A 52,605-nucleotide genomic window follows, 5' to 3' on the forward strand; every position below is an offset into this window, starting at 1 on the left:
ATGCGTCGCTGGGGTATGTGAAGAACAGCGGCAATGCGGCCTTTGGTGCGAGCGGAGCACAGGCGGGAGGAACGCCAATGCCTGGTGTCAACCAGACAGGCTTCGGCGCAGGCGTGCGGCATACCTTCTGATCCCTGGTTCGGAGGCGGCGAGTGCAGGAAGCCTGGTGACCTGCACTCGCTTTTCAGGCCAAACAAAAAAGGGACAGGGTACGAACGGGCAGAGAGTGGTGGAGATGGCAATGGCCGCCGCTCGCCATCGCGCCAAGGGCTCCGACCCACGATTGAGCCCAAGAGTGTGATAGGGCTCCCGACGCAACAGGCTCGAGGGGCGCTTCAGTCGCTGCACCAACGCGGAGGAAGCCGGCGTCGAGACGCAAGCGTCCTGTGAGCGGCGGCTGCATTGCGCCCATCGGAGCCGACCGCTTTCCCGGCCGCCGGTGTGAAATCGGCACTGGTTCCATGCATTGGAAAGGCGCGTCGATCCCGCGCTCATGGCTGAGGCGCAGATGATGGCGCAAACACGTCCCTCTGGGCTGCACAGCGGCGTCGATGCCAGACGACAGCAGCTTGCAGGAGACAGCCTGCCTCTCGGGAACGGGTGATCGAGTCGGTGAAATTTTTCCGTCTGCGCTTTGTCATGAAATCGCCATAGTGGATGAGTAACATTTGCTCACAATAGTTTCTTTGGCGATGCTGCATGCCTGAAATCCCCGTGTATCTGAGCGACTTCCGGCCACGCTTTCGCCCACCGAGTGCTGCTGATCTCTGCACTGCGGTCCCGTGCATGACGACTGAAGACACGAACGAGAAGGTCATGGAGGTTTTCAACCGCTACCGTGATCTCGTCAGCCTTCCGGTCGTGGAGGGCAAGCAGCCCATTGGGCTGATCAACCGGAACATCTTCCTCTCGCAGATGAGCAAACAGTTCCGCATGGAACTCTATGGCCGCAAGAGTTGCATTGCATTCATGGACAAAGAGCCGCTGATCGTGGATGCAGCTTTGGACATCGAGGCCTTGACTTTCAAGACGGTGGAATATGGCGAAAAGGCACTGTCCGACGGTTTCATCATTACCCGGGATGGCGCATATGCCGGAACAGGCAACGGGCTGCAACTCATGCGGGTGGTGGCAGATATGCAGGCTTCGCGCAATCGCCAGATCATGCACAGCATCGAATATGCCAGCGTGATTCAGCAGTCGACACTTCGCAGTTCCATGGATGCGCTTGCACGGGCCTGTCCTGAAGCCCATCTGGTGTGGGAGCCACGTGACATTGTCGGTGGAGATTTCTACCAGTTCAGCACCGACCCCGGTGGCTGGTTGGCGACCGTGGCCGACTGTACGGGGCACGGCGTGCCAGGTGCTTTCATGACATTGATTGCTTCGGCCAGCCTCAACCAGGCAATAGAGCAGAACGGACCCAGAGACCCGGCGAGTCTGCTGGGCCATGTCAACCGCAGCATCAAGCAGATGCTGGGTCAGGTCGACGGTGAGGATGCAACACCGGGCTCCGACGATGGGATGGATGCCGCCTGCTTCCGGTTTGAGCCGGCAACGGGGTGTTTGACCTTCGCAGGCGCACGGCTGTCCATGTTCCTGCTGCGTCCAGATGCCGACGTCGTCGAGATGCTGGAGGGGCAGCGCAAAGGGGTTGGATACGTCGACAGCGAAATCGACTTCGCCTGGCTCAATCAGCAGGTGAGCCTTCCTCGCGGCACGCTGGTCTTTGTGAGCACCGATGGTTTGATCGACCAGATCGGCGGTCCGCGCGGCATCGCTCTGGGCAAACGCCGGATACGTGAATCACTCGTTGAGCATCGAAGCAGGTCACCTTCGGAGGTCAATCGGGCCATGCTCGAATCACTCCGTGTCTGGCAAGGAGAGCACCACCGCCGTGACGACCTGACCTTTTTCTGTTTTCGTGCCTAGCCTCAAGGCCCCTTTATGCCTTCCCCCATGATTGCCGAGAAGTACGGCTCCTTTTTCAATCTGGCGCGCCAGCACCAAGTCATCTTCTACTACGTCGGGTATTTCTCGCAGCACATCGTTGCGGCCATGGCCGATGCGGTGAAGCTGCAGCTTGAAGTGGCCGGTGTCGCTGCTCCGACCCGACGCAAGTTGTTCTCCTCGTTCGTGGAGATGGCGCAGAACATCATTCACTACTCGGCGGATTCGTTGACCCCCTCCACGCTGAACAACGGCGAGCTCCGCCATGGCTCGGTCTGCATCCGCCGAGAAGAGGACGGCAGCTTTCTGCTGCTGTGTGCCAATCCCATCGAGCCTCTCATGGCCAGGGCGCTTCGGCTGAAACTGAATGCACTGCGGAGCATGACGCTCGAAGAGATCAAGCAAGCCTATCGACAGACACTTCGCGAGGAGACGCCAGAGGGAAGCAAGGGCGCAGGCATGGGTTTTTTGACCGTTGCCCGGGATGCCAGGGAGCCGTTGGAGTTCGATTTCGACGCCGAGTCTGGTGACTCGCCTGTTTTCTACCTGAAGGCGGCCATATAGGCACAGCGAGACCGTCAACGAACAGAGAAAACTGATGGAAAACCTCTACATCGCCCCCACACCCAGCTCTCCCGAGGTGGATTTCATGTTCGATGCGCATACCCTGAGCATGCGTGGCGAGTCCTATCCGGAAAATGCCGCCGCTTTCTACAGCGACATCATTTCTCGGCTCAAGGGCTACCTGTCCGTCCAGACAGGGACGAAGATCGAGGTGAATATTGCGCTCGCATATTTCAACAGCTCCAGCACCAAGATGCTCTTCAACTTGATAGAGGCGTTGAACAACTGTGCGGAGGCTGGCAATCACGTGGTGCTCAACTGGTATCACGATGAAGAAGATGACACGATTCTGGAGTTCGGGCTGGAGCTGCGTGAGGACTTTCCCGCTCTCGAGTTCGTTGCCCAACCGGTCGGAGCCGCGTGAATGGCAAACCCTGGCACTTCAGCGCCGCCAGACCTGTTTGAAGCAGAGACTCAGGCGCTGTTGACTGCACGGGCGGCGCATGCCGTCTGCGCCTGCCTTGCACCGTCCCAATGCAGACAGGCCTTGGGTGAACTGCTGCGTGCATACGAACGACTGCTGCGGGAAACGCGTCGGCTGGTGCGCCGCAGCGACCGCGCGGAGCTGGAGATGAATCAGCTGAATTCCCGGCTGCAGGATCTGGCGGCGGAGCTTGAGCATCGTGCGACCCACGACACACTGACGGGGGTGCTGAACAGAGCGGCCGTCATCGAGCTGGTGAACCGCCACTTCGGGCATGACGATCTTTCGCTGATCGTGCTGGATATCGATCACTTCAAGAGAATCAACGACAGTTTTGGCCATCCCATGGGGGACCGGGTCATCCTCGGCGTTGTTGCCTGTCTTCAGGCTGTGGTGCCGGCGTCAGCGCACATCGGCCGGGTCGGCGGTGAAGAGTTCACGGTTGTGTTGCCACGCCAGAGCGCAGACGTGTGCGAGAAACTGGCAGAGGATCTCAGGCGCGCGATTGAAAGCTGCGATTTCGAGCTTCCCGATGGAAGCGGTGTCACTGCCAGCTTTGGCGTGAGCTGGGCGCCACCGGGTGGCGATTTCGACAGCGCGTATGGCCTGGCGGACGAAGCGCTCTATGTTGCAAAGCGAGGTGGACGCAACCAGGTCTGTCTCTCGCCGTGTTTCTTGCGGTCTCTCGAACATGAGGCCTGAGCGCGTTCCAGGGATCGATCACGCACGCCGGGCCCGCGCCGAGGCAACGCTGGGCGTGTTTCCGGCCTCCGGGCCCCGCTGGCGCATCCTCGTCGTGAGCGCAGATCCCGAGGTCCACAGGGCTAGCCATGTCTCACTGGATGCGCCAATGCTGTTTGAGCGCCCGCTGCTGTTCCTGCATGCGTTCAGTGGCGACGAGGCAAGACAGCTGCTCCTGCAAGAAAGCGACCTGGCCGTGGTCATACTCGATCTTGCGATGGAGCGGGCGGGATCAAGGCTCGATCTGGTGCATTTCACGCGCCACACGGCAGGCTTGCGCAACAGCCGCATCATTCTTCTTTCCGGCCGACAGGGACAGGAGCCCGCGCTTGATGCACTGATTGAACATGACATCAGTGACTGCAGAACCCGAGAGGAGTTGAGCAGGGAGCGTCTGCACGTTAGCGTCGCCACGGCGGTTCGTGCCTACAAACAGCTCTGCGTGTCGGATACAAGCCGGGTGGGTCTGGAGCGTGTTCTGCGATCCAGTGCATCCTTGCTGGAGCTCAAGGACCACCACGAATTTGCCTCCGGCGTGCTGACGCAGCTGGCGGCTTTGCTGAAAGTGGAGAAGGTCGGTGTGGTGTGTGCCCAGGAGGCGGCCAATCCAGACGGTTGCTACTTCGTGCAGGCGGCCACGGGCCGGTTCTCCGAGCTGATCGGACGTTCTCTGGAGCGGTTGCCGCAGACTGCTGAACTGGGCCTGCTGCGGAAGGCGGCTGAAAGCCGCTCCAGCGTCTACGGCGCGAAGAGCGGGCTGGCGCTGCATATCGGCCATGAAGATGGGCAGAAGTTCGTGGCGTTTATCGATGTGCCCAGGCATCATGCGGTTCTGCATCCGCCCCTGCTGGATGTCTTCTGCGCCAACCTGAGCACCTTGCTGCACGACCGCGGGCTGCTGGGGCGCCTGAACGAGAGTGCCCAGCATGATCCTCTGGTGAATCTTCCCAATCGCGCCCATTTCGTCGGGGCCGTCGATGAGTGCGCAAGACAGGGTCTGCACGACCGCATCCTGGCGCTGATCGACATTGACGATTTCAGTGCCACGAACGACCTGATGGGGCATTTGTTCGGGGACCGCCTTCTGGAGCGTGTCGCCCGCTGTCTTGAAGATGCGCTGCCGGGCAATGTGCTGTTGGCTCGTCTGGGGGCTGACACTTTCGGGGTGCTGGGTGCCACTGGGCAGGTGCAGCCAAGGCGTCTGCTGGAGTGCGTGCGCGGGCCACTGCGTATCGATGGAGTCCCTTACAAGGTCTCGCTCACCTGCGGCTACGTGCTGTTGCCCCAGGTGTTTCGGACCGGGGCGGATCTGGTCAAGGATGCCACGATTGCACTCAGGCGCGCAAAGCGGGACCGTCGCGGCCACGAGTTGCAGTACTCCGATCAGATGGGAGCGGAGGCGCGATCCAGGGCATTGCTGCTGTCCGAGCTGAGGGTGGCGATCGAGAACCGGGAACTGTTTCTGGTCTATCAGCCCCAGCTTGATCTGGCGACGCGTAGCGTCGTCGGAATCGAGGCGCTTCTTCGATGGCGCACGAAGGACGGTCGATTCGTGCCTCCCGACCAGTTCATTCCCGTTGCCGAGCACTCTGGCCTCATTGTTGCCCTTGGCCGGTGGGTGCTCATGGCTGCATGTGCGACCATGCGTGAATTGATGGATTCGGGGGACGCACCTCGGCGGATGGCCGTCAATGTCTCGACGGTACAGCTTCAGGATCCAGGATTCCTGGAGATCGTCTGCACTGCTCTCGCCAGCAACGGATTGCGAGGAGAGCACCTCGAACTGGAGATCACCGAATCCGTGGCGGCGCTTCCCACGGAGCTTCTGATCTCCGCGCTGTCGGCGTTGAGGGCGGAGGGCGTCTCGATCGCCATCGATGATTTCGGCACCGGATACTCTTCGCTGAGCTACCTGGAACAGCTTCCTCTGGACCGGATCAAGATTGATCGATCCTTTGTCTGCCAGCTGGGCGAGGCGGATGGCGCGCGGATCGCCGAAATGGTCGTCCAGCTGGGGCGCAAGCTCGGGCTGGGCGTGCTCGCCGAAGGCATCGAGGATGCCGATGTGTGTCGCGCATTGCTCGCGATGGATTGTCGAGAAGGGCAGGGTTATCACATCGCAAGACCCATGGACAAGAAGGTCCTTCTGGCATGGCTTCGGGCGCATTGCCGCAACCCGGACGCAGAAAGTCGTCAGCCGCCGGCGTTGCCATCGGTTCATGTCTCGTTTGATTCACGGGGAGGGGCCGTGTTCGGGGCAGAAGAACCTGCATCGCCCATCCTCCCTGCCGCAAGCAGTTCCTCACGACATGCCGCGCCGGGAAGGGGGCGGCATACCTGCGCGTGAGCCGGCGTTTGCCTCCTGCGTGCATGTTCACGGAGCCCGATGGCGCACACGCATTCCGCGCCATGCTTTTTGTGCCCGTCGGGGTGCTTGTCGCCGGCACGACGGGTGTTGACGCCGTGCCGCGAAGAGGCCGATGTGAGGTTCGCGTCTCCACCGGGCGGGTTTTTCTTCGGCAGGCAAATTTTCCGGGCATTCTGGATCGGCACCTGGTTGCTGGTGCTCCAGGTCTCAAGGCTTCCCCGGCAGGCACGGCCAAGCAGGACCACCGGCGCTGTCTCGTCAAAACGAGGCAATCAGCAAAATTCGCAGCGACCGAGTGAGCATTTACGCCCCCATCTGTCCTGGGGATGCACGCTGGCCGGCGAACCACCGGCTCTGGGGCCATTCCGGGCGCCTGCCCCCATGATCCCGCCCGCAACGCACGGCAGTCCGTACACGCCAGGCAGCGAAGCCCGGGACTATTCCAGCGGGGTGCTGGCGACGTTCTTCATCTTGCCCAGGAAGAGGCGGGTGAAGAATGCGGCCATGACAATGATCAGCACAATCACGGCCAGACTCATCAGTCCGTAGTCAGTGGAAAAGAGATCGATCATCAGCTTCATGGTTCCTCCCTGTTGAGTCGCCGCAGTACTGCGGGCATGTCTCACTATGGCTGCGCAGGCCGCCAGCGGGCTTGTGCTGCATCAAGCTTTGGCCGGCCTCTCTTTGAGGCAAGGCAAGCAGATGCGAGCGGCTGATGACCGGTGCGCGCAGGGCCCTGGGCGGGCAGGGCCGAGATGCTGCCCGCGCTAGGGGCAGGCGCGCGAAGCTGTGCTATTTGCGCAGAAACGGCAATGTGACCTCTGAGGGTATGGGGCAGACGTAGGGCTTGCCTTCGCGGCGCTGCAGCAGCTCCTTCTTGGCGCGATCCAGAAGCTCGGGTTGGGCCAACAGCTCCACGGCGGTCGCCGTCAGAATTTTTGCGGCATGCACCATGCCGGTGTGCGCCAGGCCGGACTGGCCTTGCGACACCATCTGCCAGGAGTGCAGAGGCGTTCCAAAGGCGTAGCAGGCCACCCAGGCCTGAACCGTGGGCGTGACCCAGCTCACGTCGGCAACGTCGGTGGAGCCGAACATGATGTCGCTGGCTTCGGGATCGTAGGGCATCAGGCCTTCAAAAATGGTCGGCACCTTGCCGCGCAGCACGCTGGCGAGCGGACGGCTGACGGCATCGATGTCGTTTCTGTCCAGCGTGGCCTGGAACTGGCCGGCAACGGCATGCGCGCGTGCATCGGCCTGCAACCGGCCCAGTGCCTGCATCTGCGCATACATCACGCGGTTCAACGTGCTGTTCTGCAGCAGGTTGGAACAGGCCTTGTCGAAGACGATTTCGAGCTTGCAGTCCGTCATCAGGGCGGCACCGCGAGCCACGTTCTGCACGCGTGCGTAGAGATCGGCCGCTTCGTGGTTGCGAGCGGCTCGCATCAGGTAAAGCACTTCGGCGCGTGCCTGCACCACGTTGGGAGACAGACCGCCGCTATCGGTGACGGCGTAGTGCACGCGGGCGTCAGAGGGCATGTGCTCGCGCAGATAGTTCACCCCCACGTTCATCAGCTCCACGGCGTCCAAGGCACTGCGGCCCAGGTGGGGCGAGTGTGCGGCGTGAGAGGCCTTGCCGTGGAAGACAAACCTGGCCTGGATGTTGGCCAGCGTGCTCTGGCTGAACAGACCGGTGTAGCTGGCCGGGTGCCATGTCAGTGCGGCGTCCACGTCGTCAAACACGCCAGCGCGTGCCATGAAGGTCTTGCCGGAGCCTCCTTCCTCGGCCGGGCAGCCGTAATAGCGCACGCGCCCGCTCAGGCCGGAGCGTCTCAGATGGTGTTGCAACGCGATGGCGGCAAAGTGCGCCGAAGTGCCCAGCAGATGATGGCCGCAGCCGTGTCCGGCCAGACCGGGGCTATCGGTGGACGGGGTGCACACCAGGGCGCCGCTTTGCTGGTTCAGCCCCGACAGGGCGTCGTACTCGCCCAGCAGGGCGATGACAGGGCCAGCATCGCCCCATTCGGCCATGAAGGCGGTGGGGATGCCTGCCACATCACGCGTGATGCGAAAGCCATTCTGCTCCAGAGCGTCGATATGCAGTCGGGCCGAAGCATTCTCGGCGTAGCGAAGCTCGGCCAGCGACCAGATCCGGTCGGCGAGCGCCGTCATGCGTGGTGTCTCGCGTTGAAAGAAATCCTCCAGGGCGCTAATCGCTAGCATGGAAAGGGTCCTTGAACTGGGGTGAAGAAGACGGTGAGTGACAGGCAGCCAAGCACGCAAGGCGTGCGCCGGCCGCTGGGCGGGCCTTTATTCGGGCCTGACGCCGGCCTTGTCGAGCAGGGCCTTGTTGCGCCTGAGTTCGGCGGCAATCTGGGCCGGGAACTGGGAAGGAGGTGTCTCCGTTGCCGTGGCGCCCAGATTCTTCAGATGCGTTTGCACCTCGGGCAGGTGGACGGCCTTGACGGCCGCGTCCTGCAGCTGTTTCACGATGGGCGCCGGTGTGTTGGCGGGGACGACCAGCCCGAACCAGCTGATGCCGAGTTCGTTGAGTTCGTCGTAGCCCAGTTCCTTGAAGGTCGGCACGTTGGGCAGATCGGGCGAGCGGCCATGCGAAGCGACGACCACCGGAAGCAGCTTGCCGCCCTTGATCTGGGGCATGGCCGAAGGCAACTGGTCGGTCATGATCTGGACCATGCCGGCCAGGGCATCGTTGAGGGCAGGTCCGTTGCCCCGATAAGGCACGATCTGGATCTGGGTCTTCATGGTCTCGTTGAACGATGCAACCATCAGATGACCCAGTGTTCCAAGACCCGGCACCCCGGCGCTGTAGGTGCCAGGCTGGGCCTTGATCTTGGCGAGAAAGTCCTTGAAGTTGCTCACGCCCATCTTGGGGTGAGCCATGTAGACCGACGGCATGGTCACGAGATTGGCCACCGGCAGAAGCTTGCCTTCGATCTTCCTGGCGCGTTGGTAGAGCAGGGGGTTGATGGTGGCCGTGCTCACGGTTGCCATCCCGATGCTGTAACCATCCGGCGCAGCCTGGGCGATGGCTTCGCTGCCGATCAGCCCCCCGGCTCCGCCCTTGTTGTCCACAATCACAGGCTGTCCCAGCGTGCTGCGCAGGCCTTCGGCTATCACCCTGGCCACGATGTCGGTGGAGCCTCCGGCCGCAAAGGGCACGATGAGCCTGACGGGCTTGCTGGGATAGGCGTCCGCGGCCAACGCCTGCGAAGCAGCCAGGGCCCACAGGGCGCCGGCAATGGCCAGTGAGAGCCGGCCGAAACGGCCCGTAAAGGCATGGGGGCAGCAGCGGGGGCGTGAAGAGATGGACATGGAAGGCTCCTGAAGGATATCGGCCGAGCCGTGCCTGCACCCTCGGTGCTGTTCACGAATTTCTGCCGTCATGGAGATGAAATATAGAAATTTCGGAAGCCGGGCAGTCGATGCTATTTGCGGGTAGCTATAAGCTATACCGATACCTGGCAGGTGCTCTTCCCTGGAGGGATGTATGCTGATCAGTACAAACCCTTGGTTTCTGTCTGGACCTGCCCACCGCAATCAGCTGCGGCGGAAGGGATGCTGCTCGGCTTCGCGGCGCAGGCCTTTGCAGGCTGCACTCTGTCCGTGCCGGGTGACCTCGGACGTGCGGGTCTGTCGGGTTCCGGCCATCGATCCCGGCATGCTGGGGAGTTGTCATAATCGGCGGCTGTCCGGATCGGGCTGCCATGCCGGCCCGTGACGTGAGCGGTGGGCACCGGGCGAGGCGATCAGGGGCTCCGGACCCCTGGCCGCAGGGGCCGTTGAACGGCACAGGGGCTGTATTGTGTGCACAATGGTGCCCGGCTCGGACCCGCGCCTCGTGCATCCCGTTGCTGCTTTATATTGATTCGCGTCACAGACCATCCAGAGAAGACCGCATGTCGATCAAATCCATTCTGAAATCCACCGTGGTGGCCATGACGATCGCGACCAGCGGGTCGCTTTTCGCGCAGGGCACGCCCATCAATGCAGCGGCGTATGACGCGCTGGTGGCGCAGGGCCCTGTCGCAGACGCCGCGACCATTGCATCGAGTACCTGGGCCAGCAAGATCAAGCAGGCGGGCATGCTGCGTCTGGGCAGCACGCAAACCTCGAACCTTTTCTCTCTGCTCAACGAGAAAGACGGCAAGATCCGTGGCTTCGACCTCGGTCTGGCCCAGCTCATCACGCGCTATATCCTGGGCGATGCGGCCAAGTACCAGTTCACACAGGTGACCTCGTCCACGCGCGAGCAGGTGCTTATCAACAACCAGGTGGACATGGTTCTCGCCACCTACTCCATCACCCCTGCGCGCGCCGAGAAGATCTCGTTTGCCGGCCCGTACTACACATCGCAGTCCGGGGTGCTCGTCAAGTCGAACAACAAGTCGGTTCAGTCGTACAACGACCTCGGGGGCAAGAAGGTCGCCACGCAAGCGGGTTCCACGGGGCCGGCGATATTGGCGCAGTACGCTCCGAAGGCGGTCGTGCAGGAGTTCCAGACGCACCAGGAAGCCCTCGATGCATTGCGTCAGGGACGCGTGGATGCTTACGTGACCGATTACACACTGCTGCTCAATGCCCTGAGCCTCGGCACCAGCAACGCGCGCCTGGCGGGCACGCCCTTCGGTGCTCAGGACCCCTATGGCGTGGGACTGCCCAAGGGCTCTGACGGCGTGGCATTCATCAATGCTTTCCTGAAGAAGCTGGAGGCGGACGGTACCTGGGCCAAGCTCTGGACCATCTCCATAGGCCAGCGCACCGGCAGCACCACTGTTCCTGCGCCGCCCGCCCTTCCTTGACGATGGGTGAGGTTTCCAGGCTGCTTGCCGACCATGGGCCTGCCTTCTGGCAGGCCCTGTTGCTGACGTGGAAGCTCACGCTGATGTCCTTTGTGCCCGGGGTCCTGCTGGGTACGGCCATCGCGGTGCTTCGGCTCATGCCGCTGCCGCCGCTGCGCGTGGCGCTGACTGTCTACGTCGAGATCTTCCGCAACATTCCCAGCGTGGCACTGCTGATCTTCATCGTTTTCGCGTTGCCCGATCTCGACCTCGTGATTGACTATGAGCCCAGCGTGATCCTGACGCTGACGCTGGTCTGCTCCGCATTCACGGCGGATTACCTGCGCTCGGGTATCAACACCATTCCCGGCGCGCAGATCGAAGCCGCACTCAGCCTGGGCATGAGGCCGATGCAGGTGGTTGCTGCCGTCGTACTGCCGCAGGCGCTGCGTTCGGTGGTGCAGCCGATGACTTCGTTGCTGATCGCATTGATGCTATCGACCTCGCTGGCGTCGCAGTTGCCGTTTCCGGGTCGAGAGCTGACGGCACTCGTCTCCAAGATGGCCAACGACTCGGCGCTCGGCATCGCCGCATTCGCCGTCGCTGCCACGATGTATGTCGCGACAGGCCTGCTCATCGCCTGGGCAGGCGCGGTCCTGGAAAAGAAAGTGCGGATACTGCGATGAGCCGCTCCCTGGAAGAGATTCTGTTTGCAGCGCCTGGCCCGCAGGCCCGCGCCGTGACGCGGGCGATGAGCCTGATTGCTGCGGCTGCGCTGCTGGTGCTGGCTGTGGCCGTCGCGGTCCGATTCCACTCTGCGGGTCAGCTTGAGGCCCCCTATTGGGAATTCTTTGCCTGGTCGACGACCTGGCGTTTTCTTGCCGAAGGCCTGCTTGGCACGCTGGCATCGTCGGCAATGGCCGCCCTCATTTCCCTGGCCCTCGGCTTGCTGCTGCTCGCGGGGCGGCTGTCGCGGCTGAGCTTGCTGCGCTGGCCTAGCATTGCGGCCATCGAGTTCCTGCGTGGCACGCCTACGCTGCTGCTCATCTACGTGTGTTTTCTGGTGCTGCCGTCGATCGGGATCAGGCTGAGCACCTATTGGATGCTGACCTTGCCCATCGGCCTGAGCACCGCAGCCGTGGTCGCCGAGGTCTACCGCGCCGGCGTGCTGGCCGTTCCGCGCGGCCAGACGGATGCTGCGCGCAGCCTGGGGCTGAGCGAAGCGCAGGTGTTTTTCTTCGTCGTCTTTCCGCAGGCCCTTCGCTACATTGTTCCGGCACTGGTTGCACAACTGGTCATCGTCGTCAAGGACACCACCTTCGGTTATGTGGTCACCTACGGCGAACTCATGCAGAACGCCAAGGTGCTCATTGCGAACTACCATTCGCTGGTGCCGGTGTATCTGGTCGTTGCGGCGCTGTACTGTCTTGTGAACTACGCCATCTCAAGGGCGAGCCATCGGCTGGGCCGGCCCATGCACTGACTGCTCCGGAGGCAGTCCGGTGAGACGGGCCTGGGCAGCGCGAACAGGCGCAGCTTCAAGGCTGGTGACCCGCCGCATGGGCGGCATGACCGTGTCTGATCAGGGTGCATGAACGCAGCGTTGCCGAGGTGCTTTCGCTGAGCGACGTCCGCCGGCGCTCGGCCCCGGGGGCTGGTAAGCCTGGCCGATGGGCGCCGGCACCAGTCGGCGGGATTCTCGGCGCGCCGAGCTGCTTGGCGGATTCCGGCATCCTCCGAAGACCATGCTCATGGGGCATTTGCAGCGACAATCCAGTGGTGTCGCGTTGCTGCCAGCCGCTCAAGCGTGGGCGCAGGCTTTGGCCGATGTCTGCAAGCTTGCCGAATCCCGGTCATGCCGATGCTTGATGCAGCTGTGCGCTTCCCGAGAGCGGCCGGGTTCGTCGCAAGCGCAGGCCGCAGGTGCCCGCGCTAGCGACGGACGTTGTTGAAACCATTGCCATCGGGCGATGACATCCGTTGAAATCATGGCTGCTGACTCTTGTCTTTCCCAGGTGCCGGCAGGGGCTGCGGCTGCAAGCCCCGAGGGGCGCCTGCTCTTTTCCCGCCTGGTCAAGCAGGTGCGGCTGCGTCAGTTGCAGCTGTTGCTGGCGTTGCAGCAGTGTGGCTCGGTGATGCAGGCGGCAGCGGCGCTGCACATGAGCCAGTCGGCCGCGACCCAGGCACTGGCCGAGCTGGAGAGGGTGCTGGACATCCAGCTTTTCGAACGCCATGCGCGCGGCATGCGGCCCACAGTGGCAGGGCAGGCCCTGATCGATGCGGCACGCAGCATGCTGGTGGGCCTGCAGGAAGTCTCCGAGTCGCTGGCCTCCATCCGTCGCGGGGCATCGGCAGCGTTGCGCCTGGGGGCCATTCCGGCAGCTGCGCTTTCGGTGCTGTCCCGGCTGCTGCCGCGTTTTTACGAGGCACACCCTCAGGTCTATGTGGATGTGCACGAGGATGCCAGTGCCCCTTTGCTGTCGCAGCTCATGGCCTCCGGACTCGATGTGGTGTTCTGCCGCCGGCCGCAGCTATTGCCGGCGGAGTACGCCTTCGAGCCGCTGCTGCTGGATGCGGCCTTGGTCATTGCCGATGCAGACCATCCGTTGGTCGGGCGCCGCGATGTGCCGCTGCCGGCATTGAGGGGCGCGCGCTGGGTGCTGCCGAGCTTTGGTATCGCGGTGCGCCACATCGTGGAGACCGAAGTGCTGCCGGTTCTGGAGGATGCCTCCTGGTTTCCGGCCTCCACCGTGTCCCTGCCCGTTCTCGAAGGTCTGCTCACCCAGCCCGGGGCCGTATCGCTGGTGCCCCGCAGCATTCTTCCGGGACTGTGTTCCCGGGGGCGTGTGCGTGCGCTGGATGTGCGTATCGAAGGGCGCTTGCCGCCCTTGGGGGCGGTGTACCGCACAGACCATGCGCCGGCGCTGCTGAAGGAGATGCTCAGCCTCTGGCATCGGCTCGCGCTGCCTCATGCGGCAGTGCCGCAGAGGCTGTGACCGGCATGGCGCCTGTGCCGGACTATCAGGCCCTGTTGACGCCATGCGCCGCAGAGGTGCTGTCAGGCGACGCATGCGCCTTGGCAACCTGGGTCAGGGGGCGGCGACCCTGCGCAACAGGTAGATGTCCATGATCCAGCCATTCTGCTCGCGGGCCAGCGAGCGCCTGCTGGTGATCTCCGGCGCGATCTGTCGAAGCCGGCCCTGCATGAGCATTTGCTGGGGCATGCCCAGATAGGCGCCCCAGTAGATGTCGACATCGGTGTCTTGCAGCTGTTCGTAGCTGCATTGACCGTCCAGCATCACGACCAGGGTGTTCACCCCGGATGGCCAGCCGCTCTCGCGCAGCTGGCGACCGGTGGTGATCAGGAACGGTTCGCCGATTTCATTGAGGGCAATGCCGTGGGCACTGCACAGCACCTGCATGGATGTGATGCCGGGCACCACGCGTACCTGTTCTCGGGCCAGGCCCAGCCGCGAGGCGATGCGCAGCGTGCTGTCGTAGAGGGACGGATCACCCCAGACGAGCAGTGCCACGCGTCCAGAGCGGGCAGGTAGGTGGTCCAGAAGAGTGGCCTGCCAGCGCCGGGCAATGGCGTCATGCCACTCATCCACCTGCTGGTCGTAGTCCGATCCCTGCTGGCGGCGTCGGGGCATGTCGAAGTGCGCAATTCGGCTCTCTCCAACGGCCAGGTTTTGCAGCAGTGACAGGCGCACCTGAGCCAGTTCCGCCTTGCTGTCATCCTTGTGGGGCAACAGGACCAGGTCGGCGCTGCGAATGGCTTTCTCGGCCTCCCGGGTGAGGTGATCCGGGTTGCCGGTGCCGATGCCGATCAGGAACAGCTCCAGCATCACGCGCCCTCGGTGCCGTGAGGGAAACGTGGCTCGTCGCCACGGGGCCGGTAGCGGCGGTCATAGTCGTTGGCATAGAGCCGGCTGCTGCCGAATTCCTGCTGGCTCAGTGTGGCCCCGACCAGAATCAGCGCGCTGCGCTGCAGGGGATTGGACTGGGCGGCACTGGCAATGTCTCTCACGCGGATGCGCAGCAGCTGCTCGTCCGGCCAGGAGGCCCGCCACACAATGGCTGCGGGGCAATCCGCGCCGTAATGGCTGGTGAGCTCCCGCTGCACCTGGTCTGCAACATGGACCGACAGGTGGATGGCCAGCACGGCACCTGTCGCTGCGAAGGCGGCCAGGGTCTCGCCATCAGGCATGGTCGATGCCCGCCCCGAAGTGCGCGTCAGCACCACCGATTGGCAGGAGCCCGGCAAAGTCAGCTCGGCCTCCAGCGCTGCGGCTGCGGCGCTGAAAGCGGGAACCCCGGGCGTGACGGTATAGGGGATGTTCAATTCGCGCAGGGCGCGCAGCTGCTCGCCCATGGCAGACCAGATGCTCAGGTCTCCGGAGTGCAGGCGCGCGATATCCAGCCCTTGCGCGTGTGCGAACTGTATTTCGGCCACGATGTCCTGCAGCGACAGCGGAGCGGTGTTGACGAGACGGGCTCCGGCGGGGCAGTGCGCCAGCAGCTCTTGGGGCACCAGCGAACCTGCGTAGAGACACACAGGCGAGGCGGCCAGCAGATTGCGTCCGCGAATGGTGATGAGGTCGGCCGCACCGGGGCCGGCTCCGATGAAATGAACGGTCAAGGCATAACTCCAGGGATCAATGAGGTGGGAGGCGTCACGCCGGCAATCGCCAGCGTCGCACGTCGGTCTTCCGAGACGGTACGCAGCACCAGCAGACGGGCATGGGGCAGGGCGGAGCTGGCGCGTAGGGCCAGGGCTTCGGCGACGCTGCCCGTGGCAAAGCGCTGTTGCAGTCTGGCGGAACGGGATGGCGTGGCGACCCGGGCAATTGCGTCTTCGGTCCAGGTCTTCCAGTCGATCGGGCCCCGGATCTGGTTCGCCCAGTCCTGCAAGGCGCGAGCGGCACAAGTCTGGCTTCTGGTAGCCAGCAGGGCAAAGGTCCAGCGACAGGGCACTGAACCCGCACAATCGAGGGTCTGGACGGCCTGGGTCCAGCAACTCTCGAACGATTCAGCCAGGGCTCCGGCCTGAAAGCCCCAGCCTGCAAACAGATATCTCACGGGTGGCTCCAGACCCACTGCACCAGGGGGCGAGCCGGCGCCCAGGAGTGCATGCTGCCCAGGCTCTGTGCCTCGCTCCATTGCAGCTGATGCAGCTGGCCGCCATGCGTGTGGTGCAGCTGCAGCAGCAGCGCCTGGGTCTGCAGCGCAACGGCGTTCACCACCAGCCGCCAGGGCCCGGAAAGCTGCATGCACAGGGCATCGAACAGCGCTGCGCTGAAGCCGCCGCCCACAAAGACGGCCTGAGGTTGAGGTTGCAGGCGGGGAAGGGCGGCCAGCGCATGGTCATGTACCACTTCGAGCGCTGCCGCATAGCGTTGGGCGTTCAGTGCAATATTGGCTGCACGCTCGGCATGTTGCTCCACGCAGATGGCCTGGCCACCCGCCAGACACCACTCGACGGCGACCGAGCCAGAACCGGCTCCCAGATCCCAGAGCCACTCGCCCTGGCGCGGTGCCAGGGCGGCGAGCGTCATCGCTCGCACAGGGCTCTTGGTGATCTGACCGTCGTGCACGAAGGCATCGATGGGCCTGCCGGCCACCTGGGGCAGACCTGACTGACCGCGCGCTTCGAAAGCGGCCGTCACGGGGGCTTTGGCCGGCTGGCTCTCCATCAAGGCCGCCAGCTCTTGCGCCGTGCCGTTGCGCGTGCGCTGCTGGTCGCTGCCTGCCTGCTCCACCAGCCACAATGGGCTGTCGCCCCAGCCCTGCTGCACCAGCCATCGTGCCAGGTCCCGAGCGGCCGGGCCATCGCGCAACAGGCAGATGAAGCGCTGGCGCGGTGCCAGCAAAGGCGTCAGGGTGTTCAGGGGGCGTGCATGCAGGCCCAGGCAGTGTGCGTGCTCCTGGGACCAGCCCAGCTCGCCGGCAACCCAGGCGAATGTGGAGGGTTGCGGGTAATTGCGCCACTCGCCCAGCTCCAGGTGCCGGGCCAGCGATGCCCCGGCACCGAAGTGAAAGGGATCGCCGGACACCAGCACGGCCACGCCTTGCTGTCCACGCAGTTGCAGCACGGGATCGACGCTGAAGGGGACGGGCCATGCCCGTCCACGGGATCCTGACTGCGCCAGCGCCAGATGACGCGGACTGCCGAACACAACACTGGCATCATCCAGGGCTCGACGCGCTGCAGGGCTCAGGCCTTCCAGCCCTGATGGATGAATTCCGATAATGGAAAGCCACGGATTGGCCATGACCCAAGTTCTCCTTTTAGGCGGCACTTTCGATGCCTATATGCTGTCCGCGATGCTGCATGAAGCGGGGGTGGCAGCCATCTATTCCTATGCGGGGGCCACCCGGACGCGTCGCACTCCGCCCCTGCCCGTACGTGTGGGCGGTTTCGGCGGCGTGCGGGGGCTGGTGGACTACCTGATTGCGCATCAAATCACCCATGTCATCGACGCGACCCATCCATTCGCGGCACAGATGAGTGCCAACGCCATTGCGGCCTGCTCCCGGCTGGGTCTGCCCTTGCTGTCCATGGAGCGGCCCCCCTGGCAGGCGCAGCCCGGCGACCGATGGCAGCATGTGCCGGACATGGCAGCAGCCGCCAAGACCCTGAATCCTTTGTCCAGGCGGGTGTTTCTGGCCATAGGTCGCAAGCAGCTTGCGGCGTTTGCCGGCCTCGCGGACCGGCATCGGTTCGTGCTGCGCGTCATCGACCAGGAGGGCGATGCCCTGCCGCTGCCGCCATCCAGCTATGAGCTGATCGTGGCGCGGGGCCCGTTCCGGCTCGCAGACGAACTGGCGCTGCTCGGACAGTACCGTATCGACTGTATTGTCAGCAAGAACGCCGGCGGCGCCGATACCTATGCCAAGATCGAGGCCGCACGGCAACTGGGCATTCCGGTCGTCATGGTCGACAGACCGGTGCTGGAGCCGCGCACGCAGTGCCAAAGCCCTCAGCAGGCCATGGAGTGGCTGCAGCGGCCGCGTCGCTGAGCACTGGCACCCGACGAGACCATGCGGGTGTTCAGCCATGGTCTGTCACGGCCGAGGCAGCGCTGCCGCCGGCCCCATAGCTGCGCGGGGTATAGACATGCCTGCCCACCTGCCGGGTCTGGCTGCTGCCCACGATCACCACCGTGCGCATATCCGCCATGTCGGCGCGTGCATCCAGCAGCGGCACGACCCTCAGCGTTTCGTCGGGGTGGCTGACGTTGCGGGCAAAGCAGATCAGGCGTCCGGGCTCGCATTCCTGCTGCAGCACCTGCAGGGCGCGTGCAAAGCCCTCCGGTCGTGAACGGGAGCAGGGGTTGTAGAACGCCATGGCGAAATCGGCCTGGGCCGCCAGTCGGATGCGGCGTTCGATGATGCTGGCGGGTTTGAGGTTGTCGGACAGATTGATGGTGCAGAAGTCATGTCCCAAGGGGGCGCCCAGACGGGCTGCGGCCGCCAGCATGGCGGTGATGCCCGGCTGAACCTGAACGTCCACGCCTTGCCAGCGGACAAGTTCCTCGGAGCTGGCCCGCTCCAGCGTCTCGAACACGGCACTGGCCATGGCGAACACGCCCGGATCGCCCGACGACAGCATCAGCACCTTGCGGCCCTGGGCTGCCAGATTAAGGGCATTGCGCGCGCGCTCCAGCTCTTCGCGGTTGTCGCTGGCGTGCAGTTGCAGGTGGGGCAGCCCCTGCAGTCGCGCCACATAGGGAAAGTAGCCGAATGCATCGCTGGCACTGGCGATGCTGTCGCGCACCTGCTGCGTCATCAGTGCATCATCGCCCGGGCCCAGGCCCAGAACCAGGAGTTGAGGTGGCATTGTGGTCGTGCTCATGGCAGCGCATTCACATGTCGTTGGCCGGGCGACGACCTTGGCCGTGCACGACGATGATGGCGAAATAGGGGCAACGCTCGGGGGCGTCGCTCAGCGGCATGACCTGCTGATCGCTCATGGTGCCGTTGATGACCAGCCAGGCGCGCTCCAGCTTGCCTTGCTCGACCAGCAGCGCACGGATGCGGCCCAGATGCCGTCCCACCTTCATGATGATCAGCGCATCCGAGCGCGCCATGTGCTCACGCAGCGGCGCATCGGGCAGGGTCGCGGGCAGCACGCTCATCACATCGTCGCCCCAGGTCATGGGAATGCCCGTGGCATGCCAGCAGCCCACCATGCCCGGTATGCCGGGCAGCACCTCCACCGACACCTGTGCCGCCTGGCGCAGACGCACATACAGGTGCATGAAGGATCCGTAGAAGAATGGGTCGCCTTCGCAAAGCACGATCACATCCTCTCTGCGGGTCAGCTCCGTCAGCCTGGACTGCCAGTCCTGATAGAAGCTGGACAGCTGGGCGACATAGCGCGGGTCGTCGTGCGGGATCTCCGTGGTCACAGGGTACTCCATCGGATATTCCGTCACCTCGGCATGCAGCAGGCCATTGACCAGCTGCCGCGCCTTGCCCGGGTGACCGCGTTTGCGGAAGTAGGCCACATGACGGGCGTTTCTCAGCAGTCGGTCGGCCTTCACGCTCATCATGTCGGGATCGCCGGGACCCAGTCCCACGCAGAATATTTTTCCGTGATTCATGGTGAAACTCCTACTCCACCGTGGTTGCCAGCGCGTTGATGGCGGCAACCGTGATGGCGGAGCCTCCGAGACGCCCTTGCACGATGGCAAACGGAATCTCGCCCCATTCGCGCAGCGCGTCCTTGGACTCTGCGGCTCCGACAAAGCCGACCGGGCAGCCGACGATGGCCGCCGGGCGCGGACAGGCCGGATCCTGCAGCATGTGGAGCAGATGAAACAGGGCGGTGGGCGCATTGCCGATGGCAACCACCGCGCCGTCCAGATGCTCGCGCCACAGCTCCAGAGCTGCTGCGCTGCGGGTGTTGCCCAGATCAGAGGCCAGAGCTGGCACACGCGGATCCTGCAGGGTGCAGATGATGGGATTGTTCGCGGACAGGCGCTTGCGCGTGATGCCCTCGCTGACCATGCGTGCGTCGCAGAGCACGGGGGCGCCGCGCTGCAGCGCCGCTTCCGCCGCCTCGGCAAAGGTCGGCGAGAAATGGATATGCGAGGCCAGCTCCACCATGCCGGCTGCGTGAATCATGCGGCATGCAACGCGCTCCTCCACCGGGGTGAAGCGCTGGAGGTCGGCCTCGCGGCGGATGATGCTGAACGATTGCCGGTAAATCTCTTCACCGCACTTTTCATAGTTGTAGGTCATTGAGCTGTTGCTGTATATCGTGAGGATCGGATGTCAAGGGCCGATAGGGAATGGATGTCCGGGCCGGCGCCTGGGCTCCGGGAGGGCAGGCTTGGAGCCATATCTGGCCGGCCGAGTCCCGGCTGGCAAGCACCACATCTGTCGCATCGGCAGGCAGGGCACACAGCTTGGCGCAAGCGCTGACATGAAGGTGCTGCTCTGCCCTCATTGCTGTGGCGAACTGCAAGGCTATGGTCTGTGCCGGGATATGGGCCTGGGGGCAGTGGGGAGCTCCGGTGCAGGCGGACACCCGCAGGCGCACATCCGCAGGCCGGCTGATCCAGTCCCGGGCATCGAGCCGGGCAGGCAGTGAGTCCAGGGACCTGTTCGGCAGCAGCAGCGATTTCCAGGGCGTGACCCGGATCTCTGCCTGCTCGGGCATGGGAGCTGCCAGCTTCTGCATGGCCCATGCGTCCAGGCGGCCCAGCGGTGCTCCGAGCAGAAGGCCGTGAGGATTGAGTGTGCCGGGGCGCAGCGGACCGGCCGTGCCCATGCCGGCCGTGCCCGTGCCACGGGGCTCATGGTGATGGCTGGCCTCTGCAAGTCCGCAGGCGCGAAGGTCCAGGGGTGCGGCAAGGCCGCGCAATCGGGTCGCCGCCTGCTTGCTGCGCTCACGGGCAAACCAGAGAGCAATCTTGATGGCAGCCTGTACGGCTGCAGACGGGCTGTCGAAACCATAGCGGTCTTCCGATCGACCCAGGGCAAGCCCATAGCGTCCGTCGTCGCAGGCCCATAACTGAAGGTCGGAGTTCATGCTGCGCAGATGACGCTGCGGATCGTCCACCAGCATGTCGAATTTGCCAGGCAGGGCCTGCATGTCCTGCTGTTGCAGGGCCAGGGGACTGAGATCACGCGCCGCCGCCCCGGAAAGCGCCAGGGCCAGCGCATGGGTGCGGTCTCCTCTGGCATAGAACGGCGTGCAATGCACGGCAGGCGCCAGATCTGTCTGCGCATCGGCGGGAGCCAGCCTGGAGACAATGAGTGCCGCGCGCAAGGCAGGCAGGGCCGAGTCGTGCACGCCGCGCAACTGCAGGTTGCCGAGGCGTGTCAGCTCGATCTGGCCCGAGGCATGGCTTCTTGCGAGCTCGGCCAGCACCAGCCACTGGGCGGCGGTGAGGGACGCACAGCGAGGGCGCACGCGAACAATCCAGCCGTCGTGCGCCTGCATGGGCTTCCAGGTGCTGGGGCACCAGCCGCGAATCTGGAAAGGTTCAGGGCCGGACAATCTGTGCTCCAGGCGTCGAGGCCAGGGCACGGCCTGTCCACGGCGACAAATCGGACGGGCAAATTCCATGCAACATAGGTCATCCACGGTCGTTTTGGCCGATACCCGGGCCAGACAAACGAAATGTGCAGAGGGAATGGAAGAGGTGATGGTCCGCTCGAGGGCGCGGGCCTATCACAAGCCACATGCAATCCCGCTGCGCCTTGTACTCATCAGGCCGGTCTCCGGACTTACAGAGCCCACCGGAGGGTGGCATGTCGATGCGCCTTCCCGCTTTCGCAGTGGCTGCCATGGCCGTGGGCCAGGGCGTGCATCGCCATATCTCTGATTACCGTTGCGGGTGCAGTGCAGGATTGATGGTGGCGCCATTCACCTGCTTCTCGTTTCACCTCCGCGCGCGCAGCGCGCCATGAGGCACCTGTGGTGGCGCGATCTTACGCGATAACCTGGTGCACACCAGCCAAATCATCGGCCTGACAACCGCTTTCCTGCCGCCTGCATGATGATCGGATACCGATAGTGCGGGCAGGCGATCGGCTGGGTGCCGTCGGATGCTTGTCAAGATTGATAGCTGCTGACACTTGCCTGTCAAGCCATGGGGCTTTTACGGAAGGGGCTTCAGCGGCAGTCGCAGAGTGTCCGGCCAGACCGTTGCCAGTCGCTCGGCACCGCCAAACAAGCGCCGGGTCGGGTCCGCAGCGGTCTCGCAGTCCACCAGAATCTGTGCCACGGCAGGCGCAGGCCTGCATTCCAGCTGCAGCACATCGGGACTGCGGAAGTCGCTGAGCAGCCACAGGCAGGAGGGTTGCCGGGCGTATCTGGCGGCCATCTGCCAGCCCGAATGCAGGGCCTGGGCCAGCGGCGTGCCGCCACCACCGCGCAGCGGCTCGATCAGGTCGGCATTCCAGCGTGGCGCCCGCGTGGGCTCCAGCAGCCACTGCAGCTGACCTGCACCGAAGCAGAGCAGGGCTACGGATTCACGTTGCAGGTAGGCCCGGCGAAGCCACTGCAGCAGCAGACCCTTGGCCTGGGCAAACGCACCGCTCTCCACCATGGAGGCAGAGGAGTCCAGCAGGAACAGGTGTTGCCGGCGCTCCGCTGCCTCGGGCTGGTGCCAGCGCAGGTGTTCGGGAGCCAGCGGCAGTCCCTGGCGCTGGCGCAGGGTGGCAGTCCAGTCAAGCGATGCACCTGGCATTCCGTGCGCGCTGGGTTCGGCCTGTCCGGCCAGGGCCGGGCCTTGGTTTGCGGAGCCGATTCGCCCCCGGCCGGCGCTCAGCGCAGCGGACCGGAGGCGCGGGCTTTTTTTGCGGCCAGGGCCTCCAGCGCTGCCTGCGCCAGGGCGTCGGCCTGCCGAGCATCGAACGCGACGCTGCTCACGGCTTGGACCTGTCCCCAGCCTGGGGGCGGCTGTTCGTGGCCCGGGCCTGTATCCTGAGGGCGGGAGCCGATGGTGCCGGAGTCTGGCGAGGCAGGCGCATGGGATGTGGATGCCTGAGTATCAGGCCCGGCATGCTCTTTGCGCTCCGAGGCAGAGGTTGCAGCAGGCGCGGCAGGCGGCGTGCCTGCGGGCGTCTGCTGGGGCTGACTGGCGCTGCGCGGATGTGGCTGGCCCGCGCGATGCTGCAGCACCAGTGGCGCAACTTCGGACACATGCGCGGGGGTGATGTCCTGACTGCCTTGCCATGCCGCCAGCGCGCGAGCCGCGCGCAGCATGACCAGGTCGGCACGCAGTCCGTCCACCTCGGCGGCGATGCACTGCAGTGCCACGGCCTCGTGGACGGCATCGCTCCATGCCAGCTCCGAGGCATTGCGGCAACGGTCGCGCGCCTGTACCAGCCGTTGGCGAATCTCCTGCTGCCCGCTTGCGTGCGACCGGGCAAAACCCTCGGGGTCCTGATCAAAGCGCAACCTGGCCTTGACAATGCGGCTGCGCAGTTGCGGATCATTGGCATTGTCCAGCTGTACGCAAAGGCCCAGCCGATCCAGCAACTGCGGGCGCAGCATGCCTTCTTCCGGGTTCATGGTGCCGATCAGCACGAAGCGAGCGGCATGGCTGTGGGAGATGCCGTCGCGCTCGATGCGATTGATGCCGGACGCCGCCACGTCAAGCAGCACATCGACGATGGCATCGGGCAGCAGATTGATCTCATCGACATACAGCACGCCTTCGTGCGCCTTGGCGATCAGACCCGGAGCGAAGCCCACTTCGTGGCCCGAGAGTGCCCTGGAGAGGTCCAGACTGCCGGTCACATGTTCGATGGACGCACCGAGCGGCAGGGTGACGAAAGGCGCAGGGGCCAGCATATCCGCCAGCGCACGCGCTGCCGTGGACTTGGCCGTTCCACGCGGGCCTTGAATCAGCACACCGCCGAGCTGCGGCTCGATCGCGGCCAGCAGCAGGGCCTGGACCAGTGCGGGCTGACCCTGAATGGCCGAGAGTGGAAATACGGGAGCGAGGTCGTGGTTCGGGCTCATCGGGAAACCTGTCCTTCCATGAATTCTTCGTGCTCCAGCATCTGGGCCAGCAGGCTTTGATGCTGTGCACCGGGCTGTTCCCACATGCCGCGGTCTATGGCTTCGAGCAGGCGCGAGACGATATCGCCCAGCGCCCGGGGGTTGTGCTGGCGCAGAAACTGGCGCACGCTTTCATCCTCCACATAGGCCTGGGTGACCATGGCGTAATGCTGGTCCGAAACCAGCGCGGTGGTGGCATCGAAGCCGAACAGGTAATCCACCGTGGCCGCCATCTCGAAGGCACCCTTGTAGCCGTGGCGCATGGCGCCTGCTATCCACTTGGGGTTGGTGACGCGGGCGCGCACCACCCGTCCGATCTCCTCGGCCAGGGACCGGATCCTGGCCGATTGGGGGTTGCCGTGGTCGCCATGGTAGATTGCAGGATCGCCGCCGCCCAGATGGCGCACGGCCGCCACCATGCCGCCCTGATGCTGGTAGTACTCGCTGGAGTCCAGCAGGTCATGCTCGCGGCTGTCCTGGTTCTGAAGCACCACATCCAGCGACTTCAGGCGACGCTCCAGCGCGGAACGGGCTGGCACGCCGTCGGCCTGCTGGCCGTAGGCATAGGCACCCCAGTGCAGATAGTGGCGTGCAAAGTCTCCCGAATCGGTCCACTGGCCGGTACGCAGCATCTCGTGCATGCTTGCGCCATAGCTGCCGGTGGGGGCTCCGAAAACGCGCCACAGCGCCTGTTCGCGGGCCGCTTCGACACCCAGACCCTGATCCATGGCGGCTTGCGTATCACGCAGCACGCGTGCGCGGATGGGATTGTCGTCGTCGTCCTCTTCCATCCCTGACACGGCACGCACGGCAGCGTCGAACATCTGCACCACATTGGGAAAGGCATCGCGGAAAAAGCCGCTGATGCGCAGCGTCACGTCGACGCGCGGACGGCGCAGGCCGACGGCAGGAATGACTTCGAAGTCGGTCACACGCTGGCTGCCGGCCGCCCATCTGGGGCGAACGCCGATCAGGGCGAAGGCCTGGGCGATGTCGTCACCGCCGGTGCGCATGGTGGCCGTTCCCCAGACGGAAAGACCGATGGCCTGCGGATATTCTCCATGCTCCTGCAGATGGCGCTCCAGCAGGCGCTGTGCGGACTGCTGTCCCAGCGCCCAGGCAGTCTGTGTAGGGATGGCGCGGGTGTCCACCGTGTAGAAGTTGCGTCCCGTTGGCAGGGTATCGCAGCGCCCGCGCGAGGGCGAGCCGCTGGGTCCGGGGGGCACGAAGCGTCCTTGCAGAGCCCGCGAGAATTGCAGCAGCTCCTGCGGACCACAGGCATCCAGTGCCGGCGCAATCTGCTCCTCGATGCGTGTCAGCACCCGGCGTGTGTGCGGCCAGTCGAGGGCCAGCCCGGGCCGGGCAATGACCTGCAGAGCCAGCAGTTCGAGCCGCTCGCGCGTATCGCCGCCGTGGCGCCAGGTGCCGGCGTCCTGCTGCTGCAGCACGGCTGGGCGCGGGCCATTCCAGGGGGCGGCTGCATCCATGTCCAGCGGGTTCCAGTCCATGCCGGGCAGCAGGTCGGCTGCCAGTGCGTTGAGCAGGCCCTGCTCTGCATCGGCACTGCCGGGATAACGTGCCAGCGAGAGCAGGGTGGATTCACGCAGCCGGGCCTGTGGCGAGCGGCCGAAGATATGCAGGCCATCGCGGATCTGGGTTTCCTTGAGTTCGCACAGATAGGCATCGATGCGTTCCATCAGCAGCTCGTCGCTATCGGGCGGCGAGCTTCGAGCGTCCATGCCGAGCTCTCGCAGCAGGTCCTGCTGTCTGGCGCAGTCCAGGATCTGCTTGCGCAGCAGGCCGGAGCGGCGCAGGTCGACCAGCAGGGCTTCGTAGTACTCGTCCACCAGGCGCTCCAGCTCCTGCATGGGTCCGTGGTTCTCGGCGCGCGTGAGGGGTGGCATCAGGTGGTCGATGATGACGGCCTGGCTGCGGCGTTTGGCCTGTGCGCCTTCGCCGGGGTCGTTGACGATGAAGGGATAGACATGCGGCAGCGGGCCGAGGATGGCATCGGGCCAGCATTGCTGCGACAGCGCCAGGCTCTTGCCCGGCAACCATTCCAGATTGCCATGCTTGCCCACATGGACCATGGCGTCCACCTCAAACACGTCGCGCAGCCAGAAGTAGAACGCCATATAGTGATGGGGCGGCACCAGCTCGGCGTCGTGGTAGCTGGCATAGTCATTGCGGCCGTCGATCGAGCGCGCGGGCTGTATGCCCACGAAGACATGGCCCAGCTGCAGGCCGGCGACCATGAACCAGCCATCGCGCAGCATGGGATCCTGCTCGGGTTCACCCCAGCGGGCGGTCACGGCCTCGGCCATGTCGCCGGGCATTTGCGCCAGGCGCTGCTGATAGGCCTGCAGCGAATAGCCCTGGCTCGCGGGTCGCAGCAGCCATTTTTTCGGGTCGTTGGCTATGCCTTGCTGCAGCCGTTCCATCAGCGCCAGGCCACAGCCGGGCCGCTCTGCCGCGTCCCCCAGCTGCCATCCGTCGCGCTGCAGCTGCTCCAGCAGGGCGATGACGGATTCCGGGGTATCGAGACCCACGCCGCTGCCCATGCGGGCCTCGCTGCCCGGGTAGTTGGCCAGTATCAACGCGGCCTTCTTCTGCGCAGCGGGCTTGCTGCGCAGCTGACACCAGCGCCATGCCAGCTCGGCAATCCAGGTGATGCGGTCGGGCTCGGCCTGGTAGCTGACCACATCGGTCTGTGTCAGCTCGCAGCGATGGGCCAGACCCTTGAAACTCATGGCGCGCGTCATGATGCGGCCGTCCATCTCGGGCAGCACCACCTGCATGGCAATGTCGCGCGGACGCAGGCCCTGGCTGTCGGCGAGCCAGTCGTCGCGGTTGCTGCCGCTGGCGATCACCTGCAGCACGGGGATGTCGCCCGCCAGTGCCGCGGCCGCCTCACCGGCGCGCGCATGCTCTCCCAGTGCGGCAAACGCCGTGGTGTTGAGGATGACCTGCACCTTGTGGGTGATGCACAGGGAGCGCAGCGTCTGCAGGCACAGTCCGTCCTTGAGCGACTCCAGGGCCAGCGGCAGCGGGTTCAGCCCGCGATCGAGCAGGGCCTGGGCCATGAGATCGAAGGCCTCGGTATTGGCCGACAGCAGATGCGAACGGTAGAACACCAGCATGGCCACAGGGGCTCCGGGCCGCCAGCGTGCCTGCAGGTCGTCCAGGCCCGGAAGATGTCCTGCATCCTCATGCACCCAGCTTTGCGGCACATGCACGGCCACGGGGGGCAGCACCCGCACGGGCGCTCCCTCGCGACCCTGGTTCAAGCCCCAGGCTGCCGCCATGCGCAGGAACTCGCGCGCGTTGCCCAGTCCGCCGGCGCGCAGGTATTGCCACAGCGCACGGCTTTGTCCTGGCTCCAGCGTGCCCTTGGCCAGCAACTCCAGATCTTCCTGGTTGTCGCCCGAGAACATGGCCAGTTTCTGGCCCCTGCGGCGCGCCAGCCTTTGCAGTTGCTCGATGCCATAAGGCCAGGTGGACTCGGCCCCCAGATGGTCCACGATGATCAGCCTGGCGTGCTGCAGCACCTCGTCGATATACAGATCGAGCGACGCGCTCTGGCGCAGATGCAGCAGGTTGGCCAGCCGCAGCGTGGGAATCGAACCTTCGGTCTGGGTCTCGGCCTGCAGCCACATCCGGTAGGCATCGGCCAGCAGCGACAACGTGGTGTCGGCAGAGCTGAGCACCACCATATCGGCGGGCGTCTGATCCAGACGGGTGATGATGCTGTCGTCTTCGACAAAGCCACCGGGGCGGGTGCTGAGCAGGTGCATGATTCAGAAAAGATAGCTTTATCCGATCGCTGGTAAAGCGATTGATACTGATTTTGCTGGTTTTATGCCTGTGCACCCAGCAAGGCCTGGCGCAGCACGGTGCCGTCAAGCTGCCTGCCGATGAACACCAGCCGCGTGGATGCAGCTTCGCCCTCGGCCCAGGCGCGGTCGAAATAGGCATCGAAACGGCGGCCCACGCCCTGCACCAGCAGACGCATCTTCTTGCCCGGCAGGGCGGCAAAGCCTTTGACGCGCAGCACGCCATGCTGCTCCACGATGGATTGCAAGGTCTGCATCAGGCGCTCCCGATCCACGGCACCCAGGTCGAGGTGGAGGGAATCGAAGGCGTCGTGGTCATGGTCTTCGTCATGGTCATGGTGGCTGTGCTTGCCGTCGATGGACAGTTCGGCGGCGCGGTGCTGGCCCAGCAGCACGTTCAGCGGCACTCGTCCGTGCACGGACTCGATCATCTTCACGCTGGCCGGCACCTCCTCGGCCACCAGGGCACGCACCTGACCCAGCTGCTCGGCGCTGACCAGGTCGGCCTTGGACAGCACCACCAGATCGGCCGCCGACAACTGGTCTTCGAACAACTCGTGCAGGCTGGCGTCATGGTCCAGATTGGGGTCGGCCTGGCGTTGTTCGTCGACGGCATGCGGGTCATGGGCAAACTGTCCGGCGGCCGCAGCGGGCGTGTCGACCACGGTGACCACCGAGTCGACGGTGAAGACATTGGCGATGTCGGGCCACTGGAAGGCCTGGACCAGCGGCTTGGGCAGGGCCAGGCCGCTGGTTTCGATCAGCAGGACATCGATGTCGGCGCGGCGCTCGGCCAGGGCCTTCATGACGGGGAAGAACTCTTCCTGCACGGTGCAGCACATGCAGCCGTTGGCCAGTTCGTAGATCTGGCCGTCGGCGCCGCCTTCTTCCTTGCAGCCAATGGCACAGGTCTTGAGGATTTCGCCATCAATGCCCAGTTCGCCAAACTCGTTGACAATGACCGCCACGCGCAGACCCTTGGCCTGCTCGAGGATATGGCGCATCAGCGTGGTCTTGCCGCTGCCGAGGAAGCCGGTGACGATGGTGGCGGGGATCTTGGTGGTTTGCATGAATCTATCTCCGGTAGAGGAAAGCAAGAGTAATCAGGGGCGCCTGAGGGCTTCCGGCCCGTGGACACGGCGGTCCGCGTCCACGCGTCCGTGCAGCACATGCCCCGTCAGTGTGGTCGCCATGCTGTCGGCATCCATGGGGCCGTACCAGACACCGTCCGGGTAGACGATCATCAGCGGGCCATGGTTGCAGGGATACTGGCAACCGGTCTGCAGCGGCTGCAGATGGTTTTTCAGTCCCGGGGTGTCGCGGATCGTGCGCGTCAGCACGGGCCAGAGCTGCAGCGCGCCCTTGGCCGCGCAGCGAGGGCCCACGCACCACAGCACATGCTGCCGGTGCTCGGGCACCAGCGACCACCCCCTGGGGTCGCGCTCCCAGGGGTCGTCGCCCAGTGCCTCGGGCACATCGGGCTGGCGCAGTGCATCCTCCACGGACCGGGCCAGCAGCTCGGTCAGCCCGGGTAGTTGCAGCAGCGGTTGACCAAATACCAGACGCGGAGAGGGCTGTGAGGAATCACGTGCTGCACGCCAGCGCATGATGAGCTTGTGCAGCCAGCGGCGCAGCGAGGCTTCGTCAGGCACCATCACGGGCAGGATCAGAATGCTGCGGGCCTCGGCACACAGGTCCAGCGCCTCGCCCAGCGTGGGCTGGGCGCGGTCCACATAGGCCGTGGTCACCTGCTGCACAAGCTGGCCTGAAGCCCTCATGGCGGCTTCCAGCCGCGCTGCCAGATCGCTGAGCTCCGTCAGGCCTGCGGTATAGGCGCCGCCCCGGCTGAGCAAGATGATGGCCAGCGAAGGCGCTGCGGCCTGCTTGAGGTCGGCAGCTCGGGAGGTGGGGAGATGCTTGTTCACGGCAGCTCTCCTGCAGAAAACTCCACGCGCTGGACGCTGATCTTGCGCTCGGGGTGCAAGGCAGCTGCCAGGCGCTGTGCGGCCTCTATATTGCGCGGGCCGGGCGTGGCCTCGGCATAGCTCATCACGAAGAACCGGCGATTGCGAATCGCGGAGACCGCTTCGAGCTCCTTTTTTTGCAGCAGGAACTCAATTTTGCCCAGGGCATCGGGCTGGCCGTAATCGATGATCACGATCCACTCGGGGTCGCGCTCGATCACGTCCTCCCAGTTGCCGCGCTGCCAGTTCTGCGTCAGGTCCGAGAAGATATTCGTGGCCCCGGCTTCTTCCAGCATGGCTTGCGGCATGCCGAAGTGACCGACGGTGACGGGAATCTCCTGTCCGCTGTCATAGACAAAGACACGCGGCAGCGTGCGATTGCCTTTCATCTGCTGGCGCAGTCTGGACTGGGAGGCCCGCAGCCGGTCGATGCGTGGCTGGGTCTGCTGAAGGACGCCAAAGATGCGGCTGATGTTTTCCATGTCCAGCAACGCATCGTCCAGCGCGATGCGCTCGCGCTTTTGTACGCGGATGCAGGACTCCGACAGCACATAGGAGGCAATGCCGTGGCTGGCCAGGCGCTCGGGGGTCACGGCGCCCTGTCGAAAGCCATAGCTCCAGCCACCGAAGACAAAGTCGGCTTCGGCGCCCAGCAGAACCTCCAGATTCATGCCCTGGGACGAGAGATCGGGCAGGCGCTGCAGCCAGGGCTTGAGCTGGGGGCTGATCTCCTTGCTGGACGGAATACCCGAGTAGCCGACCAGACGCCGGCCCAGACCCAGGTAGAGAAAGCTCTCGGTAATGTTGACGTCATGGGTTACGGCGCGTCGGGGGATGTGGTCGTAGCGCACATTCTGGCCGCAGACGGACAGGTTCAGCGGCGGCTGGTGCTGGCGCGCCGGTACCGCGATCGCCTGCGGCTCGGGGGCTTTGCCGCAGGCGGCCAGCAGCGCTGCGGTCAGCAGCACCGGGGCGCAGCGTCGATTCAGACCGGTCGCTTGCATCACAACTGGTTCCTGCGGCATCAGAAGCGCATCAGAGCCGACAGCTCGACGCTGCGCCCCCGTCCCAGCAGCCATTGATTGCTGCTCTGCGCGGTCGTGGCATAGAGACGGTTGCCCAGGTTGCGGCCTACCAGGCGCAGCGTGGTGCGCGGATTCATGTCCCAGCTCAGCACGGCGTCGGTCACGGCATAGGAGGGCAGGCGCGTGGTGTTGGCATTGTCGGCGAAGCGATCACCCACATAGCGCAGGCCCACCGATGCCTGCCATGGGCCGCTGCGGTAGTGGCCCCAGAGGTTGGCCGTCACGCGCGGCACATTGCCGGGGCGGTTGCCGGTGCGGTCCGCGCCCTGGCTGCCTTCGAGCAGGCGGTCGAACTTTGCATCCACAAAGGCGAGATTGCCTTCGAAACGCAGGGCCTTGCCCGTGTGCACCAGGCCGGTCAGCTCCAGTCCCCTGGAGGACTGCCTGCCACCTTGCACGGGCAGATTGTGGTTGCTGGGGTCGCGGGTGATGATGTCGTCCTTGACGATGCGGTAGGCCGCCACGGTCCACTCGCCGCGCCCGTTGGCCAGCTGCTGCTTGTAGCCGACTTCGATCTGACGGCCCTGGCTGAGGCTGAAGCCCGATTGCGATTGGGCAATCGCCAGCAGGCTGGCGACGGGGTCATGGCCGGTACTGGTTTGCACATAGGCGCTGCCGAGCGCGTCGAACTTGTGGGTCAGGCCCAGGCGCCAGGAGGTGCCGTTCAGCGGCTTGTCAAAGCCCGATCCGTCCTGGATGTTGGTGCGCGAGAAGGCATACCAGTCGCGGCGCATGCCGGCCATCAGAAGCCATTGTTCGCTGATCTTCCAGGCATCTTCGAGATACAGCGCATTCTGGCGGAGACTGGAGTTCATGCGCGGCAGATAGGCGTCGGGGCTGTCCCAGTAGCCATGCTGGGGCTCGAAGGCGGACACCGTGGAGCCGCCTCTGTAGGGTGAGTTGCTGGTGCTGGTGAACTGGGCGTTGGAGAGGTCCCAGCCCACGGCGATCTGGTGCCCGGCGGCCTGGAGGTCGAGTCCCATGCGATTGCCGCTCTGCTGCACATCATGGCCGATTTCCAGATAGTCGGAGCGCACCACCTGGCCGTTGGCGGGCCGGTAGTCGTAAGCCTCGATATTCTTCCAGTGGCGGTTCGACTTGAAGTGATAGATCTCGTTGCGCAGCATCAGCGTGTCGCTGGCGCGCCACTGGGCCTTGGCACGAAAGCGCTGGTCCTTGAACTGATCGATGGCGTCGAGCACGTTGTAATTCTTGTCGCGCAACTGCCCGACGATGCGGCCGTCGACCACGGGAGTGCCGAAATAGCGCTCGGGCTTTTGCTGGCTGAAGTCGGCGCTCAGGTCCAGGGTCAGGTCATGGCGCGGCGTCCAGCGCAGCGCGCTCATGAGCTTGGCGCTGCTGGCCTGTCCCAGCTCGCGCTCGCCGTCGGTGCGCTCGCCATAGGCATCGATGCGATAGCTCAGCGTCTCGCCCAGGGCTCCGCCGGCGCCGATGCCGGTGTAGGCCTTGCCATGGCTGCCGGCACCCAGAAGCACTTCGGTGCTGCGCTCGCGGCTGGGCTGCTTGCGGATGGCGTTGATGGTGGCGCCCATGGTGCCGCTGCCATACATCAGCGAGGCGGGGCCGCGCAGCACTTCGATGCGCTCGTAGCCCCAGCTTTCGCCCGGATAATTGACCGTGCCCGAGGCCACGCCCAGCGTGATGCCGTCTTCGGCAACGCCGATGGAGTTCACGCCGTTGAAGCCGCGGCTCGAGAATGACAGTCCGCCATTGCCGGGGGCGCCCGAGGCGCTCAGGCCCACCGTGCGGGTGATGGCATCGGCGACGCGGTAGTCCGCGCGCTCGTCCATCTGTTGCGAGGACACGCCGCTGACGCTGGCCGGAAGGTCCAGCACGGGGACGTCCACGTGGGAGGCCGTGCTCGCGGGCTGGCTGGTCTGCAGCTCATGCGCGGGCAGACGGCTTTCGCGTACCGTGACTTCGGGCAGGGTCTGCTGGGCCATGCCGACTGCGGGACAGAGCAGAAGCAGCTTCAGGGCCGTGCCGCCAATTGGGCGCAGGGGCAGTCTGGAGTGGATCGAGGATGGAAAGACAGCAGAATGTTGTGGATGAGAGCACATATCACGAGGCCGAAACTGCCTGAAGGGATAGCTGTGCCGCAGACAGGTCTGCCTTTTCAGGCATGACGCAATCCACTTTCTGGCCGCTATCCGCACCCCGCAGACAGTTTGCAATTACCGCCCCAGGGAGCGGAGTTGAGTCATCGGCAGGCCGGTCTCCGGGCTCACAGGCAATTCATGGCTGAATTCACGACCCGCCTTCCCGAAAGATCCGGACCGTCGCGAAGCGAGGGGCCGGACCGCTGTCCAGTGGCTGCAAACGCTGCTGCGTTCGCGTGAGTGTGTTGACCTGCTTACCGTTGCGGGGGCAGCCAAGGCTTCCCGAGCTTGCGCTCAGACCTTGTTCCCGTTTCACTCGCTTCAAGCGAGCACCTTCCGAAACGAAGCGCCATCAAGGCGCCGCCGAAGTTTATCAGTCCCTGGGCGAAATGCGCAGGGTTTTAGAGCAACTCGTCCGGCATGAACTCGATCAACGGCCTGCCGCTGCGCCCGCTGATGCGAACCTGGGCGCAGACACCGTAGACCTCGGCAATGGTCTCTGCGTTCAGCACCTGCGCCGGTGTGCCCTGTGCCACCAGTTCCCCGGACTTGAGCAGGTACAGGCGGTCGCAGTAATGGGCGGCCAGCGGCAGCTCGTGCAAGGCGGCCAGCGTGGTCAGGCCCAGGCTGCGGATCAGGTTCATCAGCTCGAACTGGTGGCGCACGTCCAGATGGTTGGTGGGCTCGTCCAGTACCAGCAGTCTGGTCTGCTGGGCCAATGCCCTGGCCATGAGCACGCGCTGCTTTTCGCCGCCCGAGAGGGAGGAGAACATGCGCTGGGCCAGCGGCAGGGCCCGAACCTGGGCAAGGGACTGCTCGACGATGCGAAAGTCCTGCTCGCTGTCCCGGGCGAAGGAACTCTGGTGTGGAGTGCGGCCCATGAGCACCACATCGCAGACGCGCAGATCGAACTCGCCGGCGTTTTCCTGCGCCAGCACCGCCATGGCGCGCGCATTGTCGCGTGCGCTGCGCCGCCAGACATCCTGTCCTTCCATGCACACCACACCGCTGTCGGGCCTGAGCATGCGGTAGATCATGCGCAGCAACGTGGACTTGCCGCTGCCGTTGGGGCCGAGCAGGCCGACCAGTTCGCCCTCTCGGACATGCAGGCTGACGTCCTTGACGATCTGGGTTGCAACCGCCTGCCAATGCAGACCGCTGGCCTCGAGCAGGCGGGCGGGGGGAGGCGCGGGGCTCACAGCGTCCCTCTCTCGCGCACGCTTTTACGGCACAGCATCCAGACGAAGAAGGGCCCCCCGAGCAGCGAGGTGATGACCCCCACGGGTACTTCGGCCGGGGCAAAGCTGATGCGCGCGAACACATCCACCCAGATCAGAAAGAGCGCACCTGTCAGGGCCGCCACAGGCAGCACGCTGCGGTGTTCGGAGCCGACCAGCATGCGGGTGACATGAGGAACGATGAGTCCGACGAAGCCGATAGGGCCCGTCAGTGCCACCAGCACCCCGGTCACCATGGAAACCAGAACGAACAGCCAGCGCCTGGTGCGGGTGGTGTCCACGCCCAGCGTGGCGGCGCTTTCTTCGCCTGCCAGCAGCGCATTGAGCGAGCGGGCCTGCGCCAGCAGCAGGGCCATGCCCGCCACCAGCAGGGCGGCCGGCAGGCCCAGCTCCTGCCAGCGGGTTCCGGCCAGACTGCCCAGGGTCCAGGTCAGCACGGAATTGGCCAGCTCGCGCTGTTCGGCGGTGAGCACGATCAGGCTGGTGACGCCGCCCAGGCAGTACGCGATGGCCACGCCCCCCAGAATGAGTCGCGATGCCTGCAATCGTCCATTGGCATGGGCTAGGAAATAGACGGCCGCACAGGCCAGCAGCGCTCCGCTGAAAGCCCCCAGCGGCAAGGCCAGCTCGCCCGCAAACGCCAGGGCGCCGAAGGCCAGCACGCTCACGGCCCCCACCGAGGCACCCGATGACACGCCGAGCAGATAGGGGTCGGCCAACGGATTGCGCACCATGGCCTGCATGGCCACGCCGACCAGCGCCAGGCCTGCGCCCGTGAGCGCCGCCAGCAACACGCGCGGCAGGCGCACGCGCCAGACAATCTGGTATTGGGCGCTGCTCCAGTTGCCCGGAGGCCAGTCCAGGCCAAGGCGCTGACCCAGCTCGTAGGCCGCGATCTGCCAGGCCTGCGCGGGGTCGATCCGAACCGGCCCCAGGGTGATGGCCAGGGTCAGGGAGAGCAGCAGCGCAGCCGTCAACATGCACAGCCACAGCTTGAGCCGCCGGCGCTGATGCACGAACATCGTTGTCACGCGCAGGCTCATGGCGTCAGCGCGGCAGTGCGGAGGCCGGGGTTGCGGCTGCCGGCAGGGCCGGCGGGAATGAGCAAGGGCCTGCGGCACAGGGCGATAGACCGTGCAAGATGTCTCATTGTCATCAGCCAAAGCAGACGATCTGCATGCCGGTGACGGGATCGGGCCGGGGCGAAGCCCAGGTGCCTTTTGCCGTCACGCTGCTCCCCGCAGACGGTCGTTGCAAATGCCGGCTGCCCGGATAGGCACCCGGGCGTTCAGCGCTCAACAGGCCGGTATCCGGGCTGGCAGATGGCACGAGGCATGTCACTTCGCCTTCCCGGCGCTGCCGCGCACCTCGTTGACGAGGTCACGTAGAACGCCAGTGACCGGCTTTGGCACATGCCAAAGTCCTGAAGTGGATTGATCTGCTTACCGTTGCGGGGGCAGCCAAGGCTTTGAACCCTGTTCCCGTTGAACCCGATGCAATACCGGGCACCTGTTGCGTTGGACAATTCCTGCAGAGCGCAGTCCCCAGGCTTGTCCAGCAAAAATTATATAGCGGCAAACATGCATCTCGGCGGGCTTGCAAGGCGACAGCTCCAGGGCCGGGTCTGCAGGAGGCGAGGCAGGCGGAAGGGCTGGCCTGGCTGTCTCAAATCTCGGCAGTGGCGGTTTTTGAGCGAAGGCAGTCAAAACTGCGCTGACATTTGTGCACAAAATAGAGGCTGAGAAAGCCCCCGATTTTGAGGTCATCATGAGCATCTGGTCCATCGACGCACAGACCGTCACCCACAGCATTCAGCTCGCTGTTGCCCCGGTTTTTTTCCTGACGGCCGTGGCCGGCATGATTGGCTCCGTAGCAGGGCGGCTGGCCCGCATCATCGACCGCGCCCGCAAGCTGGAGGAAAGCCTGCGCACCCTGGAGGATCACGATCTGATCGCGCGCCATCTCAAGGAGCTGCATTTCCTGCGCGAGCGCGGGCGGCTGGCCAATGTCTCGATTGCGCTGCTGACGCTGTGCGGCATGTGCATCGGCCTGACCATCGTGCTGCTGTTCGTGGGCCAGGCCTACGGCGTCAGCGGGCATGGGTATGCCGTGTTCAGCTTCATGCTGGGGGTGCTGGCCTTTGTGCTGGCGCTGTGCTGCTTTCTCTGGGAGACCATCATGGCGACACGTATCCTGGACTTTCACATGCTCAGCCAGGCCAGGGCCGCCGTGCGCCATGTGGCGGAGTCCGAGCGCCGTCCCTGAAGGATGCGCGCCCAGTTTTTTTCTGCCCCTGCTACTGGCGCCCATGGTCTTTCTGAGCGGCCTCGGGCGCCTCTGTCGGATTCCCGTGCTGCTGCGTTGCGGCCGGTTGCGGTTGGTCGAGCGCGGCAGGCCGACCTTGCGTCGGGCCACGGCATGGGCCGACGCGGGTCAGAGAGGGGCAGCGCGTCCCTGCTGGTCACGCTGGCCTATGCGCGCTTTTTTCGCACCAGCGCTGGCCGGCCTATCGGGATCCGGCGCCTGACCTGGCGCTTTATCCCTTGTTGTCCCTGGCGCTCGCCTGGGGGCGCCATGACGGCCTGAGGAAGGCCGCGGCAGACGGATCTAGTCGTGCATGGGTTCCAGCCAGGCGGCTGCGGCCTGGATGATGCAGTCGGTGAGCCGCTGCAGACTGGCCTGGGCATTGCGGGTGTGGGCCCAGTACATGGGGATGTAGAGATCCCGGCCCGGCAGCAGCTCCATCAGATCGCCGCTGGCCAGCTGGGGGGCGATCAGCTGTGCCGGGTGCATGCCCCAGCCCATGCCCAGTTCCACGGCACGGGTGTAGCCCTGGTTGGAGGGCAGAAAGTGACGCGCATTATTGCGCCGCCCGTCCAGCCCGAGACCGTGCAGCCACTGATCCTGCAGGCTGTCCTTGCGGCCGTAGTACATCATGGGTGCCTGGGCCAGCGTCTGTGCCAGCTCCCGGTCTGATGCGGCATCGGCCAGGTGGCGCTGCACAAATTCCGGGCTGGCCACGGCGATATAGCGCATGCGGCCCAGCGACCAGGTGTTGCAGCCTGCAATTGCCGAGCCCGTGGCCGTGACGGCGGCCATGACCTCGCCTTCCTTGATGCGTTTGGCCGTATGGTCCTGATCGTCAATGCTGATGTCCAGCAACTCGTTGCCGTCCTGCGTGAATGCCGCCATCGCGTCCATGAACCAGGTCGAAAGGGAATCGGCATTGACTGCCAGCTTCAGCGTGGGCAAGGCCGTCTGTCCTTCGGGTACCAGTTCGGGGCTCTTGCGGCGCAGATCGTTTTCCAGCAGTGCCACCTGCTCCACGTGCAGACACAGGCGTCGGCCTGCGTCCGTGCCTCTGCAGGGCGTGCCGCGCAGCACCAGCACCTGTCCCACGCGTTCCTCGAGCAGCTTGATGCGCTGGGAGACTGCGGAAGGGGTGACATGCAGCTTGCGCGCTGCGCGCTCGAAGCTGCCCTCGCGCAATACGGCAGCAAGCGCTTCCAGTCCCGTGTAGTCGAACATTAGAAAATCTTCATTAGATTGAGTAAATGTAATTTTACTTAATTGTTGAGCAGAGCAAGAATCCGGGCCGGTTTGGAGGAGTCAGCGGCTCATGGATATGACAACTAACTTTTATTCCGCCTGGATTGCAGGCTTTACGGTGTGCGCTTCGCTCATTGTTTCCCTCGGCGCACAGAATCTGTATGTGCTGCGTCAGGCTGTGCAGGGCGAGCATGTGAAGGCCTGCGTGGCTCTGTGTGTGCTCAGCGACGGACTGCTGGTGGCGCTGGGCGTGGCCGGCATGGCGCAGATGCTGGCCAGCTATCCGGCATTGGCGCAGTACCTGACGCTGGGCGGAGCCGCATTCTTGCTGGCCTATGGTGTTTTTGCCTTGCGGCGCATGTGGCTGGCTCCGGACGCTGCCATGGTGGCTGGCGAGCGCAGGGCATCGCCGCGCGGGATGATGAGCGTGCTGGCTGCGCTGGCAGCCATTACCCTGCTCAATCCCCATGTGTACCTGGATACGGTGTTGCTGATGGGCTCGATCGGTGCTCAGCAGGACGGCGCAGGCCGCTGGTCCTATGTGATGGGGGCCGCCTCGGCCAGCTGTCTGTGGTTTGTACTGCTGGCGATGGCGGGGCGCCGTCTGAAGCACCTGTTTGCCAACCCCGGCGCCTGGCGTGTCACGGATGGCATCACCGGTGTGATGATGCTGGGGCTGGCCTGGTGGGTGGCAAGCGGCGCACTGGGAATGGAGGTTTGAGTCCCTGGCCCGGCCGGTGCCATGCATCGCGGACGTCGGCGCAGGTCCGCGTTTGTCGTTCAAGCGGCCGCGGCCTGCTCCCACACACCCACGGCTTCGATGAGGTTCCAGCTGTTGCATTCAATGCGGTAGTGGCCGGTGGCGCCGGTTTTCTGGCTCTGGCCCTCGATCACCACAATGTGCTTGCCATGGCGCTGGGCTTCGGAGATCGGACGGATCTTGTCGTAGTTGTGCTTCTCGGCAATGTCGCCGCGGAAGGCGATGGTCACCTGCTCGCGCCGGGGGAAGTAGTCCCTGGCATATTTGTCCAGCGTGCGATCGGCGACCAGCGTGGCCATATCGGGCGAGGTTGCGGAAGTAGTGTTCATCGTGTCTCCTCAAGAGTGAACGCTTGTTTATGTGCAGAATCAGAGCCGGTGTAGGGCGCGATTGTTGCATTTTGTTTCCGCGAGCGCCAGTGTCCATCGCCATGGCCGATGGCATGCCCCGCATCCGCCCATCGCGTCGGCCCATGGTCATGGCGCAGTCAGCGGCAGTTGCAGGCCGGTCTTGATGCGTTCCAGCGCAATCGAGGTGCTGTAGCGGCGAATGTTCTCGTCCCCTTCGAACAGGCGCTTGCAGATGGCCTGGTAGTCGTCCATGTCGGTGGCGGTGACGACCAGGATGTAGTCGGTCTCGCCCGTCACGTAGAAGCATTGCTGCACCGCCGCTTCGTCGGCGATCCGTGCCCTGAAGCCGCGCGACAGATCCGGCCTGTCGTTGACCAGTTGCACGGTGATGACCGCAGTCAGCGTGCGGCCCACCTTGACAGGCTCCAGCACCGCCACATTGGCGGCAATCACTCCGGTTTCCTGCAATCGCTTGATGCGTCGCTGCACGGCCGGTGCCGACAGGTTGATGTGCTCCGCAATCAGACGTTGCGGCATGAGGTTGTCACGCTGGAGCAAGGCAAGAATCGCGTTGTCAAAGGAGTCCAGGTCGGCTGCAGGCATGGTGTGGGCTGGTTGAGAGCGAAACTTGCAGATTCAGGGCTGAAAACGAGCAAATTTCGCAGGTGACTTGCAATATCGTACCTACCTATGTCAAAGAACAGCTGGAATCATTGGTGGCCCGTGTTGGCCGTATTGGGCTCGGTCACTGCACTCGGGCTGGGGACGTCGCTGGCCAAGCAGCTGTTCCCCCTGGTGGGGGCCCAGGGGACATCGGCATTGCGGGTGGGCTTTGCGGCGTTGATCCTGGTGTGCGTCTGGCGGCCCTGGCGCTGGTCGCTCAACCGTCAGCAGGCACGGGCTCTGCTCGTCTTTGGCATGGCGCTGGGCGGCATGAACCTGATGTTCTACATGGCGCTGCGCGATATTCCATTTGGCCTGGCCGTGGCCATCGAGTTTTCGGGACCGCTGGCCGTGGCCATTTATTACTCACGCCGCGCGCTGGACTTTGTCTGGCTGGCGCTGGCGGTTGCGGGCCTGGCCTTGATTCTTCCTGTGGGCGGCAATGCGTCGGCCCTGAACCTCTCCCCGGTGGGCATTGCCTGCGCACTCGGAGCCGCGATCTGCTGGGCCTCCTACATCGTTCTGGGGCGCAGGCTGGGTCATATTCCCAGTGGCCAGGCCGTTTCCCTGGGCCTGCTGTGTGCGGCATTCGTGGTGGTGCCGTTTGGCGTGGCAGAGGCAGGGCTCAAGCTGCTGACGCCATCGATCCTGCTGTTCGGGCTGATGGTGGCTGCCATCTCCAGTGCCTTGCCTTACACCCTGGAAATGCTGGCCCTGCGCCGCCTGCCGCCCGCGACGTTTGGCATTGCGCTGGCGACCGAACCAGCCATCGCCGCGCTGATGGGCATGCTGCTGCTGAGCGAAAACCTGACGGTCACGCAGTGGTCCGCCATTGCCTGCATCATGGCCGCTGCGATGGGCAGCGCGATGACGCGGCCCGGTGTCAAGCCGCGCACGGCGGAGGCGTCGGCGGCGACTTCCGGATGAATAACCCTGCTATGAAAAGAGATGCTGTAAGTGCTTGCTGACCAATGCTTTGCAGAATTATTTCTAGTGAATAACCCTTGAAATTTACGCTGAAAGCTCTTTTTTCTGTAGCTGCATGGATCCAAAAACGCTGCCTGGGCAGCGTTTTTTCATGGGCGTGCGCAGGGTCTGAAAGCGCGTTTCCGGGCGGTGCTTCGGGTCATCGAATTCTTGAATGCTGGCACACAGATAGGGTATTTCTTGGCATGGCTGCACAGCGGCACCTATGCTCATTCTGAGTCATTTTTTTGACCGGTTTTTACGCTATCCGGTTTGCGGTTTTGGCTGTCGTGGCTACTGCGTATTTGTAGGACTCTCGGTCTATTCAAATCAGGAGCGAGGTGCTACAACGGATGCACACGGTAACGAATGCTTTGCAACATTGCGGCACAGATTCGAGCCCTGGTGCCGCCACGGGAGGTCATATGGATGTCATCAGCAATTCCGCAGCTCGCTATGCCCGCCTGCGCGAAGAGGAAATGTCGCTGGACGAGTACCTGAGCCTTTGCCTGCGCGACCCGATGGCCTACGCCGGTGCCGCCCAGCGCATGCTGTCCGTCATCGGTGAGCCCGAGATGGTGGACACTCGCAACGACCCTGTGCTGTCGCGTCTGTTTGCCAACAAGGTCATCCGCCGCTACCCCGCGTTCTCCGAGTTCTACGGCATGGAAGATGCCATCGAGCAGGTGGTGAGCTTCTTCCGCCATGCCGCCCAGGGACTGGAGGAGCGCAAGCAGATTCTCTATCTGCTGGGACCTGTGGGCGGCGGCAAAAGCTCGATCGCCGAGCGCCTCAAGTACCTGATGCAGAAGGCTCCGTTCTACGCGCTCAAGGGATCGCCCGTGAACGAATCACCGCTGGGTTTGTTCGACCCGGTGGAAGACGGGCCGATACTGGAAGAGGAGTTCGGCATTCCACGCCGCAGTCTGCAGCATGTGCTCTCTCCCTGGGCCGTGAAGCGGCTGGAGGAATATGGCGGTGACATACGCCAGTTCCGGGTGGTCAAGCGCTATCCCAGCATTCTCAAGCAGATCGGCATTGCCAAGACCGAGCCTGGCGACGAGAACAACCAGGATATCTCCAGCCTGGTGGGCAAGGTGGATATCCGCAAGCTGGAGAACTTTTCGCAGGACGACACCGATGCCTACAGCTACTCCGGCGGGTTGTGCCTGGCCAATCAGGGCCTGCTGGAATTCGTTGAAATGTTCAAGGCTCCCATCAAGGTGCTGCACCCCTTGCTGACCGCCACGCAGGAAGGCAACTACAAGGGAACCGAAGGCTTTGGCGCCATACCGTTCGACGGCGTGGTGCTGGCCCACAGCAATGAAAGCGAGTGGAAGGCTTTCCGCAACAACCGCAACAACGAGGCCTTTCTGGACCGCATCTACATCGTCAAGGTGCCCTACTGCCTGCGCGTGAGCGAGGAGGTCCGGATCTATGAAAAGCTGATTCGGGAGTCATCGCTGGCCCATGCCGTGTGCGCTCCTGGCACGCTCAAGATGATGGCGCAGTTCTCCGTGCTCACGCGTCTCAAGGAGCCTGAGAACTCGAGCATTTTCAGCAAGATGCAGGTCTATGACGGCGAAAGCCTCAAGGACACGGATCCTCGCGCCAAGAGCTATCAGGAATATCGCGACTATGCGGGCGTGGACGAGGGCATGGAGGGCATCTCCACGCGCTTTGCCTTCAAGATCCTGGCCAAGGTCTTCAACTACGACAGCACCGAAGTGGCGGCCAATCCGGTGCACCTGATGTATGTGCTGGAGCGGCAGATCGAGCGCGAGCAGTTCCCGGCCGAGCTGGAGACCAAGTACATCGGTTTCATCAAGGAGTACCTGTCACAGCGCTATGCCGAATTCATCGGCAAGGAAATCCAGACCGCCTATCTGGAGAGCTACAGCGAATATGGGCAGAACATCTTTGACCGCTACGTCACTTACGCCGACTACTGGATTCAGGACAGCGAGTACCGCGACACCGATACCGGGGAAGTGTTTGATCGCAATGCGCTCAATGCCGAGCTGGAAAAGGTGGAGAAGCCTGCCGGCATCGCCAATCCCAAGGATTTCCGCAACGAGATCGTCAACTTCGTGCTGCGGGCCAGGGCCAACAACCAGGGCAAGAATCCGAGCTGGACCAGCTACGAGAAGCTGCGCGTGGTGATCGAGAAGAAGATGTTCTCCAACACCGAGGAACTGCTGCCCGTCATCAGCTTCAACGCCAAGGCCAGTGCCGAGGATGCGCGCAAGCACGAGGACTTCGTCACCCGCATGGAGGCCAAGGGCTATACGCCCAAGCAGGTGCGCTTGCTCTGCGAGTGGTACCTGCGCGTGCGCAAGAGCAGCTGACCGTGGGACCGGTGGTCGTCCCGGGCGGCCACCGGCGCGATGATTGACAACAGCCCCTGGAGATGGGAGCACAGATGGCACTGCATATCATCGACCGCAGGCTTGCAGGCAAGAACAAATCGGTGGGCAACCGCGAGCGGTTTGTGCGGCGTTTCAAGGAGCAGATCGCAGAGGCGGTTCGCAAAGCCGTGTCTGCGCGCGACATTCGCCACATGGACGAGGCGGAAACCATCACCATTCCTAAAAAAGACATTCAGGAGCCGGTCTTCAGGCACGGTCAGGGCGGCATCCGGGATGTCGTGCTGCCCGGCAACCAGGAGCATGTGCGTGGCGACCGCATTGCCCGCCCGCCCGGCGGCGGGGGCGGCTCCGGCTCGCAGGCCAGCGATAGCGGAGAGGGGCAGGACGACTTCACCTTCACGCTGACCAAGGAAGAGTTCATGGAGCTTTTCTTTGAAGACCTGGCCCTGCCGCGACTGCTGCGCAACCATATCGGCAATACCCTTCAATACAAGACCCGGCGCGCGGGTTACAGCCATGACGGCACCCCCAGCAACCTGGCGCTGGTGCGGACCATGCGTGGCGCGCTGGGCCGGCGCATCGCGCTGACCAAGGCCGCGCATCGCGAACTCAAGGAGCTGGAAGAACAGCTCGAAGCCTTGTTGGAGCAGGATGACGGTACCAGCGAGGCGGTGGCCGAGTTGCAGCGCCGCATCGATGCCTTGCGCGAGCGCATAGGCGGCGTGCCTTTTCTCGAGCAGCTGGATCTGCGGTTCCGCAACCGCAGCAAGGTGCCCGTGCCCAGCAGCCAGGCCGTGATGTTCTGTGTGATGGACGTGTCGGGCTCCATGGATCAGGAGCGCAAGGAACTGGCCAAGCGCTTCTTCATCTTGCTGTACCTGTTTCTCACCAGGCATTACGACAAGATCGAGATCGTCTTCATTCGCCATCACACCCAGGCGGCCGAAGTCAGCGAAGACGAGTTCTTCCACTCCACGGAGAGCGGGGGGACGGTGGTCAGCAGCGCGCTGGTCCTGCTCGAGCAGATCATCAGGGCTCGCTACCCGGTCAACGACTGGAATATCTATGTCGCTCAGGCCAGCGATGGCGACAATTTCAGCGATGACGGAGGCAAATGCCACAGTCTTCTCGCAGAAAGAATACTGCCGCTGGTGCGCTACTACGCGTATCTGCAGGTGGTGCTCGAGGAACAGAGCCTTTGGGAGGAGTACAGCCGCCTGCTGCCGCTGTTTCCCCATTTCGCCATGCGTAAGGTGTCGGCTGCCAGCGAGATCTATCCGGTGTTCCGCGATCTCTTCAAGAAAGATGGGGTATCGGTATGAACCTCAATCTCTACCCTGTGCTGGACCCCAGCGCCAGCAAGAAGGCCGGAAACCCGCACTCGCAGGGCGAGTCCCGCTTCCGCGATGTGCCCCAGGCGCCGTTGGTCGCGTCCCAGCGGCCGGCATCGCCGTTGCCCGATCCCAGTGACTGGACCTTCGAGCTGATCGAGCAGTACCACGCAGCGATTGCCGCCACCGCCGAGCGCTATGGGCTGGACACCTATCCCAACCAGCTGGAGATCATCACGGCGGAGCAGATGATGGACGCTTACTCCAGCGTGGGCATGCCCGTCAACTACCGGCACTGGAGCTATGGCAAGGAGTTTCTGGCCACGGAGCGCCGCTACCGGCGCGGCCATATGGGACTGGCCTACGAGATCGTCATCAACGCCAATCCTTGCATCAGCTATCTGATGGAGGAAAACAGCACGGCCATGCAGGCCCTGGTGATTGCCCACGCTGCCTACGGGCACAACAGCTTCTTCAAGAACAACTATCTGTTTCGCATGTGGTCCGATGCCGGCAGCATCATCGACTACCTTGTCTATGCGCGCGACTATGTGGCGCAATGCGAGGAGCGCTATGGGCTTGACAGCGTGGAGCAGTTGCTGGATTCCTGCCATGCGTTGTCGAACTTCGGCGTGGATCGCTATTGCCGGCCATCGCACAAAAGCCTGGCCCGCGAGCGCGCCGAACGCGAGGAACGCGAGGCCTATGTGCAGCAACAGGTCAATGTGCTTTGGCGGACCCTGCCTGCCCGAAGGGACAAGGACCGGGACAGCACGGTCGCGGGCAGCGAGCGCTTTCCCCGCGAGCCTGAAGAGAACATTCTGTACTTCATCGAGAAAAATGCGCCCTTGCTCGAGCCCTGGCAACGAGAGATCGTGCGCATCGTGCGCAAGATTGCCCAGTATTTCTACCCGCAGCGGCAGACCCAGGTGATGAATGAAGGCTGGGCCACTTTCTGGCATTACACCTTGCTCAACACCCTGTACGACGAAGGCTGGCTGACCGATGGCGTGATGCTGGAGTGGTTGTCGTCACACACGAATGTGATCTACCAGCCGCCTGCGGGCCACAGGGCCTTCAGCGGCATCAATCCCTATGCGCTGGGCTTTGCCATGTACCGCGATATCCGGCGTATCTGCGAGAAGCCGACCGAGGAGGACCGCCGCTGGTTCCCCGACATGGCCGGCACGCCCTGGTTGCCAGCGCTGCACCATGCCATGCGCAATTACAAGGACGAGAGCTTTGTCGGCCAGTTCCTGAGCCCGCAGCTGATGCGCGACATGCGTTTGTTCTCCTTGCATGACGACCCCGATGAACGCGATGTCCTGGTCAGCGCCATCCACGACGAGGACGGCTATCGCACGCTGCGCCAGCTGCTGTCGCAGCAATACGACCTGGGAACGCGCGAGCCCAATATTCAGGCATGGAGCGTGAATCTGCGTGGCGACCGCAGTCTGACGCTGCGGCATACCCAGTACCAGGGCAGGCCGCTGGCAGAGGACGCACTGGAAGTGCTCAAGCATGTCGCCAGGCTGTGGGGATTTGGCGTGCATCTGGAGAGTGTCAACGGCGACGGCGAGACACCGGTGCTGCTGCATTCGGTTCCCGCTCCTTCGCACTGAGACGATTCAAGTGGAAATGGCTTCAAATGCTTTCCTGTAAAGCGCTATAAGCTATTAAACTGAAAGCAAAAAGCGCTGCCATAGCAGCGCTTTTCCAGGCCCGTGCCGTCAGGTTCAGTCGGCGGCTGGGGCCGTCCGGCCCCGGGGCTATGCAGCCCAGCCGCTACGCCCTGCGAAGAAGGGCGTGGCCTTAGTGCATCAGAATGCCGGAACCACGGCACCCTTGTACTTTTCCTGGATGAACTTCTTGGTGTCTGCCGAGTGCAGGACGCTTATCAGCTTGGCAATGTCGGCACCGTTGGCGCGGTCCTTGCGGGCCACCACGATGTTGGTGTAGGGGGAGTCGGCACCTTCGATGAACAGGGCATCCTTGGTGGGGTTGAGCTTGGCTTCGATCGCGTAGTTGGTGTTGATCAGGGCCAGGTCGACATCAGCCAGGGCACGGGGCAGCAAAGGCGCTTCCAGCTCCTTGAACTTCAATTTCTTGGGGTTCTTGACGACGTCCAGTGCGGTGGGAGTCAGGCTCTTGGGATCCTTGAGCTCGATCAGGCCCTGCTTGGCCAGCAGAATCAGAGCGCGGCCGCCGTTGGAGGGGTCGTTGGGAATGGCCACGGTGGCGCCATTCTTCAGATCCTTGATGTTCTTGATCTTGCTGGAATAGGCGCCGAAGGGCTCCACATGCACCTTGCCGTTGGGCACGGCCACCAGCGAGGTCTTGCGGTCCTTGTTGTAGCTGTCCAGATAGGGCTGGTGCTGGAAGAAGTTGGCATCCAGTTGCTTGTCTTCCACGGCAGCGTTGGGCTGGACATAGTCGCTGAACTCCTTGATCTCCAGATCGATGCCCTGGGCCTTCAGCGCGGGCTTGACGTGGTTGAGGATTTCGGCGTGAGGCACGGCCGTGGCGCCCACCTTGAGCACATCAGCCGCCTGAGCCGACAGTGCCAGAGTGGCAATAGCGATAGCAGAGAGAGCTTTCTTCAACATTGGTTCTGACTTTCTTCAGCAAGTTGCAATAAATTCCGGGCCTTGTCTGGACCGCGGTGAACTGAGGTGCATAGTCTAGTGCCGTGTTTCAAGGCCTGCAGGACATTTTTCTTATTTGGTTATAAGAGCGTCGTTTTTTATTCAAAGATTTTCAACTCGGATTGACTGCCATGAATCCCGAAATGCTGGAGCGCCTGGTGCGCGTGCCTATGCCTTATGGCAAGTACAAGGGCCGTCTGATTGCGGATCTGCCCGGCAACTATCTCAACTGGTTTGCCCGCGAGGGCTTTCCGAAGGGCGAGATCGGCCAGTTGCTGGCCTTGATGCAGGAGCTGGATCACAACGGACTCGGCGGTTTGCTGGAGCCCGTTCGCAGGGCTGCGGGATTGCCGCCGAGGGCGCAGCAGTAGGCCTCCGCCAGAAGCGCTTTCGCTGGTCTGCTGCGCCAAGGGCATGGGGCCGGATCCGCAGTGCAGTGGTGACGCGGCCCCTTGGTCTTTGCGTATGCAGCGGGGTTTCACGTCCCCGGCTCCTGTGACAGGTCCGAATGCCGGACAATACGTCCCTTGCCTGCATGTTTGGCAGCATACATGGCCTCGTCCGCATTTTGCAGCAGGGCTGCCGTGGAGCTGCCTTCCATGCTGACGGAGATGCCGATGCTGCTGCCGACCTGTACCATCACACCGCCTTGCAGGGCAATGGGCTGGCGCACGGCGTCCATGCAGCGCTTCATGACAGACATGGCCTCTTCGGCGGTTTGCAAGCCGCACAGCAGCACCACGAATTCATCGCCACCCAGCCGGGCAACGCAGTCGTCCGCGCGGGCCTGGGCCACCAGACGCGCGGCAACCACGCGCAGCACCTCATCCCCGGCATCGTGGCCCTGGGTGTCGTTGACCTGTTTGAAGCCATCCAGGTCCATGAAGCACACGGCAACCCTCTGACCTCCAGCCAATTCCCGGTTCAAGGTTTCTTCGAGTGCCCGTCGATTGGCCAGACCCGTCAGCGCGTCATGGTTGGCAAGGTGGTTGGCGGCCTGTTCACCGCGCTTGAGAGCGTCGATGTCCACCAGAATCCATAGCGACTCCTCTTCGTTCAGCAGCGTGCCTGAAGCATCGACCCACAGCAGATTGCCGTCGGCGTTGCGCATCTGGAACTGCGCGTGAAACTTGCCTCGGGCCATCAGAGAGGCATAGGCCTTCTCGCCGATACGCTGGTAGGAGGCCTCGTCGGGGTAGAGCGTGCGGGTGGATGCGCCGTGCAAAGCAGCGGCCGGCCGCTTGAGCAGCCGGCGCATGGCGGGGTTGGTCCAGACTATCTTGCGTTCGCGCAGGCGGGCCATGCCGATCAGGTCATTGTCGATGACCAGCTCCTGTTCCTTGCGAATGCGGTGCTCGCGCTGCTGCAGACGGTACAGCGCGACCGAGCCCAGGGCGATGAGGACAATGCACAAGCCAGCCAGACTCCATGCCCGCCAGGCGGAAGCACGCCACATGGCCATATAGGTTTCCGTGCCCAGGCCGGTGAACACCGTGAGCGGATATCCCGGCAGCCGGTGATAGGCCGTGATGCGCTCGACACCATCCATCAGGGTTGGTGTGATGTACCAGCCTTCCTCGGGGCTGCGGCTGACGGCCAGGTGGTACTCGGTCGTTACGGTCGCCTGGCCAATGCCTGCTTCGGCATCCTGGCTTGCAGCCGGATAGCGCGCCACCAGCAGTGCCTGGTCGGTGCGAAGCGACATGGCGCTGTCCGTGCCGAACGACTGGCGTTGGAACAGCTGGTGAAAATGATCGGCCGCGACGATCGCATAGACAATGCCCTGGAACTGATGGTCGTCTGACAGAAGACGACGCGCCAGCACGATGGACCATTTCCCGAAGGAGTGGCTGATCAGCGGTTCGGACACCACCATCCGGTCTGTTTCGCGGGCCTGGGCGAAATACGCCCGGTCCGCCACCGAAAATGGCGCATCGATCTCGCTGGGGGTGAGAAGCACCTGACCTGCTCGGTCCGTCGTGCGCAGGGCCGTGACAAAAGGAATCAGGGCACGCTGCTCATGCAGCATTTCATACAGGGTGGAGTTGGCGGCGGGCAGGCCGTCGGAACTGCGTGCGAGATAGCGGCTGGCAATGGACGACAGGGCGTTCTCGACCAGACGAACCTCGGCAGCCAACTCCAGACTCAGACTGCGGGCCTGGTGCCGGGTGACGGCAATTCCCAGGTCCATGTCCGCACGGTAGTTGGCATGCACGCCCAGCCAGGCCGCAAAACACAGCAGGGCTGCCACCAGCAGGTTGCCGAGCACGATGCGATGCAGAAGCTTGGGAGGGTGGAAGCTTGTCATCTGGATTCTTGGGGGTTCTTGAATACCACGCAGGGTCGGATACGGCTCGGCCTTGGACATTTGCATCTGTCGCCATCCGAGTAAAGCACCACGGAGCACGACAGGGCAATAGCGCTACAGCACGGCAATGATCTGTTGCCCTGGAGAGGTTTTCGTGGCATGCGACGCCGGAGTGCGTGACGCCTCTGGTCCGGGAAAGCGCTTCTTTTCCGGACCGGATGTAGTCGGTCCTGGATGGCCCGTGCGCCAGACGACGGATGCATCACCGGCAAAGACTCGCAGCCTGAACGGCAGGGCCGGAGTGCGGGTGCTCGGGCTCGTTACCGGGCCGTGGCGTGTGGCGGGATCATCGTTGCCGGCATCGGGGCCGGACAGGGGACGAAGCCTTGATCCATGCGGACATTCGGATGCCAGTTCTCACATTGAAAATGAGAATTGATATCATTTAAGATTCTGCTTGCACTCCATTTCCCCCGCATCATGCCTGCTGCCGAATCTGCCGTCCATCGCGAAGTCTCCGCACTGTACACCGCCCATCATGGCTGGTTGCAGGGCTGGTTGCGCAGAAAGGTCGGCAGTGCCTTTGATGCCGCAGATCTGGCGCAGGACACGTTCGTGCGTATCCTCGGCGTGCGTGAGCCGCAGAGCATCGAGTCGCCACGAGCCTACCTGACCACGGTGGCCAAGGGGGTGCTGGTCAACTGGTGCCGGCGTCAGGCGCTGGAGCGCGCCTATCTGGAAGCACTGGCCTTGCTGCCCGAGCCCGAAGCGCCGTCGCCAGAGTACCGGGCCCTGGTGCTGGAGTCCTTGCACGAGATAGATGCGATGCTCGATGCCCTGCCGCCCCTGGTGCGGCGCACCTTTCTGCTGTCCCAGCTGGAAGACATGAAATACGACGCCATCGCGCTGCAACTGGGCGTGTCGCTGAGCAGCGTCAAGCGCTACATGGCCCAGGCCTTCAGGCACTGCCTGGCACTGATGGATTGATGACCATGGATGCGCATTTGCTTGACGAAGCTGCGAACTGGCTGGTTCGCCTGAACGACAGAGGCCTGACGCAGGCTGAGCATGCCGCCTTCGAGCGCTGGCGCCATACCAGCCCCGCCCACGAAGGTGCGTGGCTGCGGGCCGAGCTGCTGATGGGCAAGCTCGCAGGCATGCCGTCGGCGCTTGCCATGCCGGCGCTGGACCGATCACGGCGCCGCAGCCGACGGGCAGCGGTGACCAGGGTGGCGGTATTGCTGGCCGCCCTTCCCGGTGGCTGGATGGGTTGGCGTGTGGCGCAGCAGCAGGGCTGGGCAGCCGATCTGCGCACCGGCACGGGCGAGCAGCGCAGCGTGACGCTGGCCGATGGCAGCCGTTTGCGACTGGATACGTCAAGCGCCGTGGATATCCGCTTCGATGCTCACCAGCGCCTGATCCATCTGCGTCGAGGCTCGATTCTGGTGGAAACCGCCCCCGATCCCGACGGCATGGACCGGCCTTTGCTGGTGGCGACGGTCGTGGGGCGTCTGCGGGCGCTGGGCACGCGCTTTTCGGTGCAGCAGGACAGTGAGGGCCGGTTCGTGGACCTGGCCGTGACGCAGGGTGCGGTCGAAGTCACGCTGTACGGAGCCTCCCGGCCTGAGCTGGTGGTGCCTGCGGGCAGCTCGACGCGCTTGACCGCCAGGGGCGCCGCAGCGCTGAAGACGGCGAGCGCGCAGCAACTGGCCTGGGCGCAGGGCATGCTGGTGGCGGATGCCATGCCCATGGCCGAAGTCTGTGCACGGCTGGCACGCTACCACTCCGGTCTGCTGCATTGCGCCCCGGAGGTAATGGCCATCAAGGTCTCGGGAGCCTATCCCCTGGCTGATACCGACCGGGCATTGGCCATGCTGGCCGAGACCTATGCCGTGAGCGTGCACCAGCGCTGGCGCGGCTACTGGATCACGGTGGCGGCGCGCTGAGTCCGCTGGCCCGGCCGCAAAAAAAAGATGCAGGCCGCTGAGACTTTTTCTCCAGTTGTTTGGCAAGCAAGGTGAACCACTCCATTTTTGCTTCCAAAGGACTGCTTTTCATGCCTGCTTCCATGGCTTCCCGTTCCCTGCCGAATCCTGTATTTGGACCTGTTGCGCGCGCCGCCCGACTTGCCCTGCTGGGCTGGGCGCTGGCATCGACTTCCGTGCAGGCGGCCGAGTCGCCTGCAGCCGGCCAGGCCCAGACCTACCGTATAGAGGCAGGCCCGCTGGGCCGGGTGCTGTCCGAGGTGGCGGCCACGGCCGGCATGGCGCTGTCCTTTGACCCAGCGCTCACCCAGGGCCGGCAAAGCCCGGTTCTGGCTGGCAGCTACACGCCGCGCGAGGCATTGCAGCGCCTGTTGGCCGGCAGCGGTCTCGAGCTGGTCTCGCGTCCCGGCGGCAGCTACACCCTGCAAAGGCAGGCCGTGGCGCCCATCTCGGGTGAGGAGGGCGGCACGCTGTCCGAGGTGCGCGTGACGGCCCAGGCCGAGCGCAGTGGCACCACGGAAGGCACGGGAAGCTACACCCAGACGGGGCCCAGCCGCACGGCCACGGGCCTGAACCTGACGCTGCGCGAGACGCCGCAATCGGTCAGCGTGATGACGCGCCAGCGCATGGATGACTTCCAGCTGGAGACGCTGGCCGATGTGCTGGAGCAGACGCCGGGCATCGGCGTCTATCGCCAGAACAATGCGACGGACTTCCAGGCCCGCGGCTCGGAGGTGAATCTGCAGGTCGACGGCATGCCCCAGCTCAGCAACGGCTGGTACTTCGTCACCAGCACCATGTATGCGCTGGACGATATGGCCGAGATGGACCGTGTCGAGGTGCTCAAGGGCTCGTCGGGGCTGGTGGTCGGCAAGGGCGGCTATGGCGCCACCGTCAACCTGATCCGCAAGCGTCCCACGCGCGAGTTCCAGGCCAGTGTGCGCGCCAACGCCGGCAGCTGGGATACCTACCGTGCGCAGGCCGATATAGGAGGCTCGCTCAACGAGGCCGGGACGCTGCGCGGCCGCGTCGTGGCCTCCATGACGGACGCGGGCAGCTTCCGCGACAACGAAAAGAGCAACAGCAAGATGCTGTTTGGCACGCTGGAGGCGGATCTCACACCCGACACCCTGCTGAATCTGGGCATCACACTGCGTCAGCGCGAGGCTCGCGGCTTCGGCACGACCCGGCCCATACAGCGCTACACCGCGGCAGGTGCCGAAGTGGGGCTGATGCCGCGTTCGTTCAACAACGGTGCGCCCTGGTCGGGCTATGGACAGGACAGCACCGAGCTGTTCGGCAGCGTGGAGCAGCGTCTGGCCCATGACTGGACGGCAAGTCTGAAGTTCTTCCATCAGAGCGTGAAGATGGACGACATGACACTGGGCTACCTCTGGAACAGCACCACTGCTGCCTATCTGCCCTGGAAGGATGTGGAAAACCGCAACTGGTCGGTCAATCTCGATGTCAAAGGCCCGTTCAGCTTGCTGGGACGCACGCACGAGC

General features: G+C 63.9%; 45 protein-coding genes, 1 pseudogene and 3 riboswitches. Of the genes and pseudogenes, 21 read left to right on the forward strand and 25 right to left on the reverse strand.

The window, feature by feature from the left end:
* The 6 genes and pseudogenes from E2583_RS24670 to E2583_RS09565 all read left to right on the forward strand — a co-directional run.
* A pseudogene (locus tag E2583_RS24670) lies at positions 1–131 on the forward strand (porin); the annotation flags it as partial.
* 568 nt (positions 132–699) lie between these two features.
* On the forward strand, positions 700–1,932 hold the full coding sequence (locus E2583_RS09545) for a SpoIIE family protein phosphatase (protein ID WP_291595180.1): 1,233 nt from the start codon (positions 700–702) through the stop codon (positions 1,930–1,932).
* Between the two features lie 15 nt (positions 1,933–1,947).
* Positions 1,948–2,514 (forward strand): SiaB family protein kinase, encoded by a 567-nt coding sequence (locus tag E2583_RS09550; protein ID WP_291595182.1) that lies wholly within the window; start codon positions 1,948–1,950, stop codon positions 2,512–2,514.
* A 34-nt stretch (positions 2,515–2,548) separates the two neighbouring features.
* On the forward strand, positions 2,549–2,938 hold the full coding sequence (locus tag E2583_RS09555; RefSeq protein WP_291595183.1) for a DUF1987 domain-containing protein: 390 nt from the start codon (positions 2,549–2,551) through the stop codon (positions 2,936–2,938).
* A complete protein-coding gene (locus E2583_RS09560) occupies positions 2,939–3,700 on the forward strand; it encodes a GGDEF domain-containing protein (RefSeq protein ID WP_291595185.1) in 762 nt (253 codons plus the stop codon).
* 148 nt (positions 3,701–3,848) lie between these two features.
* Complete coding sequence (locus tag E2583_RS09565; protein ID WP_291595187.1) at positions 3,849–6,086, forward strand: EAL domain-containing protein; 2,238 nt, start codon at positions 3,849–3,851, stop codon at positions 6,084–6,086.
* Between the two features lie 458 nt (positions 6,087–6,544).
* On the opposite strand, the gene E2583_RS09570 is transcribed toward E2583_RS09565, so the two are convergent.
* The 3 genes from E2583_RS09570 to E2583_RS09580 form a co-directional block, all read right to left on the reverse strand.
* Entirely contained in the window at positions 6,545–6,688 is a 144-nt protein-coding gene (locus tag E2583_RS09570) for a DUF3149 domain-containing protein (protein ID WP_291595189.1), read from the reverse strand.
* A 211-nt stretch (positions 6,689–6,899) separates the two neighbouring features.
* Positions 6,900–8,327 (reverse strand): M20 family metallopeptidase, encoded by a 1,428-nt coding sequence (locus tag E2583_RS09575; RefSeq protein ID WP_291595190.1) that lies wholly within the window; start codon positions 8,325–8,327, stop codon positions 6,900–6,902.
* Positions 8,328–8,414: 87 nt separating this feature from the next.
* Entirely contained in the window at positions 8,415–9,440 is a 1,026-nt protein-coding gene (locus E2583_RS09580) for a tripartite tricarboxylate transporter substrate binding protein BugE (RefSeq protein ID WP_291595192.1), read from the reverse strand.
* Positions 9,441–10,024: 584 nt separating this feature from the next.
* Between E2583_RS09580 and E2583_RS09585 the strand changes: the two genes are divergently transcribed.
* The 4 genes from E2583_RS09585 (at position 10,025) to E2583_RS09600 (ending at position 13,902) form a co-directional block, all read left to right on the forward strand.
* On the forward strand, positions 10,025–10,927 hold the full coding sequence (locus E2583_RS09585) for a glutamate ABC transporter substrate-binding protein (protein WP_291595194.1): 903 nt from the start codon (positions 10,025–10,027) through the stop codon (positions 10,925–10,927).
* A 2-nt stretch (positions 10,928–10,929) separates the two neighbouring features.
* Complete coding sequence (locus tag E2583_RS09590; RefSeq protein WP_291595196.1) at positions 10,930–11,592, forward strand: amino acid ABC transporter permease; 663 nt, start codon at positions 10,930–10,932, stop codon at positions 11,590–11,592.
* On the forward strand, positions 11,589–12,389 hold the full coding sequence (locus E2583_RS09595) for an amino acid ABC transporter permease (RefSeq protein ID WP_291595198.1): 801 nt from the start codon (positions 11,589–11,591) through the stop codon (positions 12,387–12,389). The genes E2583_RS09590 and E2583_RS09595 overlap by 4 nt, the downstream gene beginning before the upstream one ends.
* Positions 12,390–12,894: 505 nt before the next feature.
* Complete coding sequence (locus E2583_RS09600) at positions 12,895–13,902, forward strand: LysR family transcriptional regulator (RefSeq protein WP_291595200.1); 1,008 nt, start codon at positions 12,895–12,897, stop codon at positions 13,900–13,902.
* 93 nt (positions 13,903–13,995) lie between these two features.
* Here the strand turns inward: E2583_RS09600 and cobF are convergent, their stop codons facing one another.
* Genes cobF through cbiE form a run of 4 tightly spaced genes read right to left on the reverse strand, consistent with a single transcriptional unit; the run spans position 13,996 to position 17,181 of the window.
* A complete protein-coding gene (gene cobF, locus E2583_RS09605) occupies positions 13,996–14,754 on the reverse strand; it encodes a precorrin-6A synthase (deacetylating) (RefSeq protein ID WP_291595202.1) in 759 nt (252 codons plus the stop codon).
* On the reverse strand, positions 14,754–15,548 hold the full coding sequence (gene cobM / locus E2583_RS09610) for a precorrin-4 C(11)-methyltransferase (RefSeq protein ID WP_291595204.1): 795 nt from the start codon (positions 15,546–15,548) through the stop codon (positions 14,754–14,756). Before cobM ends, cobF begins: the two co-directional genes overlap by 1 nt.
* Positions 15,545–15,988 carry a cobalamin biosynthesis protein gene (locus E2583_RS09615; RefSeq protein WP_291595206.1) on the reverse strand — a complete coding sequence of 148 codons (444 nt, stop codon included), beginning with the start codon at positions 15,986–15,988 and terminating at the stop codon, positions 15,545–15,547. The genes cobM and E2583_RS09615 overlap by 4 nt, the downstream gene beginning before the upstream one ends.
* Entirely contained in the window at positions 15,985–17,181 is a 1,197-nt protein-coding gene (cbiE, locus tag E2583_RS09620; RefSeq protein ID WP_291595208.1) for a precorrin-6y C5,15-methyltransferase (decarboxylating) subunit CbiE, read from the reverse strand. The genes E2583_RS09615 and cbiE overlap by 4 nt, the downstream gene beginning before the upstream one ends.
* Here cbiE and E2583_RS09625 point away from each other — a divergent pair.
* The gene (locus E2583_RS09625; protein WP_309468076.1) at positions 17,174–17,929 is read left to right on the forward strand and encodes a cobalt-precorrin-6A reductase; all 756 of its coding nucleotides are present in this window, start codon (positions 17,174–17,176) and stop codon (positions 17,927–17,929) included. The two genes, cbiE and E2583_RS09625, sit on opposite strands and share 8 nt — an antisense overlap.
* A 31-nt stretch (positions 17,930–17,960) precedes the next feature.
* On the opposite strand, the gene cobJ is transcribed toward E2583_RS09625, so the two are convergent.
* The 13 genes from cobJ to E2583_RS09690 all read right to left on the reverse strand — a co-directional run bounded on the left by cobJ (position 17,961) and on the right by E2583_RS09690 (position 35,195).
* Complete coding sequence (gene cobJ, locus E2583_RS09630) at positions 17,961–18,749, reverse strand: precorrin-3B C(17)-methyltransferase (RefSeq protein ID WP_291595265.1); 789 nt, start codon at positions 18,747–18,749, stop codon at positions 17,961–17,963.
* 25 nt (positions 18,750–18,774) lie between these two features.
* A complete protein-coding gene (cobI, locus tag E2583_RS09635) occupies positions 18,775–19,515 on the reverse strand; it encodes a precorrin-2 C(20)-methyltransferase (RefSeq protein ID WP_291595212.1) in 741 nt (246 codons plus the stop codon).
* 10 nt (positions 19,516–19,525) lie between these two features.
* Positions 19,526–20,155: a precorrin-8X methylmutase gene (locus E2583_RS09640; protein WP_291595213.1), complete on the reverse strand. Its 630-nt coding sequence runs from the start codon at positions 20,153–20,155 to the stop codon at positions 19,526–19,528.
* On the reverse strand, positions 20,139–21,419 hold the full coding sequence (locus E2583_RS09645; protein ID WP_291595217.1) for a nitrite reductase: 1,281 nt from the start codon (positions 21,417–21,419) through the stop codon (positions 20,139–20,141). The genes E2583_RS09640 and E2583_RS09645 overlap by 17 nt, the downstream gene beginning before the upstream one ends.
* A 197-nt stretch (positions 21,420–21,616) precedes the next feature.
* Positions 21,617–21,856: riboswitch (cobalamin riboswitch) on the reverse strand.
* Positions 21,857–22,023: 167 nt separating this feature from the next.
* Positions 22,024–22,614 carry a VWA domain-containing protein gene (locus E2583_RS09650; protein ID WP_291595219.1) on the reverse strand — a complete coding sequence of 197 codons (591 nt, stop codon included), beginning with the start codon at positions 22,612–22,614 and terminating at the stop codon, positions 22,024–22,026.
* A gap of 77 nt (positions 22,615–22,691) precedes the next feature.
* A complete protein-coding gene (locus E2583_RS09655) occupies positions 22,692–23,894 on the reverse strand; it encodes an ATP-binding protein (protein ID WP_291595221.1) in 1,203 nt (400 codons plus the stop codon).
* On the reverse strand, positions 23,891–27,727 hold the full coding sequence (cobN, locus tag E2583_RS09660) for a cobaltochelatase subunit CobN (protein ID WP_291595223.1): 3,837 nt from the start codon (positions 27,725–27,727) through the stop codon (positions 23,891–23,893). The genes E2583_RS09655 and cobN overlap by 4 nt, the downstream gene beginning before the upstream one ends.
* A 62-nt stretch (positions 27,728–27,789) precedes the next feature.
* Complete coding sequence (gene cobW / locus E2583_RS09665) at positions 27,790–28,836, reverse strand: cobalamin biosynthesis protein CobW (RefSeq protein WP_291595225.1); 1,047 nt, start codon at positions 28,834–28,836, stop codon at positions 27,790–27,792.
* Between the two features lie 33 nt (positions 28,837–28,869).
* Complete coding sequence (locus tag E2583_RS09670; protein WP_291595227.1) at positions 28,870–29,691, reverse strand: (2Fe-2S) ferredoxin domain-containing protein; 822 nt, start codon at positions 29,689–29,691, stop codon at positions 28,870–28,872.
* The gene (locus tag E2583_RS09675; RefSeq protein ID WP_291595229.1) at positions 29,688–30,734 is read right to left on the reverse strand and encodes an ABC transporter substrate-binding protein; all 1,047 of its coding nucleotides are present in this window, start codon (positions 30,732–30,734) and stop codon (positions 29,688–29,690) included. Before E2583_RS09675 ends, E2583_RS09670 begins: the two co-directional genes overlap by 4 nt.
* Before the next feature lie 20 nt (positions 30,735–30,754).
* Positions 30,755–32,779: a TonB-dependent receptor gene (locus E2583_RS09680; RefSeq protein ID WP_291595231.1), complete on the reverse strand. Its 2,025-nt coding sequence runs from the start codon at positions 32,777–32,779 to the stop codon at positions 30,755–30,757.
* A 248-nt stretch (positions 32,780–33,027) separates the two neighbouring features.
* A riboswitch (cobalamin riboswitch) is annotated at positions 33,028–33,287 on the reverse strand.
* 49 nt (positions 33,288–33,336) lie between these two features.
* Complete coding sequence (locus E2583_RS09685) at positions 33,337–34,134, reverse strand: ABC transporter ATP-binding protein (protein WP_291595233.1); 798 nt, start codon at positions 34,132–34,134, stop codon at positions 33,337–33,339.
* Positions 34,131–35,195: an iron ABC transporter permease gene (locus tag E2583_RS09690; RefSeq protein ID WP_291595268.1), complete on the reverse strand. Its 1,065-nt coding sequence runs from the start codon at positions 35,193–35,195 to the stop codon at positions 34,131–34,133. The genes E2583_RS09685 and E2583_RS09690 overlap by 4 nt, the downstream gene beginning before the upstream one ends.
* A gap of 261 nt (positions 35,196–35,456) precedes the next feature.
* Positions 35,457–35,701, reverse strand: a riboswitch (cobalamin riboswitch).
* A gap of 239 nt (positions 35,702–35,940) precedes the next feature.
* On the opposite strand from E2583_RS09690, the gene E2583_RS09695 reads away from it, so the two are divergent.
* Positions 35,941–36,438 (forward strand): DUF2721 domain-containing protein, encoded by a 498-nt coding sequence (locus E2583_RS09695; RefSeq protein ID WP_291595235.1) that lies wholly within the window; start codon positions 35,941–35,943, stop codon positions 36,436–36,438.
* Between the two features lie 342 nt (positions 36,439–36,780).
* Here E2583_RS09695 and E2583_RS09700 read toward each other — a convergent pair whose 3' ends face one another.
* Complete coding sequence (locus E2583_RS09700; protein ID WP_291595237.1) at positions 36,781–37,701, reverse strand: HTH-type transcriptional regulator ArgP; 921 nt, start codon at positions 37,699–37,701, stop codon at positions 36,781–36,783.
* 91 nt (positions 37,702–37,792) lie between these two features.
* Between E2583_RS09700 and E2583_RS09705 the strand changes: the two genes are divergently transcribed.
* Positions 37,793–38,443 carry a LysE family transporter gene (locus E2583_RS09705; protein ID WP_291595239.1) on the forward strand — a complete coding sequence of 217 codons (651 nt, stop codon included), beginning with the start codon at positions 37,793–37,795 and terminating at the stop codon, positions 38,441–38,443.
* Positions 38,444–38,502: 59 nt separating this feature from the next.
* Here E2583_RS09705 and E2583_RS09710 read toward each other — a convergent pair whose 3' ends face one another.
* A complete protein-coding gene (locus E2583_RS09710; protein WP_291595240.1) occupies positions 38,503–38,811 on the reverse strand; it encodes a hypothetical protein in 309 nt (102 codons plus the stop codon).
* A 147-nt stretch (positions 38,812–38,958) separates the two neighbouring features.
* Complete coding sequence (locus E2583_RS09715) at positions 38,959–39,435, reverse strand: Lrp/AsnC family transcriptional regulator (RefSeq protein ID WP_291595242.1); 477 nt, start codon at positions 39,433–39,435, stop codon at positions 38,959–38,961.
* A gap of 87 nt (positions 39,436–39,522) precedes the next feature.
* On the opposite strand from E2583_RS09715, the gene E2583_RS09720 reads away from it, so the two are divergent.
* The 4 genes from E2583_RS09720 (at position 39,523) to E2583_RS09735 (ending at position 45,783) form a co-directional block, all read left to right on the forward strand.
* Positions 39,523–40,422, forward strand: coding sequence for a DMT family transporter (locus E2583_RS09720; protein WP_291595244.1), 900 nt, complete (start codon positions 39,523–39,525; stop codon positions 40,420–40,422).
* Between the two features lie 464 nt (positions 40,423–40,886).
* A complete protein-coding gene (locus tag E2583_RS09725; protein ID WP_291595246.1) occupies positions 40,887–42,809 on the forward strand; it encodes a PrkA family serine protein kinase in 1,923 nt (640 codons plus the stop codon).
* 74 nt (positions 42,810–42,883) lie between these two features.
* Positions 42,884–44,152, forward strand: coding sequence for a YeaH/YhbH family protein (locus E2583_RS09730; protein WP_291595248.1), 1,269 nt, complete (start codon positions 42,884–42,886; stop codon positions 44,150–44,152).
* Positions 44,149–45,783, forward strand: coding sequence for a SpoVR family protein (locus E2583_RS09735; RefSeq protein ID WP_291595250.1), 1,635 nt, complete (start codon positions 44,149–44,151; stop codon positions 45,781–45,783). The genes E2583_RS09730 and E2583_RS09735 overlap by 4 nt, the downstream gene beginning before the upstream one ends.
* Positions 45,784–45,981: 198 nt before the next feature.
* On the opposite strand, the gene E2583_RS09740 is transcribed toward E2583_RS09735, so the two are convergent.
* Positions 45,982–46,767 carry a MetQ/NlpA family ABC transporter substrate-binding protein gene (locus E2583_RS09740; protein ID WP_291595252.1) on the reverse strand — a complete coding sequence of 262 codons (786 nt, stop codon included), beginning with the start codon at positions 46,765–46,767 and terminating at the stop codon, positions 45,982–45,984.
* A gap of 170 nt (positions 46,768–46,937) precedes the next feature.
* Between E2583_RS09740 and E2583_RS09745 the strand changes: the two genes are divergently transcribed.
* A complete protein-coding gene (locus E2583_RS09745; RefSeq protein WP_291595253.1) occupies positions 46,938–47,177 on the forward strand; it encodes a DUF3820 family protein in 240 nt (79 codons plus the stop codon).
* A gap of 107 nt (positions 47,178–47,284) precedes the next feature.
* Here the strand turns inward: E2583_RS09745 and E2583_RS09750 are convergent, their stop codons facing one another.
* Positions 47,285–49,114, reverse strand: coding sequence for a diguanylate cyclase (locus E2583_RS09750; protein ID WP_291595255.1), 1,830 nt, complete (start codon positions 49,112–49,114; stop codon positions 47,285–47,287).
* Positions 49,115–49,594: 480 nt separating this feature from the next.
* Between E2583_RS09750 and E2583_RS09755 the strand changes: the two genes are divergently transcribed.
* The 3 genes from E2583_RS09755 to E2583_RS09765 all read left to right on the forward strand — a co-directional run.
* Positions 49,595–50,101, forward strand: a complete 507-nt coding sequence (locus E2583_RS09755) for a sigma-70 family RNA polymerase sigma factor (RefSeq protein WP_291595257.1) — start codon at positions 49,595–49,597, stop codon at positions 50,099–50,101.
* A 5-nt stretch (positions 50,102–50,106) separates the two neighbouring features.
* Positions 50,107–51,060 carry a FecR domain-containing protein gene (locus tag E2583_RS09760; protein ID WP_291595260.1) on the forward strand — a complete coding sequence of 318 codons (954 nt, stop codon included), beginning with the start codon at positions 50,107–50,109 and terminating at the stop codon, positions 51,058–51,060.
* 110 nt (positions 51,061–51,170) lie between these two features.
* On the forward strand, positions 51,171–52,605 hold a 1,435-nt coding region (locus tag E2583_RS09765), incomplete at its 3' end, for a TonB-dependent receptor plug domain-containing protein (RefSeq protein WP_291595262.1).

This window comes from Comamonas sp. (assembly GCF_009360615.1).
In the GTDB taxonomy this organism is placed as follows: Bacteria; Pseudomonadota; Gammaproteobacteria; order Burkholderiales; family Burkholderiaceae_C; genus Comamonas.

Bases quoted from the DNA above. Each gene is read 5' to 3' on its own strand.
- E2583_RS09545 (WP_291595180.1), top strand. From the start codon at position 700: ATGCCTGAAATCCCCGTGTATCTGAGCGACTTCCGGCCACGCTTTCGC.
- E2583_RS09550 (WP_291595182.1), top strand. From the start codon at position 1,948: ATGCCTTCCCCCATGATTGCCGAGAAGTACGGCTCCTTTTTCAATCTG.
- E2583_RS09555 (WP_291595183.1), top strand. From the start codon at position 2,549: ATGGAAAACCTCTACATCGCCCCCACACCCAGCTCTCCCGAGGTGGAT.
- E2583_RS09560 (WP_291595185.1), top strand. From the start codon at position 2,939: ATGGCAAACCCTGGCACTTCAGCGCCGCCAGACCTGTTTGAAGCAGAG.
- E2583_RS09565 (WP_291595187.1), top strand. From the start codon at position 3,849: ATGCTGTTTGAGCGCCCGCTGCTGTTCCTGCATGCGTTCAGTGGCGAC.
- E2583_RS09570 (WP_291595189.1), bottom strand. From the start codon at position 6,688: ATGAAGCTGATGATCGATCTCTTTTCCACTGACTACGGACTGATGAGT.
- E2583_RS09575 (WP_291595190.1), bottom strand. From the start codon at position 8,327: ATGCTAGCGATTAGCGCCCTGGAGGATTTCTTTCAACGCGAGACACCA.
- E2583_RS09580 (WP_291595192.1), bottom strand. From the start codon at position 9,440: ATGTCCATCTCTTCACGCCCCCGCTGCTGCCCCCATGCCTTTACGGGC.
- E2583_RS09585 (WP_291595194.1), top strand. From the start codon at position 10,025: ATGTCGATCAAATCCATTCTGAAATCCACCGTGGTGGCCATGACGATC.
- E2583_RS09590 (WP_291595196.1), top strand. From the start codon at position 10,930: ATGGGTGAGGTTTCCAGGCTGCTTGCCGACCATGGGCCTGCCTTCTGG.
- E2583_RS09595 (WP_291595198.1), top strand. From the start codon at position 11,589: ATGAGCCGCTCCCTGGAAGAGATTCTGTTTGCAGCGCCTGGCCCGCAG.
- E2583_RS09600 (WP_291595200.1), top strand. From the start codon at position 12,895: ATGGCTGCTGACTCTTGTCTTTCCCAGGTGCCGGCAGGGGCTGCGGCT.
- cobF (WP_291595202.1), bottom strand. From the start codon at position 14,754: ATGCTGGAGCTGTTCCTGATCGGCATCGGCACCGGCAACCCGGATCAC.
- cbiE (WP_291595208.1), bottom strand. From the start codon at position 17,181: ATGGCCAATCCGTGGCTTTCCATTATCGGAATTCATCCATCAGGGCTG.
- cobJ (WP_291595265.1), bottom strand. From the start codon at position 18,749: ATGCCACCTCAACTCCTGGTTCTGGGCCTGGGCCCGGGCGATGATGCA.
- cobI (WP_291595212.1), bottom strand. From the start codon at position 19,515: ATGAATCACGGAAAAATATTCTGCGTGGGACTGGGTCCCGGCGATCCC.
- E2583_RS09640 (WP_291595213.1), bottom strand. From the start codon at position 20,155: ATGACCTACAACTATGAAAAGTGCGGTGAAGAGATTTACCGGCAATCG.
- E2583_RS09650 (WP_291595219.1), bottom strand. From the start codon at position 22,614: ATGCCAGGTGCATCGCTTGACTGGACTGCCACCCTGCGCCAGCGCCAG.
- E2583_RS09655 (WP_291595221.1), bottom strand. From the start codon at position 23,894: ATGAGCCCGAACCACGACCTCGCTCCCGTATTTCCACTCTCGGCCATT.
- cobN (WP_291595223.1), bottom strand. From the start codon at position 27,727: ATGCACCTGCTCAGCACCCGCCCCGGTGGCTTTGTCGAAGACGACAGC.
- cobW (WP_291595225.1), bottom strand. From the start codon at position 28,836: ATGCAAACCACCAAGATCCCCGCCACCATCGTCACCGGCTTCCTCGGC.
- E2583_RS09675 (WP_291595229.1), bottom strand. From the start codon at position 30,734: ATGCAAGCGACCGGTCTGAATCGACGCTGCGCCCCGGTGCTGCTGACC.
- E2583_RS09680 (WP_291595231.1), bottom strand. From the start codon at position 32,779: ATGGCCCAGCAGACCCTGCCCGAAGTCACGGTACGCGAAAGCCGTCTG.
- E2583_RS09690 (WP_291595268.1), bottom strand. From the start codon at position 35,195: ATGTTCGTGCATCAGCGCCGGCGGCTCAAGCTGTGGCTGTGCATGTTG.
- E2583_RS09695 (WP_291595235.1), top strand. From the start codon at position 35,941: ATGAGCATCTGGTCCATCGACGCACAGACCGTCACCCACAGCATTCAG.
- E2583_RS09700 (WP_291595237.1), bottom strand. From the start codon at position 37,701: ATGTTCGACTACACGGGACTGGAAGCGCTTGCTGCCGTATTGCGCGAG.
- E2583_RS09705 (WP_291595239.1), top strand. From the start codon at position 37,793: ATGGATATGACAACTAACTTTTATTCCGCCTGGATTGCAGGCTTTACG.
- E2583_RS09710 (WP_291595240.1), bottom strand. From the start codon at position 38,811: ATGAACACTACTTCCGCAACCTCGCCCGATATGGCCACGCTGGTCGCC.
- E2583_RS09715 (WP_291595242.1), bottom strand. From the start codon at position 39,435: ATGCCTGCAGCCGACCTGGACTCCTTTGACAACGCGATTCTTGCCTTG.
- E2583_RS09720 (WP_291595244.1), top strand. From the start codon at position 39,523: ATGTCAAAGAACAGCTGGAATCATTGGTGGCCCGTGTTGGCCGTATTG.
- E2583_RS09725 (WP_291595246.1), top strand. From the start codon at position 40,887: ATGGATGTCATCAGCAATTCCGCAGCTCGCTATGCCCGCCTGCGCGAA.
- E2583_RS09730 (WP_291595248.1), top strand. From the start codon at position 42,884: ATGGCACTGCATATCATCGACCGCAGGCTTGCAGGCAAGAACAAATCG.
- E2583_RS09735 (WP_291595250.1), top strand. From the start codon at position 44,149: ATGAACCTCAATCTCTACCCTGTGCTGGACCCCAGCGCCAGCAAGAAG.
- E2583_RS09740 (WP_291595252.1), bottom strand. From the start codon at position 46,767: ATGTTGAAGAAAGCTCTCTCTGCTATCGCTATTGCCACTCTGGCACTG.
- E2583_RS09745 (WP_291595253.1), top strand. From the start codon at position 46,938: ATGAATCCCGAAATGCTGGAGCGCCTGGTGCGCGTGCCTATGCCTTAT.
- E2583_RS09750 (WP_291595255.1), bottom strand. From the start codon at position 49,114: ATGACAAGCTTCCACCCTCCCAAGCTTCTGCATCGCATCGTGCTCGGC.
- E2583_RS09755 (WP_291595257.1), top strand. From the start codon at position 49,595: ATGCCTGCTGCCGAATCTGCCGTCCATCGCGAAGTCTCCGCACTGTAC.
- E2583_RS09760 (WP_291595260.1), top strand. From the start codon at position 50,107: ATGGATGCGCATTTGCTTGACGAAGCTGCGAACTGGCTGGTTCGCCTG.